General features: G+C 59.5%; 47 protein-coding genes and 1 pseudogene (2 of these 48 running past the window's edge). 9 read left to right on the top strand and 39 right to left on the bottom strand.

Annotated elements, in window-relative coordinates; genetic code table 11:
* From fliS to GKKCFE_RS06070, 32 genes are all read right to left on the bottom strand, one after another.
* A protein-coding gene (fliS, locus tag GKKCFE_RS06225; protein ID WP_047226241.1) for a flagellar export chaperone FliS crosses the window boundary here: on the bottom strand, positions 1-177 show its beginning. Its footprint begins 219 nt before the window's first position; 177 of the gene's 396 nt are visible here — the first part of the coding sequence; the start codon lies at positions 175-177; the stop codon falls past the left edge of the window.
* Positions 178-312: 135 nt separating this feature from the next.
* A complete protein-coding gene (gene fliD, locus GKKCFE_RS06220; protein WP_445577614.1) occupies positions 313-1,749 on the bottom strand; it encodes a flagellar filament capping protein FliD in 1,437 nt (478 codons plus the stop codon).
* A gap of 81 nt (positions 1,750-1,830) precedes the next feature.
* Complete coding sequence (locus GKKCFE_RS06215) at positions 1,831-2,196, bottom strand: flagellar protein FlaG (RefSeq protein WP_047226239.1); 366 nt, start codon at positions 2,194-2,196, stop codon at positions 1,831-1,833.
* 72 nt (positions 2,197-2,268) lie between these two features.
* Complete coding sequence (locus tag GKKCFE_RS06210) at positions 2,269-3,120, bottom strand: flagellin domain-containing protein (protein WP_186654032.1); 852 nt, start codon at positions 3,118-3,120, stop codon at positions 2,269-2,271.
* A gap of 254 nt (positions 3,121-3,374) precedes the next feature.
* Positions 3,375-3,644 carry a hypothetical protein gene (locus GKKCFE_RS06205; protein ID WP_445577613.1) on the bottom strand — a complete coding sequence of 90 codons (270 nt, stop codon included), beginning with the start codon at positions 3,642-3,644 and terminating at the stop codon, positions 3,375-3,377.
* Entirely contained in the window at positions 3,641-4,933 is a 1,293-nt protein-coding gene (locus GKKCFE_RS06200; RefSeq protein ID WP_445577612.1) for a motility associated factor glycosyltransferase family protein, read from the bottom strand. Before GKKCFE_RS06200 ends, GKKCFE_RS06205 begins: the two co-directional genes overlap by 4 nt.
* Before the next feature lie 84 nt (positions 4,934-5,017).
* A complete protein-coding gene (locus tag GKKCFE_RS06195) occupies positions 5,018-5,944 on the bottom strand; it encodes a ketoacyl-ACP synthase III (RefSeq protein ID WP_047226235.1) in 927 nt (308 codons plus the stop codon).
* 196 nt (positions 5,945-6,140) lie between these two features.
* Positions 6,141-7,193: a pseudaminic acid synthase gene (gene pseI / locus GKKCFE_RS06190; protein ID WP_316912776.1), complete on the bottom strand. Its 1,053-nt coding sequence runs from the start codon at positions 7,191-7,193 to the stop codon at positions 6,141-6,143.
* Positions 7,186-8,691 carry a UDP-2,4-diacetamido-2,4,6-trideoxy-beta-L-altropyranose hydrolase gene (gene pseG, locus GKKCFE_RS06185; protein WP_445577611.1) on the bottom strand — a complete coding sequence of 502 codons (1,506 nt, stop codon included), beginning with the start codon at positions 8,689-8,691 and terminating at the stop codon, positions 7,186-7,188. Before pseG ends, pseI begins: the two co-directional genes overlap by 8 nt.
* Positions 8,688-9,389, bottom strand: a complete 702-nt coding sequence (gene pseF, locus GKKCFE_RS06180; protein ID WP_445577610.1) for a pseudaminic acid cytidylyltransferase — start codon at positions 9,387-9,389, stop codon at positions 8,688-8,690. Before pseF ends, pseG begins: the two co-directional genes overlap by 4 nt.
* 4 nt (positions 9,390-9,393) lie before the next feature.
* Complete coding sequence (gene pseC, locus GKKCFE_RS06175; protein WP_445577609.1) at positions 9,394-10,554, bottom strand: UDP-4-amino-4,6-dideoxy-N-acetyl-beta-L-altrosamine transaminase; 1,161 nt, start codon at positions 10,552-10,554, stop codon at positions 9,394-9,396.
* A complete protein-coding gene (gene pseB, locus GKKCFE_RS06170; RefSeq protein ID WP_173407218.1) occupies positions 10,551-11,552 on the bottom strand; it encodes a UDP-N-acetylglucosamine 4,6-dehydratase (inverting) in 1,002 nt (333 codons plus the stop codon). The genes pseC and pseB overlap by 4 nt, the downstream gene beginning before the upstream one ends.
* Before the next feature lie 25 nt (positions 11,553-11,577).
* Entirely contained in the window at positions 11,578-14,511 is a 2,934-nt protein-coding gene (locus GKKCFE_RS06165; protein WP_445577608.1) for a TIGR00180 family glycosyltransferase, read from the bottom strand.
* A 50-nt stretch (positions 14,512-14,561) separates the two neighbouring features.
* Positions 14,562-15,299: a cephalosporin hydroxylase family protein gene (locus GKKCFE_RS06160; protein WP_316912771.1), complete on the bottom strand. Its 738-nt coding sequence runs from the start codon at positions 15,297-15,299 to the stop codon at positions 14,562-14,564.
* Between the two features lie 15 nt (positions 15,300-15,314).
* Complete coding sequence (locus GKKCFE_RS06155; protein WP_445577607.1) at positions 15,315-16,385, bottom strand: class I SAM-dependent methyltransferase; 1,071 nt, start codon at positions 16,383-16,385, stop codon at positions 15,315-15,317.
* Positions 16,375-17,244 (bottom strand): NAD-dependent epimerase/dehydratase family protein, encoded by an 870-nt coding sequence (locus tag GKKCFE_RS06150; protein ID WP_173407221.1) that lies wholly within the window; start codon positions 17,242-17,244, stop codon positions 16,375-16,377. The genes GKKCFE_RS06155 and GKKCFE_RS06150 overlap by 11 nt, the downstream gene beginning before the upstream one ends.
* Positions 17,244-17,804, bottom strand: a complete 561-nt coding sequence (rfbC, locus tag GKKCFE_RS06145) for a dTDP-4-dehydrorhamnose 3,5-epimerase (RefSeq protein WP_316912769.1) — start codon at positions 17,802-17,804, stop codon at positions 17,244-17,246. Before rfbC ends, GKKCFE_RS06150 begins: the two co-directional genes overlap by 1 nt.
* Positions 17,801-18,883, bottom strand: coding sequence for a CDP-glucose 4,6-dehydratase (rfbG, locus tag GKKCFE_RS06140; RefSeq protein WP_445577606.1), 1,083 nt, complete (start codon positions 18,881-18,883; stop codon positions 17,801-17,803). The genes rfbC and rfbG overlap by 4 nt, the downstream gene beginning before the upstream one ends.
* Positions 18,865-19,638: a glucose-1-phosphate cytidylyltransferase gene (rfbF, locus tag GKKCFE_RS06135; RefSeq protein WP_445577605.1), complete on the bottom strand. Its 774-nt coding sequence runs from the start codon at positions 19,636-19,638 to the stop codon at positions 18,865-18,867. The genes rfbG and rfbF overlap by 19 nt, the downstream gene beginning before the upstream one ends.
* A 214-nt stretch (positions 19,639-19,852) precedes the next feature.
* Positions 19,853-21,163 carry an HlyD family type I secretion periplasmic adaptor subunit gene (locus tag GKKCFE_RS06130; RefSeq protein WP_445577604.1) on the bottom strand — a complete coding sequence of 437 codons (1,311 nt, stop codon included), beginning with the start codon at positions 21,161-21,163 and terminating at the stop codon, positions 19,853-19,855.
* Positions 21,163-22,902 carry a type I secretion system permease/ATPase gene (locus GKKCFE_RS06125; RefSeq protein WP_445577603.1) on the bottom strand — a complete coding sequence of 580 codons (1,740 nt, stop codon included), beginning with the start codon at positions 22,900-22,902 and terminating at the stop codon, positions 21,163-21,165. Before GKKCFE_RS06125 ends, GKKCFE_RS06130 begins: the two co-directional genes overlap by 1 nt.
* Before the next feature lie 275 nt (positions 22,903-23,177).
* Complete coding sequence (locus tag GKKCFE_RS06120; protein WP_445577602.1) at positions 23,178-27,416, bottom strand: beta strand repeat-containing protein; 4,239 nt, start codon at positions 27,414-27,416, stop codon at positions 23,178-23,180.
* Complete coding sequence (locus GKKCFE_RS06115) at positions 27,364-27,561, bottom strand: hypothetical protein (RefSeq protein ID WP_445577601.1); 198 nt, start codon at positions 27,559-27,561, stop codon at positions 27,364-27,366. The genes GKKCFE_RS06120 and GKKCFE_RS06115 overlap by 53 nt, the downstream gene beginning before the upstream one ends.
* Before the next feature lie 20 nt (positions 27,562-27,581).
* Complete coding sequence (locus tag GKKCFE_RS06110; RefSeq protein WP_445577600.1) at positions 27,582-31,154, bottom strand: glycosyltransferase; 3,573 nt, start codon at positions 31,152-31,154, stop codon at positions 27,582-27,584.
* Between the two features lie 93 nt (positions 31,155-31,247).
* Positions 31,248-32,813 (bottom strand): flagellar hook-associated protein 3, encoded by a 1,566-nt coding sequence (locus GKKCFE_RS06105; RefSeq protein ID WP_445577599.1) that lies wholly within the window; start codon positions 32,811-32,813, stop codon positions 31,248-31,250.
* Between the two features lie 13 nt (positions 32,814-32,826).
* Complete coding sequence (gene flgK / locus GKKCFE_RS06100) at positions 32,827-34,893, bottom strand: flagellar hook-associated protein FlgK (protein ID WP_445577598.1); 2,067 nt, start codon at positions 34,891-34,893, stop codon at positions 32,827-32,829.
* A gap of 10 nt (positions 34,894-34,903) precedes the next feature.
* Complete coding sequence (flgJ, locus tag GKKCFE_RS06095) at positions 34,904-36,208, bottom strand: flagellar assembly peptidoglycan hydrolase FlgJ (protein WP_445577597.1); 1,305 nt, start codon at positions 36,206-36,208, stop codon at positions 34,904-34,906.
* A gap of 11 nt (positions 36,209-36,219) precedes the next feature.
* A complete protein-coding gene (locus GKKCFE_RS06090) occupies positions 36,220-37,305 on the bottom strand; it encodes a flagellar basal body P-ring protein FlgI (protein WP_160892017.1) in 1,086 nt (361 codons plus the stop codon).
* A 45-nt stretch (positions 37,306-37,350) separates the two neighbouring features.
* The gene (gene flgH, locus GKKCFE_RS06085; RefSeq protein ID WP_047226218.1) at positions 37,351-38,046 is read right to left on the bottom strand and encodes a flagellar basal body L-ring protein FlgH; all 696 of its coding nucleotides are present in this window, start codon (positions 38,044-38,046) and stop codon (positions 37,351-37,353) included.
* Positions 38,047-38,097: 51 nt separating this feature from the next.
* Positions 38,098-38,883: a flagellar basal-body rod protein FlgG gene (gene flgG, locus GKKCFE_RS06080; protein ID WP_047226217.1), complete on the bottom strand. Its 786-nt coding sequence runs from the start codon at positions 38,881-38,883 to the stop codon at positions 38,098-38,100.
* A 49-nt stretch (positions 38,884-38,932) separates the two neighbouring features.
* Entirely contained in the window at positions 38,933-39,670 is a 738-nt protein-coding gene (locus GKKCFE_RS06075) for a flagellar basal body rod protein FlgF (protein WP_047226216.1), read from the bottom strand.
* Between the two features lie 345 nt (positions 39,671-40,015).
* Positions 40,016-41,575 carry a sigma-54-dependent transcriptional regulator gene (locus tag GKKCFE_RS06070; RefSeq protein ID WP_445577596.1) on the bottom strand — a complete coding sequence of 520 codons (1,560 nt, stop codon included), beginning with the start codon at positions 41,573-41,575 and terminating at the stop codon, positions 40,016-40,018.
* A gap of 336 nt (positions 41,576-41,911) precedes the next feature.
* Here GKKCFE_RS06070 and phhA point away from each other — a divergent pair, with 336 nt between their 5' ends.
* The 3 genes from phhA (at position 41,912) to GKKCFE_RS06055 (ending at position 44,346) form a co-directional block, all read left to right on the top strand.
* Positions 41,912-42,697 carry a phenylalanine 4-monooxygenase gene (gene phhA / locus GKKCFE_RS06065; protein ID WP_047226214.1) on the top strand — a complete coding sequence of 262 codons (786 nt, stop codon included), beginning with the start codon at positions 41,912-41,914 and terminating at the stop codon, positions 42,695-42,697.
* 99 nt (positions 42,698-42,796) lie between these two features.
* Entirely contained in the window at positions 42,797-43,153 is a 357-nt protein-coding gene (locus tag GKKCFE_RS06060) for a 4a-hydroxytetrahydrobiopterin dehydratase (protein ID WP_030141118.1), read from the top strand.
* Positions 43,153-44,346, top strand: coding sequence for an amino acid aminotransferase (locus GKKCFE_RS06055; RefSeq protein WP_445577595.1), 1,194 nt, complete (start codon positions 43,153-43,155; stop codon positions 44,344-44,346). The genes GKKCFE_RS06060 and GKKCFE_RS06055 overlap by 1 nt, the downstream gene beginning before the upstream one ends.
* Positions 44,347-44,443: 97 nt before the next feature.
* Here GKKCFE_RS06055 and GKKCFE_RS06050 read toward each other — a convergent pair whose 3' ends face one another.
* Positions 44,444-45,013, bottom strand: a complete 570-nt coding sequence (locus tag GKKCFE_RS06050; protein WP_139050839.1) for an NAD(P)H nitroreductase — start codon at positions 45,011-45,013, stop codon at positions 44,444-44,446.
* A gap of 183 nt (positions 45,014-45,196) precedes the next feature.
* Here GKKCFE_RS06050 and GKKCFE_RS06045 point away from each other — a divergent pair, with 183 nt between their 5' ends.
* The gene (locus tag GKKCFE_RS06045) at positions 45,197-46,651 is read left to right on the top strand and encodes a TrkH family potassium uptake protein (protein ID WP_076385864.1); all 1,455 of its coding nucleotides are present in this window, start codon (positions 45,197-45,199) and stop codon (positions 46,649-46,651) included.
* On the opposite strand, the pseudogene GKKCFE_RS06040 reads toward GKKCFE_RS06045, so the two are convergent.
* Positions 46,608-47,664: pseudogene (locus tag GKKCFE_RS06040) on the bottom strand (AraC family transcriptional regulator). The gene GKKCFE_RS06045 and the pseudogene GKKCFE_RS06040 overlap by 44 nt on opposite strands.
* A gap of 161 nt (positions 47,665-47,825) precedes the next feature.
* On the opposite strand from GKKCFE_RS06040, the gene GKKCFE_RS06035 reads away from it, so the two are divergent.
* Positions 47,826-48,137 (top strand): DUF962 domain-containing protein, encoded by a 312-nt coding sequence (locus GKKCFE_RS06035; protein WP_047226210.1) that lies wholly within the window; start codon positions 47,826-47,828, stop codon positions 48,135-48,137.
* 20 nt (positions 48,138-48,157) lie between these two features.
* Positions 48,158-48,748, top strand: a complete 591-nt coding sequence (locus tag GKKCFE_RS06030) for an HD domain-containing protein (RefSeq protein ID WP_445577594.1) — start codon at positions 48,158-48,160, stop codon at positions 48,746-48,748.
* A 123-nt stretch (positions 48,749-48,871) separates the two neighbouring features.
* Here the strand turns inward: GKKCFE_RS06030 and GKKCFE_RS06025 are convergent, their stop codons facing one another.
* Positions 48,872-49,690: a UDP-2,3-diacylglucosamine diphosphatase gene (locus GKKCFE_RS06025; protein WP_047226208.1), complete on the bottom strand. Its 819-nt coding sequence runs from the start codon at positions 49,688-49,690 to the stop codon at positions 48,872-48,874.
* Positions 49,691-49,824: 134 nt separating this feature from the next.
* Between GKKCFE_RS06025 and GKKCFE_RS06020 the strand changes: the two genes are divergently transcribed.
* Both GKKCFE_RS06020 and GKKCFE_RS06015 read left to right on the top strand, forming a co-directional pair.
* On the top strand, positions 49,825-50,574 hold the full coding sequence (locus GKKCFE_RS06020; RefSeq protein WP_076385868.1) for a helix-turn-helix transcriptional regulator: 750 nt from the start codon (positions 49,825-49,827) through the stop codon (positions 50,572-50,574).
* A gap of 92 nt (positions 50,575-50,666) precedes the next feature.
* The gene (locus GKKCFE_RS06015; protein WP_445577593.1) at positions 50,667-51,560 is read left to right on the top strand and encodes a DMT family transporter; all 894 of its coding nucleotides are present in this window, start codon (positions 50,667-50,669) and stop codon (positions 51,558-51,560) included.
* Here GKKCFE_RS06015 and GKKCFE_RS06010 read toward each other — a convergent pair.
* Positions 51,554-51,841, bottom strand: coding sequence for a SelT/SelW/SelH family protein (locus GKKCFE_RS06010; protein WP_445577592.1), 288 nt, complete (start codon positions 51,839-51,841; stop codon positions 51,554-51,556). The two genes, GKKCFE_RS06015 and GKKCFE_RS06010, sit on opposite strands and share 7 nt — an antisense overlap.
* Positions 51,842-51,912: 71 nt before the next feature.
* Here GKKCFE_RS06010 and GKKCFE_RS06005 point away from each other — a divergent pair, with 71 nt between their 5' ends.
* The gene (locus GKKCFE_RS06005) at positions 51,913-54,114 is read left to right on the top strand and encodes a patatin-like phospholipase family protein (protein WP_188251124.1); all 2,202 of its coding nucleotides are present in this window, start codon (positions 51,913-51,915) and stop codon (positions 54,112-54,114) included.
* 126 nt (positions 54,115-54,240) lie between these two features.
* On the opposite strand, the gene GKKCFE_RS06000 is transcribed toward GKKCFE_RS06005, so the two are convergent.
* From GKKCFE_RS06000 to recQ, 3 genes are all read right to left on the bottom strand, one after another.
* Positions 54,241-56,166, bottom strand: a complete 1,926-nt coding sequence (locus GKKCFE_RS06000; RefSeq protein ID WP_445577591.1) for a FimV/HubP family polar landmark protein — start codon at positions 56,164-56,166, stop codon at positions 54,241-54,243.
* Between the two features lie 93 nt (positions 56,167-56,259).
* Positions 56,260-56,694: a MarR family transcriptional regulator gene (locus tag GKKCFE_RS05995; RefSeq protein ID WP_047226202.1), complete on the bottom strand. Its 435-nt coding sequence runs from the start codon at positions 56,692-56,694 to the stop codon at positions 56,260-56,262.
* Between the two features lie 118 nt (positions 56,695-56,812).
* On the bottom strand, positions 56,813-57,671 hold the final stretch of the coding sequence (gene recQ / locus GKKCFE_RS05990; RefSeq protein ID WP_445577590.1) for a DNA helicase RecQ. Its footprint extends 1,268 nt past the window's final position; the window shows 859 of its 2,127 coding nt (coding positions 1,269-2,127); its start codon lies beyond the right edge, outside the window; it ends in the stop codon at positions 56,813-56,815.

Here is a 57,671-nt window from a genome sequence, read left to right as displayed (position 1 = left end):
ACTGATCAGTACGCCTTTATTGGCGATATCCTTGCGCTCCATCGCACCCTTGGCCTGGGCAATGCGGTCCAAACCGCCCTCCATCAGCATCTGCACCAGACGATGGGGACTTGCTTCGGAGGTTTGCGCCTGGGCGCCAATCTTCTGGTATTGGCGAAGGGCTAACATCGGATTCATGTTCTACCTCATCAAAAAAAACTTCGGTTCGTATAAACAGCGTATCGACGCCGCGTCAAAAAACTTTAGATCGAAAAAGCCGAAAGCCCGGAGCGCTGTCAAAACGCTGCCGGGCTTTTTTGTATCGATCGAAACTCAGCTATTTCTCTGTTGCGCCGTCATCGCTTCGAACATGGACGTAATGTTGCTGGCGGTGGCTTTAAGCCTGCCGACCAGGGTGTCCATGTCGTTGTACTTCTTGGTAAGTACGGCGGTGAGGGTTTCGATACGACGATCCAGGGCCAGCTGGTCTTCGACCAGTTTTGCCTTTACGCGGTCGAGGTTCTTGGAGCGCGTGGTCAGAATGGCCTCCACATCATCAGCCGTACCCTCACCGTTTTTGATACCTTCCGTGTAAGGCTTGATCGCATTTTCCATGCGCTCAAGCAGACCATTTTCACCGACAAACAGTGTCTGGATCTCCCCACCCAACTGCTTTTCGTTCAACGCTGCGCTAAATTTCGTGCTATCGAAATCCAGAGCACCGGTCGACTGATTGGTGGTGATCCCTAACTGAGATAGAACAGTCAGCTTGTCACCGGCGCCGGTTTGCGACAACGGACCACGAATGGCTGCCAAAATCGAGCGTGGTAACGAATCACCGGTCAGTGCGGCCGGGACAGAGTTGCCTTCGGCATCTGTGGTCGGCTTGGTCAGGGATGTCACGGCTTTCGCAATAGCGTTATAGGCATCAACAAACTTCTGGATCGAAGCTTTCAAACCGTCGGCATTGGGGGCAACAGTGACGGTCGTCGGGCCGGTTTTTTCGACGAGCAACGTCATGCTCAGGCCCGAGATGACGTTGTCCAGTTTATTGGTCGGACTGGTCATCGATAGTCCGTCGACAGTGAATACTGCGTCCTTGGCGAGACTGATCGAACCTGAGGAGGTTGCGCTAGGCGTGCCCATCAAAGTAGAGCCGTCCGCCGCCAAGCTGGCGATACCGCTGAGGGAGATATCGTTACCCGCACCGGTTTTGGTCGACCCCACCACCAGACGCGAACCGAAACTGTCAGTCACGATGTTGGCGGTCAATCCACTGGAGGAGTATTTACTATTGATGTCGTCCCGCACCGATTGCAGTGTCGCGTCGGCGGGTATCTCTAGGGCGTAATTAGTCCCGCCCTGACTGATAGTCAGCGTACCGGCCTCCACCGCACTGGAAGTACCACCGGCGAATGCGGCGGTCGCAACCTTTGAAGAGGTCGCCAGCGTATCGACGTCTATCGAGTAGGTACCGCTCACCGCCGAGTTGCCGGCCGTCACCGTCAGCGCGCTGGTATTGGCTGAAGTCGCGGCCACTCCGGTAAATTGAGGCGTGGTGGTACTACCCAAGCCTTTAAGAGCAGACTGGAATGTAGCCAGCAGCGACCTCAGGGTGCCAATCCCGGAAATATTGGCCGTGTTCGTCTTGGTGGCGCGGTCGATCTGACCCTGCTTGGCTGCTTTGTCAGAATCCACCAATGCCTTGACGATAGCACCGGTGTCAAGGCCAGAGCCTAAACCCAAGCCAGGTAGAATTGGACTTGCCATGTGGGACTCCCTTCAGTGTGCCGCCGGCCTTTTGACCTTTCAACGCTCAAAAGAACCGAACAACAAAATTCGTGCCAGCTGTCAGGCTTGTGCGCTGAACAACAGGCTGCTTGCATCATTCAAACTGTTCGCCAGTTTAAGCACTTCTTCATTAGGGATCTGGCGAATCACTTCACCGGAGCCACTGGCAATCACTTTGACGACCACTTTGCCTGAAGGCTCATCGATTGAGAACTCCAGGTTGCGCTTGACCGACTGAACAAAGGTTTCGATTTCCTGAACCGCTCTCTTCAGCTTTTCCTGCTCGGCCTCAGCGTCTTTTGGCTCATCCTTGACCGGTACCACGGTGGCAGCATCGGCTCGAGGCTTCTCCACTGGTTTGTCGGCAAATGTCGTTGCCGGCTTCGCAGCTGGATAAGACAAGTTCAGCTTCACGCTCATATCCATGTCCATCACCTCTTGAACGGAAAAAGCGAGAGAGTACGCAAGCGCACTCCCCCGCTAAAACTCATCCGGCGATTACTGAAGCAGCTTCAGTACAGCGGATGGCAGTTGGTTGGCCTGGGCCAGAACCGAAGTGGAAGCTTGTTGCAGAGTCTGCTGCTTGGTCAGCTGGGCAGTTTCAGCAGCGAAGTCGGTGTCTTGTACACGACCCAGTGCAGCGGCGGCGTTTTCGTTGACGTTCTGCAGGTTGGAGATGGTGCTGGTCAGACGGTTCTGTGCAGCACCGAGGTCAGCACGACTGGCGTTGATGGTTGCCAGAGCAGCGTCGATTGCGACGATTGCTGCTGCGGTGTTGGTTTCAGCAGTGTCACTGTCAACAGCGCTGATCACGATGGTGCCAGAGTCAACACCCAAGGTCGATGCATCGAAGCTGTCGCTCAGAGTCAAGGTGATCTGGTTGGTGGCACCAGTGTTGGAACCGACTTGGAAGGTCATGGTGCCAGCGGAACCGTCAATCAGGTTCTTGCCGTTCAGGTTGGTCGAATCGGCGATACGGGTCAGCTCGTCCGACATCTGGGCAAATTCTTTGTCCAGAGCGACACGGTCAGCAGTGCCGTTGTTGTCGTTTCGAGCCTGTACTGCCAGTTCACGCATACGCTGCAGAATGTTGGTGGATTCCTGCAGAGCGCCTTCAGCGGTCTGAGCGATGGAGATACCATCGTTGGCGTTCTTGATCGCAACGGTTTGACCGCGGATTTGCGAGGTCATACGGGTAGAGATCTGCAGGCCGGCGGCGTCGTCTTTGGCGCTGTTGATTTTCAGGCCGGAAGACAGACGAGTCATCGAAGTGGACAGTGCATCGGAAGCCTTGTTCAGGTTCTTTTGAACGTTCAACGATGTGACGTTAGTGTTTACTGTTAAAGCCATGACGAATTCCTCGTTGGTTGGGTACTGCGGCTTCCGGCCCTGGCAACCGCCGGGTGTGGCCTAGAGAACCTTCGTAATAGTTATCGTCGTAATCGGAACTTGCTTTAGCTGTTTTTTCAAATAATTTGCCATCAGGGTGCCACCCCTCGTAAATCAAGGACTTGGCAGCGCTCAGAAGGTAAAAAAATGACGCCAGGGAAATGCCGGAGCCGCCATTCGTCCAGCCAGCGGCCCTAGCAAAGGGGAGAAAAGACTTAAACCGCCTGACCAGCGGTCAATAGCTCAATCAACTCGAACTCCAGATAGTCCGCCAGCGAAAGCCAGTTCTGAGCCTGCTGATCGTTGAACATCAAGCCAAGCAAACCGCCCCACGATGACTGGACATCGCCAGGCATAAGCTCGACAAAAGGCTGGGCCGCCTCGACCACTGCAACCATCGCCAGCCCCGCCTCGACATCGCGGCCAAGACGGAACAGCCGAGCACACCCGCGCGCGTCTTCGATGACCACCTCAAGGCCGCTCATCGCACAAACTCCGGATGAAAAGCAGTACCCACGATCATCGCTCCATCTCGACTGCTGTTATAAAAGCGCACCTGAGGGTGCTTGGCGACAAATCGCTCCAGCTCACACAAATAGCTACGGAAGTTGAGCTGAGTCTTGACCCGCTGGCCATGGCCATCAAGCACCCAGTGCCTGGATGCGTCCAACTGAGGCCCCAGGTCGCCGTCGCCCCAACCCGCATGGGTCTTGTCATGGGGAAAAGCGAAATCGGCTCCGAACAAAGTGACCTGCGTCGCACCCATCCTGACGGCCAGGTCCACGGCCGGATGAATCACGCTGCCACCTACGTACAGCTCGCCCCGAGGCAGTTGCTGGCGCATTTGATGATAGACAGGGCTGGCGGAATAACCGGCATAACGGCGACCCTGCCAGGCTTCAATCACCGATGGATCCGCCATTGGCAGGTAAACCAGGGCAATGTCGCCGGTGTCTTCGGGCGGAAGGTGGCGCGCCGAAATGCGTTGATCAATGCTGACCACGATATCCGGTCGGATGCCTTGGGTGATCAAGGGCCGATAGGCCGTATCGACACAGATCAACAGCGGCCGCTCGGCTTGGCTATTCAAGCCGCGCAGCCTCTCGAAATGTTGCTCAAGGCTGGGACCGGTGGCAACGACGAACGCCTCACGCCCCTTGAACGCGCCGAACAGCTCGGCAACATCGCGGTCGTCCCGCACGAGATTGAATGTCGATTGCAGCCGCTCGACGATCTCGGGGGCTTGGGGATCGAACTCCCGATTAGTGAAGTCCAGATGAATTTCGCTGATCAGGCGATCACGAATCTTGGCACTGTAATCATCGGCCAGTACCAGCTCGGTGGGGAGCGCGAAGAATGGCAACTGGATTTCCGCCAGATCGCCCGCGTAGAGCAACACCACCCTGGGATCGGCAAGCCATGGCATCTGATCCAGTACCTGCAGTACCAGGGAAAACACCGCGCCGTTGAGAACATGAACATACAACCGCTCGAGCCCTGCCCGCTCCAGCAAGCGGTTTTGCAGGTCGCCCAACCCGGTGCCGTAGACATGCACCATGGTGGCGTCCTGCGGCAGACTGGTCGCTTGCAGTTCAGCTTCGGCGAGACGGTCATGCCGACTGGTCAGTTGGATGCCGTTGATGCTCAGGGTCGAACCCAGGCCCTCCACCAGATCGGCCTGCAACTCACCGGCATTCTCCAGCAGCAACCGCTGGGCCACGGCCGGCCAGCGTTGCTCGATCACCTGGAAATTGCGCTCAAAGAACTCGCTCATGGCGTCTCGCTTTTCCATCAGGCAAAAAAATAGCGTTCAAGGTTACACCTTGGACGCTATTTTTTGTGCTCGGGCATTAACGGCTCAAGGACGATAAATGATCGCCGAACCCCAGGACAGGCCCACGCCAAAACCACTTAACGCCACGCGTTTCCAGTCGGAATCGAGCACGTGCTTTTCCAGCAGCAATGGAATGCTCGACGACACGGTGTTCCCGGTCTCGACCATATCCTTGATGAACTTCTCCGGCTCGCCTTCGAAACGCCGCGCCACCGCATCGACAATCGCCGCACTGCCCTGGTGAATGCAGAACGCATCGATGTCGCTGGCTTGCAGATCGGAATCGGCGAGCAACTCATGCAAATGAGCCGGAACCTTGATCAAGGCGAAATTGAACACTTGGCGACCGTTCATGAAGAACACCCCGTCGCTGACCTTCAGGTGCGGCGCACCGGAACCGTCCGTGCCGAACTTGGCCTTGCCCAGGTGCCACGGTGCATCCTCGCCCATCCAGGTAGCGGTAGCGGCGTCACCAAACAACATCGTGGTGTTGCGATCTTCCGGATCAACGATTTTCGAATACGGGTCCGCCGTTATCAGCAGGCCATTCTTCAGGCCGGCGGCTTCCATGAAGCCCTTGATGGCGTAGATGCCATAGACATAACCCGAGCAGCCCAGGGAGATATCAAACGCTGCGACAGTGGTCGGCAAACCCAGCTTGTCCTGAACGATGGCCGCCGTGTGAGGCAAGCCTTCTTCGTCACCGTTCTGGGTAACGACGATCAGTACATCGACAGATTCGCGCTTCAGTCCGGGATTGTTGGCAAACAGCGCATTGGCCGCTTCTACACACAGGTCCGAGGTTTCCTGTCCATCATCCTTGCGCGGCAAGAAGGCGGAACCGATCTTGCCCAGGATGAACTCTTCATCCTTGTCGAACTTCGCACCTTGTGCGTAATTGTCCACGCCGGCTACAGGAACGTAGCTCGCAATGCCTTTTATGCCAATCATTACGGCTTCCCAATTAAAAACAGCCCAATACCACCGCTCGCAAGGATTCGAGGGGCGCCGACAAACGGGAAGTGTAAAGGGCTATCACTGGGCCTGATAAGGGCCAGGCGCCATCTTCCCGGTCAATACAATACAGTGAAGATGCGCGTTATGACTCACAGGTCACGCGATTTTACTGATTAGCTCGATCACAAAGCTATTCAACCAGTGCCCAGGCCAGGGGTGTACCCCGCGCGATCGCCTGGCGCGCGTGCCGGCCCATCACGGCGTCTGCATGCTTGGGAGCCAGTCCCAGGCCCGGGCGGATGGCCCGCAGGTTCTGCGGCGTAAACGCATCACCAGGGTTCATGTCTTGCGTCACGTACAGCGACCGGCGATAGACCAGCGACTTGCGCTCAGCCTCCGTCACCCCATAGTGCACCTGCCCAAGCGCCTGCCAGGCGCGCTCGGTTTCGATCACCAGCGCCGCGAGTTCCGCCGGTTCCAGCGAGAAACTGGCATCCACTCCGCCGGCGGCGCGATCAAGAGTGAAATGTTTTTCCACCACGGTGGCTCCCAACGCCACGGCGGCGACAGACACCCCGACGCCCATGGAATGGTCCGACAAGCCCACCTCACAGCCGAACAATTCTCGTAAATGAGCAATGGTGCGCACGTTGCTGTTGGCCGGCGTGGCCGGATAGGTGCTGGTGCATTTGAGCAGCACCAGATCCTTGCAGCCGGCCTGGCGGGCAGCACGCACGGTTTCGTCTAGTTCTGCGATGCTGGCCATGCCGGTGGAAATGATCAACGGCTTGCCGGTGGCGGCGACCCGACGGATCAGCGGCAGGTCCGTGTTTTCGAAACTGGCGATCTTGTAGGCCGGCACCTCCAGACTCTCGAGGAAATCCACGGCTGTCTCGTCAAACGGCGTCGAGAACGCCAGCATGCCCAGCGCCTTGGCCCGGGCGAAAATTGGCGCATGCCATTCCCACGGTGTATGAGCCTTTTCGTACAAGTCATAAAGCGAGGTCCCGGCCCACAAGCTGTTGGGGTCCTTGATAAAGAACTCACCTTCGCTCAAATCCAGCGTCATGGTATCGGCGGTGTAGGTTTGAAGCTTCAAGGCGTGGGCACCGGCCCGGGCGGCGGCTTCGACGATCTGCAACGCCACCTCCAGGGACTGGTTATGGTTGCCGCTCATTTCGGCAATGATGAACGGTGGCACCTGCGACCCGATGCTGCGGTGGCCGATCTTGAAACTACTCATGGGGGTGATCCTTCACTACACGCGTAAGCACGCAGGTACTTTGAATAAAACCGGCCTGCCGAAACAGGTTCAGGGATGCTTGATTACCGGGCAGTATTTGCGCGGTGAGAGTCCGCAGTTGAGGCCAATGGGCGCTGGCAAAGGCTTCGCCATGGGCCAGCAGCGCCCTGCCCCACCCCAGCCCCAGGCGACTTTCGAACAGATAAATCGACACCAGCGCCTCGGTGCCTTGCAAGTCATAACGTAACGCGCCCACGGGCCCGTCCGTGGTTTCACCGATCAGCAACAGGCGCTGTGCGTTCACCAGGCTTGCTTGCAGCCATTGGCAATGACCGTCCCAGTCAATGATCGACGTATCCAGCGATACGCGGCGCACGGCCTCGGCGTTACGTCCGTCAAAAAGCAGCCGGGCGTCGGCTTGCGTGGCCGGGCGAATCCGCAGCAAAGCACCGGCCAGCGTCGCTGCGACCCTTTTTGCGCCCAAGCCATCGACCAATTGCCGTGAGCGCTGGGCCAAACTACAGCGCATGCCGTGATTGTCCGCAACGAACCCGATGGCTTGGCGCAACTGCTCGATGCTGACCGTCTCCCGAGGTCCGAGATAAACGTGTGCGCCGAACGTCGCCATCACCTCGCCATTGGCCTGCTGATTGTTCGACACCGCAATGCAAATCGTAGGCAGGCCCATCGCGGCGCGCTCCCAACTGGTACCTCCACCGGCGCCGACGAACAGGTCCGCCTCGAACATGAGCTGATGAAAGTTGCGCACGAAACTGTGCAACCGCCAGCGCGGCCGAGCCGCCACCATCGCCTGCATCTGAGCCCAGGCCGGGTTGTCGGCACCGGCGACAAAGTCGACCTCAAGATCATCAAAATCCGCCAGCGCTTGCATGGCGTGATGGGTTTGCATCGCGGCATCAAACCCGCCGAAGTTGACCAGTACCCGTCTGACCTCGGGTTTTGGTTCAATCGCCCGACCACAAAACTCATCACGTAACAACGCGTACCGCGGCCCGAGCAGTGTCTGACAGTGCTCGGGTAATAGCCCTGCGTACGCGGCCCGGGTGCCGGACAGGTTCTGATTGAGCAGTAGATCGACGCTATAGGTACGTGTTGCCAGGTCGTCCAGGGCCATGATCCGGGGCGCAAAGCGCCGTGCGGCGGTTTGCCAATGATGGTCCAGGCCATAATGGTCGACGATGATCCAGTCGAAACGCTGCTGAGCGCGCAAGGCCTGTTCCAACGCAGTGATATCCGCCTGCCAGGGCAGCAACGACTCGATCGCCTGCAGCGGGTCCTCACCGGGATAAAGATCCGGCAAGGCAAATGTTTCGAAGCCCTCGGTTTCTAGTGCCTGTAATCGATGCCCTGACAGCGAGCGACAGGCAAACGCGACGTGTGCCCCCTGCCCGCGCAGCACGCGAGCCAGCGTCAGGCAGCGAGCAATGTGCCCGCTGCCAATGGTTGGCGAGGCGTCCGCGCGAATCAGCACCCTCATTGCAGTTCCCCGCCTGCTTTCAAGGCGGCGTAGAGGTATTCGGCCCGCTTCCAGTCTTCAGGGGTATCGATGTCCTGCACCAGATGGCGGGGCAGGATCACCGGCAGGCTGTTGGGGGAAAACAGCACGTCACCCCGCAACCAGGCCTCCCGACGCCCCCAATAAAACTGGCCGGCATCCTGGAAAGCTTCCGGCAGGTCCTGAGAGCGAGTGTCGCGAAACTGCGGATAAAGCGGGGTCAGCGCGCCCTGCTCATCCAGGGTCAAGGCCCGTTGTACGGGAAAACCAAAACCGGTCACTGAAAACGCGAACGACTTGTCGGAGTGCTCGCGTAACAACTCAAATCCCTCACGCAGGAACCGCGCCTGCAACAGCGGCGCGGTGGCATAGATACAACAGGCGAAATCGAACGACCGCTCGCGCAACTCGCCCACCGCATGGGCGATCACCGCTGCCGTCCCGGTGAAATCATCAGCCAGCGCGCCCGGACGCATGAACGGTACCCGCGCGCCATGAACCTGCGCCAGCTCGGCGATTTCTTCGTCGTCGGTGCTGACAATCACCTCATCGAACAGCCGCGAGGCCAGGGCCGTGCGAATCGAGTGGACAATAATGGGCACGTCAGCGAACAGCTTCAGGTTCTTGCGAGCGATCCGCTTGCTGCCGCCCCGGGCGGGAATGATCGCGATGGCGTTCACCTCGTTACTCCTCAAGCAATCGGCGCAGTTGCTCGACCACATAGTCCTGCTGTTCATCACTGAGGGAAGGAAACATGGGCAAGCTGATGGCTTCACTGTAATAACGTTCGGCCTGGGGAAAATCACCTGTGGCGAATCCCAGGTCACGGTAATACGGTTGCAAATGAACCGGAATGTAATGCAGATTTACGCCAATCCCGGCCGCTCGCAAGCCCTCGAATACCTGAAGATGGCTGAGGGTGATGCCGTCAAGTTGCAAGCGCACCACATACAAATGCCAGGCCGACTCCGCGTCGGGCTGTAAGCCGGGCAAGGTCAATGGCAAACCGCCCAGCAAACGATGGTATCGCGCTGCCAGCTCACGGCGCCGTGCGATAAACCCATCCAGCTTGTTCAACTGCGAGAGCCCCAGCGCGGCCTGCAGGTCTGTCATGCGGTAATTGAAACCCAACTCGACTTGCTGGTAATACCACGGCCCATGGCTGGGCTCAGTCATTTGGCCGGCCTCGCGGGTCATTCCGTGGCTGCGCAGGCGTTGCAGGCGCTGTGCCAGGTCCGGGCGATTGGTCAGGACCATGCCGCCTTCGGCGCTGGTGATGATTTTCACTGGGTGAAAACTGAACACGGTCATGTCCGCGAACTCGCCACAGCCCACCGGTCGACCCGCATAAGACGCACCCACGGCATGGGAAGCATCCTCGATCACTGTGAAACCGTATCGCTCCGATAGCTGGCCGATTCTGCGCATGTCACAGCTTTGCCCCGAGAACGCCACCGCTACCAACACCTTGGGCAGCGCCCCATCGCGCTCGGCCTCTTCAAGTTTTGTGGTAAGGGCATCGGCATCGAGATTCCAGGTCAGCGGATCGATATCGACAAAATCGACCTGCGCACCGCAATAACGCCCGCAGTTGGCCGAGGCCAAGAAGGTATTGGGGGTGGTCCATAAACGATCACCTGGCCCCAGCCCCGCCGCCACGCAGGCAATGTGCAGCGCAGCGGTCGCATTGCACACCGCCACGGCGTGATCGGCCTGGCAACGAAGGGCCATGGCCTGTTCGAAACGCTCAAGCGCCGGCCCCTGGGTCAGCCAATCGGAGCGCAATACCGCGACCACCGCATCGATGTCAGCTTGATCGAGGCTTTGCCGCCCGTAGGGAATCATGTCGGCAACCGGGCATGAAGGTCGGCAATCTGATCCACCGACAAAAAGTGCGGATTGGTGTCGGAGCGATATTCAAAGTCCTCCGCCACCGGCTTGCCGCACTCCCCCAGATTGTCCAGCGCGAAATCCACATCCACGCTGGTGAAGCGAATCGACGGCTGGATGGTGTAGTGATCGGCAAACTCGATGGTCATGCGCGCGTCATCGAGCGGCACCATTAGCTCATGGAGTTTTTCGCCAGGACGAATTCCAACGTTCTTGTGAGGCAAATGCCCAGCCATGCCCAACGCCAGATCGACGATACGAATCGACGGAATCTTTGGCACGAATACTTCACCGCCGTGCATGCGGGCAAAGCTGTCGAGCACAAACTGCACGCCGTGGTCGAGGGTGATCCAGAAGCGGGTCATGCGTTCATCGGTAATCGGCAGCTGCGTCGCACCCTCGGCAATGAGCTTGCTGAAGAACGGCACCACCGAGCCCCGGGAGCCGGCAACGTTGCCATAGCGCACCACGGCGAACCGGGTCTGCTGTTCACCCGCGATATTGTTGGCCGCCACGAACAGTTTGTCCGACAGCAACTTGGTCGCGCCGTACAGGTTGATTGGACTGGCCGCTTTGTCGGTGGACAGCGCAACAACTTTTTTCACACCGTTATCGATGGCCGCCGCAATGATGTTCTCGGCGCCATTGACGTTGGTGCGAATGCATTCGGTGGGATTGTATTCCGCCGCCGGCACCTGTTTGAGGGCGGCCGCGTGCACCACGTAGTCAATCCCACGCATAGCCTGGCGCAAACGGTCGGCGTCACGCACGTCCCCCAAGAAATAACGCATGCACGGGGCATTGAAGGTTTGTTGCATCTCGTACTGCTTGAGTTCGTCACGAGAAAACACCACCACCCGCTTGGGCTGGTACTGCTCCAGCAACCGGCGGATGAAGTTGCGCCCGAACGAACCGGTGCCGCCTGAGATGAAAATCGATTTGCCGTTGAACATACCTGATTCCTTTTGCCTGGCAGGCTTATGCGAGCAACCGCGACCAATCGACAGCCGTAGCAGTGCCCAGCGCAAAGCCGGTGCCGGTCAAGGCCAAATTGGGGTTACGGGCCGGGTCGTGTTCAAAGCGCGCCTGCCATTTGTCCTGCAGAGCGCCGGCAGCCTGTGGCGCTTGGGCGAATGTGCCGGGGTGCAGCATCTGGGCCTGAGGGGTCCAGACGGTGAGATAACCCGCATCGGCCGCTTTCAGGCACAGATCGACATCGGCTAACGCGTCAGCGAAGTGCTCCTCGTCCAGGCCGTCCACGGCTTCGAACAGCTCCTTGCGGATCATCAGGCAAGCGCCCGACACCGCCGAGTAGCTCTGCTCCACCTGATGGCCGTTGAGGTAGCCCTTGGCGTCCTTGCGTTCGCCTACAAACACCGAGCCCACCTGGCCGTCGGGTTTAAGCACCAGACCGGCCTGGGTGGTGACACCGCGGATGTCCATCTGTTTGCTGCCGACGATCCCCACTTCAGGCCGCTGGGCCTGGTTGAGCAGACTGTCTAGCCAGTTGGCATTGATCACTTGCACCTGGGCCGACAGCAGCACCAGATAGTCACCTTTGGCCTGGCCGCTGGCCCAGTTGTACAACGCCGAAGTACTCAAGCGCCGGTCGCTGCGCAGGATGCTAATCCGGTCGCCCTTGCCTTCCAGGCTATCCAGCCACTGGATCAGGTCTTCGGATTGGCTGTGGTTGTCGGCAATCACGATTTCATGACGATGGTAGCGGGTACGCTGCAGCACGCTGACCAACGCCTGTTGGATGTGTTCGAAGTTGTCGCGGCTCTCAAGGATGATCGACACCAGCGGCCGTTCGGCGTGCTGGTAATCGATCTGGTAGGTCAGCGGCTGGGCCGAAGTGACCTGGGCGCGATAACCCCGGGCAGTCAAGTGACGGGTCAACACCTGACGCTCTTGAGGGTTTTCTTCCTGCGTCGGGGCGTTGCAGATCAACAACGGCTCGGCCAGATGCGCCAGGCCGCTGAGCCCTTCGTCCTCGATCAGGCGCAACAGCAGGTCCAGTTCCAGGGCCTGGGTGTATTGCGCGGTAAAACCACCGACTTGGGTCAGCACTTCACGGCGAATCAGCCAGTGCCGCGCCATCAACGAAGGCACCGATTGCAACAGATCAAGGTTGACCCCCGGACGGAATACGTCGGTGAGGCCGCCATCGGCCTTGCGCTGGATTTCATCCATGGCCACCGCGCGCACGCCCTCGGCACCGATCAGTTCGAGGCTGGCGCGCAGCAGGCCGCTTTGGGTGAACTGGTCACCGGCTTCGGCCAGCAACAGCCAGTCGGCGGTGGATTGCCCGACGATCTGATTGATGCGCTCGACGTAATTGGTGGTGCTGACTTTGACGAAGTGCACGGTGTCACGCGCGGTGGTGGTCGCCGGCAAGTCACCCGTGGTGAACACCACGACGTTGAATGCTTTGCAATGGCCATTGACCAGGCTGTCGAAGGTAGCCTGCAACTTGAACATGTCAGCGTCCAGATCCAGCAACAGGATGCCAAACCGCGGCCCGCCCTGATGTTCGGCCAGGTGGGCGGCGATGGACTTGAGTTGCTGTTCATCAGGGTTACGTGCTTCAAGCCAGCTCAACAAGCGGCCGGAGTGCATGTTCTCCAGTAGCTGACGATCCTGCTGTCCCGGCACCGAGTCCAGACGCTGCGCCCAGGCCTGCAGTTTGAGGCACTCTTCGTGCTCCTCGGTGCCCTTAAGCGACTCCGTCAGGTGCCTGACCACCGAGCGGTTGAACACATTAAGAGCCAAGGCCTCCCACAGACGGGCGCGGATAGTGCGCTCATTATCGTTGGGATGGATGCACATCAACTCCCTCTGGCGCAACAGGATGCCTTCCAGCTCCTGGAGTTGCAGTCGGCCGGCCGGCATCGCATGAATGAGAAATTCGAACTCGGTCAACAAGTCGAACATCCGCTGGTTATAAAACGGCATCTCGACGAACTGCCGCGGACCAAACGAACGAATCGGTTCGCCCCCGACCTCGGTCCAGGCCGAACGAACGATTTGCATCGCGTTGAGCGAACGCCCGTGGAGCAGGCAATCAGCCATGGCTGCAAAACTGTCCAGGGCAATCTGCTTGACCCGTTCCGGCGCCTGTTCACTCAACTGCGTAGGAATGGAGGCCAGAAACTCGGCGAACTGCTCACGCTCAACAACACTTTTTGGATCATTGTAGGTGAGCACAGTTAACACGTTGGTGCTGTGTTCAGAGCCGCCATAGGCGATTTCCCGAACGGCGAACGGAATTGGCAGAATCCGTGCCTTGGCACAACTCAGCAGATAAAAGGTATGCCCAATTTCCTGCCACTCGAAACTGGTACCTGGCGGCAACAGGCTATACCACTGTTGCAGCAGGTCCGTACGGGTTACCGCATAAAATGGCGGCAGGAACTGCCCCATGAAGGGTATGACTCGCTCTTCAGCCAATTCGCTGCCGTAGTCCTCCTGCACCCTGCAATCACGGCGGTAGTAATTCACCTCGGCCGCGCGAGCCAGGTACATCATTCCGTAGCCATGGCACAGGCCATAGTCAGGGTTGGCTTCGAGGAACTCCACCGATTCGGTCAAGGCATCGTGCAGCAGGAAATCGTCATCGGCGGCGAACACCATGTAGGGCGTCGTGACCTGATTGACGCCGTACACCAGCTTGTCTTGCAGCCCCTTGTAGGTGAACTGAGGCAAGTGCCGGTAATCGACCGAGGGAAAGTCCCGGGCAATTTGCTCATCGCGCTCGACCGATGAATCAAGCACCAGCACCGAACATGGATAACCGCTGTAGTAATGCAATGTCCGGCGCAGGAACGCACTGCGGTTGTGGGAGATCACCACCACTGTGAACCGCTCGTTCAGCGGTGCCACGTTGCTTTGAGCATTGTTTCGAACCTGCATATTTCCTGTCCCCACAACCTGCCAGACGCCAATGATTTGATACGGATGAATTAACGAACCCGGCGCAGATAGCCATCCGGTGCGACGGTGATCAGCAGCTTGTTCTGCAACTGCCGGTCAATTTCGAAATCGCCATTTTCCTCGAGGTATTTCCACACCGCGGTTTTCGGGTTGTCGCCCGGGCCCCATGGACGATCCGGGAAAAAGTCCGCCGGCATGTCCTCGACCACGGTGTCCATCACCACGCAATAGCTGCCTACCGAAACCAGCGGCGCGTACAGACGCAGTTCTTCGAGCACATGGTCGTGGGTGTGGTTGGAATCGAGCACCAGGATGACTTTCTTGCCTTTGGCCGCTGCATGGACCTGCTCGGCGATAGCCGCATCGATGCTCGAACCCTCGATCATCGAGATGCGTTTGCTCATCGGGTGGTTTTCGATGGCTTCACGGTTATGGGGGCGGATATCCAGGTCGATGCCCAGCACTTCACCATGGCCTTGCAGTTCCAGCAACGAGGCGTAGTAGATGATCGAACCGCCGTGGGCGATGCCGCACTCGATGATCAGGTCAGGCTTGATCTGCCAGATCAGTTCCTGCATGGCCATCATGTCCTGCGGCAACTGGATGATGGGGCGGCCCATCCAGGAAAAATGGTAGCTGTACTTGTGACGGGCCGATTCGTTGAAAAACTCCTTGGCCAGCGCAACGACTTTCTTGTCTTGGCCTTGAGCTGAAATCTCAGCCTGGCATTGGGCTTCGAAAGTTTTATGAAGAGTATTGTCGGTCATGTTCGAATCTCGCGGTTATTGGAACGAAGCGCTGTCAACGGCGTGATAGACGTATCGCCCACCGGTCATCCGCTTGATCTCTTCGAAGTAATTGGAATTCATCACAAACAGATTGGCGCCTTCGGGCAAGGTGTCCATCGCCTCCTGGGGGGAGGACACTCGCACACCACTCAGAGGCAAGTAGCGCCCCTGCTTGGTTGGATTGATATCCACCACGCGATCCACTGCCACGCCTGCACGTTGCAGCGCTAATGAATAGATCACGCCTTTGGAGGAAGCGCCCCAGATCGCCGAACCTTGCTCAGGCGCGCCCCGGATGATCTGCACGGCACGGTCGAGGCTGGCGGTGAAGTTTTCCGGCAGTATCAGCGACTGTGGTGCCTCGGCGGGTGTGCTGCGTAAAGTGGAAAGATCCGCAACGATGTAAAGGTATTGGCCGCCGAACAAATGCCCCGCCTCGTGCACCGTCCCGAACATTGCGCGCAAATCGGCTAGGCGGAAGTAATTCACGTGCTCGTAGAACACATCGAACCAGGCTCTGTGCTCGACAATCCAGTCGAAACACGGCACTTCGATATAAATCTGTCCGCCCTGGTTGGCAGCGACGATTTCAGCCAGAAAACCAACCGGATTGCTGATGTGCTCCAGCACATGGCGCAACACAATGGCATCAGCCGCCATCCCCAACTCCCGACTGAAGGGAGCCTTGATCACATCAGGGTTGTCACCTTCATAGGAAGGATCGATCCCGGTGATGGCGTAGCCCATGCCTCGCAGCATCTCGAGGAAATAACCTTTGCCGCAGCCAACTTCAATCAGGCTTTTGTCTTTGAAATGTCGCGCCAGGATCGCTTCGACGTCATTCAGGTGCTGTTGAAACTGCACTGAGTGGGCCTGCTCGTTTTGATAGTCGACGTCATAACTGAGTTTGCTCGCGTCGAATGCCTGATTGAAGATCAGACCGCTCTGGCTGTCCTGCACCAGCACGATATCCGCGCTGGCCGACGCCTGAGCCTGTTCGGCAGTGGCAAATGTGCGGTTCTGCAGAATCGGCAGTCCGCTCGCCCGATACAGTTCATGCTGCATGATCTTCTCTCCTGAGCTGCGAAATCCGCTGAGCATCACCCCAAAACGCCATGGGCTCATGCCCCGAGTACCCGTAGTGCCCCAGGTTCAAGGCGATGGCCGACTGGCGCTCACGCACTCGCTGTTCAACCAGAGCCCGCACCGACACCGGATGACCACTGCAACAGTTGATCACCCCATCGACATCGCGCCGCGCAATCAGCGAGGCCAATTGAGAAGCGGCTTGTCCGATTTCCAGGTAATCGCGCAACTGGTCGCCCGCAGACATGTTGAACTGCGCATCACCTTCGTTGATCGCCCGATCGAGACTGGCCAACAGACTGTTAGGGTTCTGTCCCTCGCCGTGCAAATAAAACAGGCGTGCCCACTGCAACGTAAAGGCGCGCTCGCGCTGCAAGGCTTCAAGGAACCGGTGCAAAGTATGTTTCGCCAGGCCATACGGCGTGCAAGGCTGTGCGATCACCGTCTCGCTCAATGGGCCACTTTGCAGCCCGTATTCGAAACAGGTACCGGTGACCAGCACATGGCTGACACCAGCCTCGATCACGCGCTTGAGAAACGCGTAGTCCAAAGGCAAGGTTCGCTCGAAATGGAACAGCGCCTGATAGTTCGGCAGGCCTGGCCAAGCCAGATGCGCGATGGCCTCGACCCCGTCAGTCAGAGCGGCCACGTCCAGGTCCGGTGCGTGGATGTCTGCCGTGCGGAACTCCACATCATCAAACCATGGCATGGCACGCGCGATTTCGACGTTTCGGCCAGAAGCTCGAACCTTGAAGCCTTTAGCGAGTAAAGCACTGACCAGATGCCGACCGACAAAGCCGGTGGCTCCCGTAACCAGTACGGTCGAGGAATGCCCCATTACAGCTCAACTCCACTGAAGTCTTTGTCCAGCAACGGATGACTCGCGTCTTTGGCCGACAGGTTTTTAACCGGCAACGGCCAGGGTATAGACAGTGCAGGGTCAATCACCGAAAGGCCGGCTTCATGATCCGGAGCGTAGTCAGCATCGGTCAGGTACAGCACTTCAGCGTCATCGGTCAGGGCTTGGAAACCATGAGCGAAACCGGCAGGAATCAACAAACTGCGGCCGTCATCGGCTCGCAGCTCCTCGGCATGCCACTGCAGGTAGGTTGGGGATTGCGGCCGCAAGTCGACCACCACGTCCCATACCGCGCCCCGGACGCAAGTAATCAGCTTGGACTCTGCATATCCGGGCTTTTGGTAGTGCAGACCGCGAACGCTACCTTTTTCGACCGTACGTGAATGGTTGATCTGGCGAATAGCGAATGGACGTCCCTGAAGCGTGAGGCGGGACTGACAAAACAATCGGGCAAAACGCCCCCGATCATCGCAGAAGACTTTTTGCCGGATCAGATATAAGCCTTCCAGCGCCAACGCCTGAAGGGTGAAATCAGTCATAACCGACCTCTGTAGAGATTCAATTGATTCAGAGTTATCGCACGCATGTCATCGCCGTTCTGCCACGCCAAATGCCAATCGAGAGTCTGGGCAAGACACTGCTGCAACGACCAACGCGGCTGCCAACCCAGCAACTGTCGGGCACGGCTGCTGTCCAGGCGCAGCAGGCCGGCTTCATGCAAATCACTCGGTTCGATCCGTAGGCCCGGCGCCAGCGGCCAGCGCTCGGCGAGCAACTGGACGACTTCGCCGACGCTGCACATGTCGGCCTCGCCGGGGCCAAAGTTCCAGGCACCGGCAAACTCCGGGCCTTGCTCATAGAGGCGCGCGGCCAATTGCAGGTAACCGGCCAGCGGCTCCAGGGCGTGCTGCCAGGGGCGTACGGCCTGGGGATAACGCAGCGTCACCGGTTCGTCCGCCGACCAGGCCTTGAGCACGTCTGGAATCAGCCGTTCAGGGGCAAAATCACCGCCACCCAGTACGTTTCCAGCCCGGGCCGTGGCCAGGGCCAGGCCGTGTTCGGCGTAACCATCGGCGGAGAAAAACGAGGCGGCATAAGACTGCGCCAGCAACTCGCAGCAGGCCTTACTGCTGCTGTAAGGATCATGGCCACCCAGGGCTTCGTTTTCGCGGTAGGGCCACAGCCATTCCTGATTGGCGTAGACCTTATCGGTAGTGACCAGAACACAGGCACGCACGCCGCCGATCTGGCGGACCGCTTCGAGCAGGTTCAGGGTGCCCATGACGTTACTGGAATAAGTGCCCAGCGGATCGCGATAACCCTCGCGTACCAATGGTTGAGCCGCCAGGTGCAGGACGATCTGCGGCTGCACGTCGGCGAGCACTTCCAGCAACGCGCCGAGGTCGCGCAAATCACCGCGCCGATCATCGATGCCTTCGCCTACCCGTGCCAGCTCGAACAAGCTGGGCTCGGTGGCCGGATCCAGGGAAAAACCGCTGACCCGAGCGCCCAGGCTTTGCAGCCACAGCGCCAGCCAACTGCCCTTGAAACCGGTGTGGCCGGTGACCAGCACCCGCTTGCCGCGCCAGAACTCCGGGCTCAACCCCATTGTTTCCATGGGGCCTCCCCGCTTTGCCACAGGGCCTCAAGATGATTTTTATCGCGCAGGGTGTCCATCGGGTGCCAGAAACCGTCGTGCTGGAACGCCTGCAGTTGCTGTTGCGTTGCCAACGCTGCCAGCGGCTCGGCCTCCCAGGAAGTCTGGTCGTCAGCGATATAGGGCAGGACCTTCGGCGAGAGGACAAAGAAACCGCCGTTGATCCAGCCACCGTCGCCCCGGGGTTTTTCGGTAAAGCCAAGGACCGTATCACCATTGCGCTCCAGCGCACCGTAACGTCCTGGAGGTTGGACCGCCGTCACCGTGGCGAGCTTGCCGTGCGCCAGGTGAAAATCCACCAGCGCACCGATGTTGAGGTCCGAGACGCCGTCGCCATAGGTAAAGCAAAACGCCTCTTCGTTTTCCAGATAACGCGCCGCCCGACGCAACCGCCCGCCGGTCATGGTCTCTTCGCCCGTGTCGATCAGGGTCACGCGCCACGGCTCGCTGTAGTTCTGGTGAACGTCCATGCGGTTGTTGCACATGTCGAACGTGACATCGGAGGTGTGCAGGAAGTAGTTGGCGAAGAAATCCTTGATGGCGTAGCCCTTGTAGCCCAGGCAAATGACGAAGTCGTGGATTCCATGAGCGGAATACTGCTTCATGATGTGCCAAAGAATTGGCTTGCCACCGATTTCGATCATCGGTTTTGGCTTGAGGTGCGACTCCTCGCTGATCCGCGTGCCGAGACCACCTGCCAAGATAACTGCCTTCATCGTCTCCCCTCTTGTCCATCACCGGGCTCGGCCAAGCGTTGTTTCGCTTTGCGGGCGCGGGGATTACACCTTCGATGCCGATCCGGGCGCCGCGGTATGCCGCAAGCGCTCGTTTTATGGCGATATGAGGGGGGCTTGCAGGAAACGCGCCAGCAAATGCTGGTATCTGAAGCTCTAGCGTTTATTACCTCGCCAAGCCATTCAGCATGAAGAACTAGCCCTCCCTGAATGCTCGTTGGGCATGGTCGCTGATTGGTTTGAGCAGGTAAGACATGACGCTTCTGGAGCCGGTCTGAATCATCGACTCAACTGGCATTCCCGGCACGAGGGCTAGTCCTTGCAGTTTTGCCAATTCACTTTGAGGAATCTTGATACCCGCCCGATAAAATCCTACCCCGGTACGTTCGTCCGGAATCAGATCCGCCGATAATCGCACCACAGTTCCGGTCAATTCAGGGGTGGTACTGCGGTTGAACGCACTCAAGCGCAAGGTTGCCGATTGCCCGACCGTTAGCTGGTCGATGTCCTGGGCGCTGATCTTCGCTTCCACCAGCAGTTCATCGTCAACAGGTACGATTTGCATCAGTCCCTCGGCGGGGGAAATGACCCCTCCAATGGTATGCACCGCCAATTGCTGCACCCGGCCAGCGATGGGCGAGGTGATGTCGATGCGTCTGAGCTGGTCGCTGGCAGTGATTTCCCGCTCGATCAATTCGCCCTGGCGAGCCAGCAAATCCCGCAGTTCCTGGGATACTTCGCTGCGAAAAGTCTGGTCTACCTGGAGCCGCTGCAACTCGGTTTCGGCGATCTTGCCCCGGGCCTCGGCGATGGACGCCATCAACTGTCCCCGCTCTCCACGCAAGCGGGCAATACCTCGTGCCAGGGCGTTAACCCGGTCGAGGGTCATCATGCCTTTGTCGAACAGCTTTTTGACGGCTTGGTATTCGCTATCGATCAGTTCGATTTCCTCAAGCTTGGTTTTTTGCTGGATGTCGTGGCCGGCAATGGTTTCGTTGAGTTGCTGGACGCGTTCGCTCAGTTGCTTCTTCTGGCCTTCCCGGGAAGCACGGCGGTCGATGAACAGTTGCTGCTCGCTGGCCATGACTGCCTTGGCCTCTTCCACGCTCATTCGACTCAGCAACTCTTTTGGCACCGTCACTTCGCTGGCATTGTCCCGCTCGGCCTCCAGGCGAGCCAGGCGGGCCCAGGCCTGGTTCAAAGACTTGCTTACGATGGCCTGGCTAGCGGCTGGCAAGGTGGCATCGAGACGCAACAACACGTCCCCTGCCGCGACTGTATCCCCTTCCTTGATCAGCAATTCGGCCACCACTCCCCCGGTAGGATGCTGGATGGTCTTGACACTGCCCTCCACGGCCACCACCCCCGAAGCGATGACTGCACCAGACAGGTTGGTCAATATCGCCCAAGCCAGACTTCCGCCGAGCAGCACCACCAATGACACCACCCCCCAACGCAGATGACGGGATACAGAATCGGTCAGATTGACTTCTTGATCGGCCTGCATCAGTTGGACACTCCCATTTCCACTACATTGTTGGCGGGCCGGGGAACTGGCGCAGGCGGCCTTTTAAGGACGACATCCTTGGGACCGAAAGCTGCCTGCATGCCGTTTTCGAGAATCAGCACATGGTCAATTACCGACAAAATACTGGTGCGATGGGCAATCACCACGACAATTGCGCCACGAGCTTTGACCGCCTGTATTGCCTTGGCCAGCGCCTGCTCGCCCTCGGCATCCAGATTGGAGTTAGGCTCGTCCAGCACCACCAGGAACGGATCACCGAACAAAGCCCTGGCTAGTGCCACCCGTTGTCGCTGACCGGCCGAGAGGTTGACCCCACCTTCTCCCACTTGGGTTTCATAGCCTTGGGGCAATTGCAGAATCAACTCATGAACGCCGGCCAATTGCGCGGCACTGACAATCGCGCTGTCCTGTGCCAAAGGGTCCAGCCGGGCAATGTTCTGGGCAACGGTTCCAGTGAACAGCCCAACGCTTTGCGGCAAATAACCGATCAATCTGCCTCGAGCCTGCTCAGTCAGCAGATCCAGTGGCGCACCATCGAGCCGGACATGCCCTCGCGCGGGCGTCCAGGCATTGACCAGCACGCGCGCCAGGGAAGACTTGCCCGATGCACTCGGTCCCACCACGCCGACGGCGGTACCCGCGGAAACCATGAAGGTTATGTTTTGCAAGGTCAGACGTTGTGCGCCGGGCGGAGCGGCAAAGATACCCTCCACCTGCAAACTGCTATGAGCAGCGGGCAGTTCGGTCTTGCTCTGGGCATCCGGAAACAACGCGAACACTTCCAGCAACTTATTCCAGGCGATACGGGCACTCAGCAAACTGCGCCATGCGGCGATGACCTGCTCGGCCGGAGCAAGCGTTCGCGCCACAATGATCGAGGCTGCGATCATCGTACCTGCGCTCAAATCACCTTTGATCACCAACCAGGCACCCAGGGCCAGTGCAGCTGACTGAACGACATGGCGTAGAGTTTTGGAAATCCCGCCGTAAAAACCGCCGATGTCGATGGAACGTCGTTGCAGAGTGGTAAAGGAGCTGTGGGTCTGTTGCCAAATAGCCGAGGTGTTGGCCAGCATGCCCATCGCTATCAGGGCTTCGGCGTTCTGGTGCGCTTGCTGTCCCAAATGATTGCGCTTGTTCAACGCATCGGCCGACGCTTGCATCAATTTGCGGGTCTGCCGGTCAGTGAGTACAGTCAGCGCGATGAGGATAATCATCAGGCCGGTGGTCAACAGTCCAAACAGCGGATGAATATAAAAGCAGACCGCTAGATAAACCGGCATCCACGGCAAATCAAAAAACGCCACCAGGCCCGGCCCACCAATAAAACTGCGAATCTGGTCCAGCTCCTGGGCTGGTTTCAAGGCGTCCCCGGTAATGGGTGTTTTCAGCGACGCACCGGCAATCACACTGAAGACCTTCGAAGACAACGCCAGATCCAGTGAGGAAGCAATTCGCACCATGACTCGAGAGCGAATGATATCCAGCAGGCCCGACAGCGCATAAACCCCCAGCGCCAGCAGGCCCAAGGCGACCAGAGTCGGGACGCTCTGACTGGGAATGACCCGGTCATACACTTCCAGCATGAATACCGGGCCAATCAGCGCCAGGATATTGATCACCCCGGAAAACAGCGCGGCACCTATCAGGCCCCGGCGCAGTGCCGTTTTCAATGGAGACGCGACAACAGGCGCACTGACAGCGTTGTGGGTTTTCAACTGTTATCCGTCCCTTGGTGTTCGTGAAATCCATGTCGCCAGTCGTTACTGACTTGATGAAAGAAGTCGTATGAAAACTTGACGCTCTTCGAGCGCTTTGCGCTGGATCTGCAAGTTCCGCACCAGACAGTCTGTTTACGGCAGGCCCCGCACCCGCAAGATTGCGCCCATGCTGGAAGCACATGAAAAAACGCCTCCGGATCAATAAGACCCAGAGGCGTTTCTGTAGCCCTGCCCTATATCGAGTTCCGCGGGCAAGGGGTCACGCGCAGGTATTAGGCAGGGATCGTAAAGACATCTCCATTGGACGTATGGAACTGCTCGATCGTGTTAAAGCCTGCATACCAGTCTTGCAGCTTCACGCCCATGTCCGAAAGAGGTTGGCCTGAATGGTAGCTGGAGGTATTGAAGATATAGGCATCATTGCCACTTCGCACGGTCGTTATGGTGTCCATCGACTCCATTCCGTTCAGCAACACCCGGTCAAACCCTCCCGTACCATCATCCTTGATCGTGACCTGGCCGTAGGTATCGATGACGTAGGTATCATCATCCTGGCCTCCATTGACGAACCCCTGTCCGCCTTCGGCGACAGTCAAAGTGTCATCGCCTGAGCCGCCCAATAAACGGAAACCATCCCCTTTGCCCAACAAAATATCGTTGCCATCCCCACCGTCAGCAGTGCCACTGAACACCGCGATGCCGTCGTTGCCAGCCTCGCCATAAGCCACTGTTCCGGTGTCCAAGTTGGCCGTGGTGATCGCATCATTGCCGAGGCCGCCATAGAGCTGGTCGGCCTGGGCTGCGTTGGTAGAGCTACCGGGAAGCATCGGGCCTGTAGCCGTGTACAAGCCGCCATAGATGTAATCGGCACCATCGCCCCCGTAGATGGTGTCATTGCCCAACCCACCCTCCAGCCAGTTAGCCAGGCTGTCTCCTGTCATCGAGTCGTTGAACTGGCTGCCCATGATCCGCTCGATGTTAGTCAGCACATCCCCCTGGGCGTCGCCTCCCTGATTAATGCCCGTCTGAAGGTTGATCTCCACAGCGGCAGCACTGTTGATATACCAAGCCTGGTCCACCCCCCCACGCCCATCGATGATATCGGCGCCCGCACCACCGATAAAAATGTCGGCTTTAGCCGAGCCCAACAGAGTGTCATCGAAGCCGGAACCTTGATATATCTCGATCGCGGTAAACGTATCACCCGCAGCATCGCCGGCGTTCACATTGGTCGTCAGGTCGATGGTCACCGCGCTGGAGGACTGTTCATAGCTGGCCAGATCCGTTCCCAACGCGCCATCCACACCCATCGCTTGAGAGCCGCCGACGAAGGTGTCGTTAAAACTCGACCCGCGCAGCGTTTCAATTTCTTGATAGGTATCACCGGCCGCAATACCGGAATGGACGCCTGTCGTCATATTGAGGGTAACCGCTACCCGGCTGTCACCATAGCTGGCTACATCAACGCCTGCACCGCCGATAAGTTGATCCGCGCCCGCTGCGCCGAACAGTATGTCGTTGCCACCGCCGCCGATGATGATGTTATCGCCGGTGTTGCCGTAGCCTGTGAATGCAACCGTGCCTGTATGAGTCATCTTCTCAATGAACGGGTCCATAGTGAAGATAGCCTGGTTGGTAAACACTTCGTCGAAGCCGCCATCGGCCAACTCGACCGTCTTGTTCCCGCTGGTGTTGACAATGTATACGTCGTCACCGAGCCCGCCCTCCAGAGTTACAGCACCCCAGGCACTGGTGAACGTGTCATTGAACGCGGTGCCTATGACCTTTTCGATGCCTTCCAACGTGTCACCCTGAGCATCACCACCAACACCAGGCAGGCCCTTGTAGACGCGAATATCAACATTGATCGCCTCAGCCGACGTCGAGTAATCCACCGTGTCGACGCCAGCGCCGCCGTCAAAACCGATCGTCCGACCGTCCGCCACGAAGGTATCGTTCAAATTCGAACCACGGATCACTTCGATGTCGGTAAAGGTATCGCCGGTAGCGATGCCGGAGTGGACACCCGTTTTGAGGTTGATGTTCACCGCCACCTTGCTGTCGGTATAACCAGCCACGTCCAGACCGTCACCACCAAAGAACTGGTCGGCGCCATCACCGCCGAACAGCACGTCGTTGCCTGCACCGCCGATGATGATGTTGTCGGTGGCGTTGCCGTAAGCAGTGAACGCCGCTGTGCCGGTATAGGTCAGTTTCTCGATAAACGGGTTCAGGGTGAAGGTAGCCTGATTAGTGCGCACTTCGTCATAGCCGCCATCAGCCAACTCGATTGTCTTGTTGCCGCTGGTATTGACGGTATAGAGATCGTCCCCTGCCCCGCCTTCCATCGTCACGGCTCCCCAGGCACTGGTGAACGTGTCATTGAACGCGGTGCCTATGACCTTTTCGATGCCTTCCAACGTGTCACCCTGAGCATCACCACCAACACCAGGCAGGCCCTTGTAGACGCGAATATCAACATTGATCGCCTCAGCCGACGTCGAGTAATCCACCGTGTCGACGCCAGCGCCGCCGTCAAAACCGATCGTCCGACCGTCCGCCACGAAGGTATCGTTCAAATTCGAACCACGGATCACTTCGATGTCGGTAAAGGTATCGCCGGTAGCGATGCCGGAGTGGACACCCGTTTTGAGGTTGATGTTCACCGCCACCTTGCTGTCGGTATAACCAGCCACGTCCAGACCGTCACCACCAAAGAACTGGTCAGCGCCATCACCGCCGAACAGCACGTCGTTACCCGCACCACCAACAATGATGTTGTCACTGGCACTGCCGTATCCGGTAAAAGAGCCTGTACCCGTGTACACCATTTTCTCAACGAACATGTCCATGGTGGTCGTTGCAGCGCTGGTGCGCAGTTCGTCGAAGCCACCCTTGTCCTGTTCGATGATCTTCACACCGGTGGAGGCAACGTTGTAGATATCGTTGCCGGCACCACCTTCAAAGGTCACGTTACCGATCGCGCTGGTGAACGTGTCGTCAAAAGCTGTACCGACGACTTTTTCCACTGCCGATAACGTGTCGCCTTCTGCGTCGCCACCGATGCCAGCCCTGCCGACACCGTTGCGGATGTCGACGTCAATGGCAGCAGAGGAACCAGAATAGTCCATGGTGTCTACACCTGCGCCGCCATCAAAACCGATTGCCCGGTCATCGGCCACCACCGTATCAGCGGCGCCTGTTCCACGAATGACTTCGATATCGGTGAAGGTATCGCCGGTAGCGATGCCGGAGTGGACACCCGTTTTGAGGTTGATGTTCACCGCCACCCTGCTGTCGGTATAACCAGCCACGTCCAGACCGTCACCACCAAAGAACTGGTCGGCGCCATCACCGCCGAACAGCACATCGTTACCCGCACCACCAACAATGATGTTGTCACTGGCACTGCCGTATCCGGTAAAAGAGCCTGTACCCGTGTACACCATTTTCTCGACGAACATGTCCATGGTGGTCGTTGCAGCGCTGGTGCGCAGTTCGTCGAAGCCACCATTGTCCTGTTCGATGATCTTCACACCGGTGGAGGCAACGTTGTAGATATCGTTGCCGGCACCACCTTCAAAGGTCACGTTACCGATCGCGCTGGTGAACGTGTCGTCAAAAGCTGTACCGACGACTTTTTCCACTGCCGATAACGTGTCGCCTTCTGCGTCGCCACCGATGCCAGCCCTGCCGACACCGTTGCGGATGTCGACGTCAATGGCAGCAGAGGAACCAGAATAGTCCATGGTGTCTACACCTGCGCCACCATCAAAACCGATTGCCCGGTCATCCGCCACCACCGTATCAGCGGCGCCTGTTCCACGAATGACTTCGATGTCGGTGAAGGTATCGCCGGTAGCGATGCCGGAGTGGACACCCGTTTTGAGGTTGATGTTCACCGCCACCTTGCTGTCGGTATAACCAGCCACGTCCAGACCGTCACCACCAAAGAACTGGTCGGCGCCATCACCGCCGAACAGCACGTCGTTACCCGCACCACCAACAATGATGTTGTCACTGGCACTGCCGTATCCGGTAAAAGAGCCTGTACCCGTGTACACCATTTTCTCAACGAACATGTCCATGGTGGTCGTTGCAGCGCTGGTGCGCAGTTCGTCGAAGCCACCATTGTCCTGTTCGATGATCTTCACACCGGTGGAGGCAACGTTGTAGATATCGTTGCCGGCACCACCTTCAAAGGTCACGTTACCGATCGCGCTGGTGAACGTGTCGTCAAAAGCTGTACCGACGACTTTTTCCACTGCCGATAACGTGTCGCCTTCTGCATCACCACCGACACCAGCCCGGCCGACACCGTTGCGAATATCAATGTCGATGGCAGCCGCCGACGCGGAATAATCCACCGTATCGACCCCCGTCCCCCCATCCAGTCTGTCCGCCCCAGCGCTACCCAGGAGTACATCATTGGAGGCCAATCCATAGACCTCGTCATCATCACTGCTCCCGGCCAGTGTATCCGCGCCACTCGTTCCATTTATCACTGCCATTTGCTTCTTCCTTGCTCTGTTGAGAAACCGAATATTTTTCAAGCAGCGATGGATACAACTGCTTGTGACCAAAAGAAATCATCAGCCTGTATCGGCTTGTAGGCATGGAGGTTGAGGCGGAAAAAAAGGCGACTAAAGTCGCCATTGTTCCAAGTCCTGTCAGGGCTAGTCCGGCAACCAGCCCCACAACCAATGCTGCAAGTTGTCGCCACTGAGCATGAAATCACGAAGCACCGCTTCGCGCAGTTCATCGCCCATGCGGTAGCTGGCGTCAGGGTCGGCCAGGTGCATGCGAATGGCCCCAATCCATTCCTCGGTGCTGTTGCTGCGTACCTTGGTACACGGCAGGAAGCCGTCGTAGGCCTTGGTGTCGGTGCAGATCACCGGATAGCCGCAGGCGCCGTATTCCAGCAAGCGCAAGTTGCTCTTGCAGTCGTTGAAGATGTGGAACTCCAGCGGCGCCAGCGCGAGGTCGAGGTTCAGGCTGGCCAGTTTGAACGGATAGCTCTGGAAACTGATACTGGGATGAAACTCATGGATATATGGCCGCAGCGCATCGGGACACATGCCGAAGAATACCCAATCAACATCACTGGCCAGTTCTCTCACCACGTCCGCGATAATTTCCAGATCACCGGTATGGCTGGTCCCCCCACCCCAACCGACTCGCGGTTTGCGAGAGATACCTCGACGGCTGGTCAGTGTCGCCCAAGGATTGGGCGGCAACATGTTCGGCACGATTCGAATATCGCTGTGTGTGCTCGACAAGGCATCCGCCAGCGCCTGGGTCGTGACGACCAAGCGGTCGCACAAAGCAATTCCCTCACGCAACAGCTGTTCGGTGTTGACCGGTTTATTGCGAGCGTGGGTGTTTTTCTTCGGAGCACTCACGACATAGTCGTCCAACTCGAAAACCCGCAAGGCACCAGAGTATTTCTTCATCCGCAGGATATCGTCGGTCGAGCCTTCGCTATAGCGGCACTGCAAAATTATGGTGTCTGGGGACAGGCGCTCGATATCCACCATTGAGGGCGACTCATAAGCCACACGGGCAATCACTCGCCCGGCGGATTCGAGTTCGGACAATGGAGCAGTGACACGGTAGCTTCCAACAGCGGTGGTGTTGACCGGCAAGCCGAGCACCAGTGGCAAGGTGCGGCTGCAGAAAGGGTTCCAGTTGCTACGCAGCGAGGGCTCCAGGCTAAAGCTCGACGCTCCCAGACTCAAAGAGGGGTTGTAAGCCGGATCCCGGGCAACCTGTGGCAACCACTTGCGATAAAAAACCTCTGTCTCACGCTCCAATACTGGAGAGGCTTCTGGCTGAAGCGAGCGTACAGTTTTCCCCGTATGCATGACACTGGCGTAAGGCGTCCAAACCACCAGATACCCCTCTTTGCCCGCACGCAGACATAAGTCGACGTCGCTAAGGCCGCGGGTAAAAGTTGTCTCATCGAAGTATCCGAGGTCATCGAATACCTGCTTGCGGACCATCAGACAATCGCGGCTCACCGAACTCCAGTTCTGGGTAACGTGCAAGCGCTGCATATAACCGCGGGTATCAGCCGGCTCGCCATAAAACGGCGATCCCACCGGTCCCGCCAATCCCAGAATCTGCCCGCCCCCGACAATTGCGCCCTGCGGGCTGAGTATTCTCGCCCCCACAACGGCAACTTCCGGCCGCCGGGCGTGGTTGAGCAACTCATCCAGCCAGTCACTTTCACAAATGACCGTTTGCGGACTGAGAAACAACAAGTATTCACCCCGGGACTGACTCACGGCAAAGTTATGCACCGCCGCATCGCTGTCATCACCGGCGTAACGCAAGACTCTCAACATGCTCGCGCCCAACTGCGCCATGTTCGCCAACCAGTCGAGCATGGCGGGCTCTTGTGTACCACTATCGACAATCAAGATTTCGTACTGCGAATAGGCAGTAAGCTCGATCAGACTTTCAGTGCAACGCTGTAAGGCATGCAGCGAGTCGCCAGTGCGCACAATGATCGATACCAACGGACGCACATCCTGCCGGTAGTCGATGCGATTGATCAGTGGCAACCCATCCTGGCGAATTTCATGGGGCATGCCAATGCGGTCAAGATGCGCCCCCACCATTGCAGCATTACCCTCGATAACCTCGGGCCACGATAGCCATTGGGCGAAGGTCAGCGTCGATTCAACCTGAATCTCGGCGATGTGCCCGATGGCCTGAGGTCCGGTCTCCTCCACAAAGCGCCAGAGCAAATCGTGGGGCGCCAGCTCACCACGAGCGGGGTCAAAACCGCCCAGGGTCATAAAACGCTCACGCTCGAAGGCAAGGGTCCGGCCAACGTAGGGATAGGCACGCATCAGATCAACGTTGAAATCGGGTTTGAACACCGGCTCCACGGACTCCCCGCCCACCAGTGCGCCCTCGTCACTGTAAGCGCAGAGAATGCCGGGCGAACCCGCCACTCGCTCGGCCAGGATCAACAGCGCTGAATCGCGCAAGGTGTCGCCAGCTCGCAACAGATAGAACCAGTGCGCGCCTTCCAACTGAGGAACGATGGCATTGAGCTGAACCGCCCAGTTCGGCTGGTACGGCAACTGCATCACACGTTCATCAGCCTCGCAATGGGCATCGGATAACACCAAAACCGCTTGAGCCGGGTACAACTGGTCAGCAATGCTGCGCAGCGTTGTGTCCAGCGCCGCACTGCTGCCGACACTGTCGATGACCACGGGAACGATTTTTGGCCTCACCGGCCAGCTGTCGATGCGCTGGGGCATGACCCGTTGTTCAGCATCGCTGAACCGACGGATCGCCAGCCACTCGCGGTAAAACTCAGCGTAACTCTCGCTCTGCGCCCCCACCCGGCCATTGACCACCGTGCTGCGATTGCCCAGCACACGTGTTATGCACAGCTCCCGCCATGCATGGGGCTGGTCAGTAATGTCGATCAAGTCAATATAACGCACCCATCCCGAGGCCGGTGCCGACTCACCGTTGCGCACCGCCAACATCTGCGCCAGCCAGTCCCACTCTACCTTGGCGGCCTTGAGCATCTCGGGGGTCTTACTCAAACGCTCGGGGTACAGGCGCTCGATACTCAACACGGTACCGAGCGCTACCAGATTGCCGCGACGCATCAGGCAGACGAACAGGGCGAAGTCGAGCATGGCCACAAACCCCACGCCCTCTTGCACCAGGGTTGGCAACAATGCCTGTACATCAGCCCGGCGCATCAGAGCCGAACTGAAATTACCGACGAAATTGGTCGGCGTTTTCTCGAAAATGGCGAGCATGTCGTCGCCTTTGAGCAGAGCATCATTCGGCGCAAAACGGCAATTGTCGACTCGCGGAGGGAGAATAAAATTACCCGCATCACACAACAACCGAAGAGCAAATACCACGCTGGCATCGGCGTGATCGATCAGCACCTGAGCTTGCTTGGCAATGCTCGGCGCAAACAGCCGATCATCGTCGCACAGCACTTTGATGAACTCGCCCCTGGCCTCTTCGACACAACGCAACAGGTTGCCCTGAAGCCCCAGTCGCTGCGGATTTCGCAGATAGCGGATCGGATGGGACGGCTCAGTGAAGGAATCGACTATCCGGCGAATTTCATCGCCAGACGAATCGTCGCAGACAACGATTTCGATCTGCTCGTAAGTCTGGGCCAGGGCACTGAGCAGTGCCTGATCGAAGAACCGGGGGTTGTACGCAGGAATGACAATACTGACGAGGGGCAATGGTTTCACGGCGAAAACTCTCGAGCGGCGGGCCCCGACCTTTTCAGGCCGGAGCCCCGGAACCGCTTAAAAAAGACGGTTGGCGGCTCGGTCGATACCGGCTCAGATCTTGTTGAACAGGCCCAGTTGGGCGATCTTGCTGAAAGCCAGTTGCGAAGCCTGCAACATGGTCTGCTGCAAGGTCAGGCGAGTCATCACTTCGGCGGCATCGGAATCACGAATCGACGATTGGGTCTGGTTATTGGCCAACAACAGGCTCTGGTTCGTGTCGCTTTGGGCTTCCAGAGCCTGACCACGCCCACCTACCGAACTCAAGGCGCTGGACAACTGATCGGTGCCGCTGGCCAGGTTGCCGATACCAGAAGCCAGCGAAGCCTGCAGCTTCTGCAGCGCAATCGGATCGTTGTTGGTCGGCGTGTTCAACGCGGTTTTCAGCTGGTTCACGGTGTCCAGAATGTTCTGGGTCTCGTGGGTATTGACCGCGATGCTGAACTGATCGTCCGCACCGGGCGTACCGTTCAGGGTGAAGCTCACGCCCGAGGCAGTGGCCACGTTGCCGGCCAGGGTGCCGCTGGACACCGGCTGGCTGTTGGCGGTCAACGGCGCGGCGTACAGGTCGAAATCGGTGGCGCTGGTGAACTTCAATACGGCCGAACCGGTAGGGAAACTGGCGTGATACGCCACCGGGTCGGTGATCTCGCTGCCCGTGACCTGGACGGCGGTCGGATTGCCCGGGCTGCGGGTCGCGGCAAAGGTGTCCGGCTTGGCGGCCAGGGTGAAGGTATGGCCCGGCAACACGGTATTGGCATCATCACCGGTTTGCAGATTGATGTTCAGGGTCAATTCCAGACCACGGAACTGCACCGCCTGACCGCTTTTGCTGGTGGGATCAAAAGCGCCGCCCTGGCTGGCTTCGGCGGTGACGTCGTTGCCGCCGGAGTCGGTGATTCTCAACTGCGTGCCGCTGGTGAACTCAACGGTATACGGTTCGCCGCTGCGGAATTTGCTGTTGTAGCTGACACTGGACGACACCTGACCGTTGGACAGCACGACACGACCATCGTCCACCGCCGGCGCGGTCATGGTGACCTGGCTGCGGCTGGTGTTGACGGCCAGCTGGAACGCTTCCCAGCCGGTGCTGTTGGTGGCCATCGACATGGTGTCGCCGACCGGCAGGTCGAGGGTCACCTGGTCACCGTTGTAGCTGTAGCTGCCATCGGTGTTGCGGGTGAACGGGATGGTATCGCCCTTGGAACCGGCGAAAATGTATTTGCCGTTTTCGTCCTTGCTGTTCATCAGGCTGAGCAACTGCTCTTCGATCTGCGCCAGCTCCGAGGCGTTGGCCTGGCGGTCGGCGTCGGTGTAGCCAGCGTTGCCGGCACCGACGGCCAATTCCTTGGCGCGCTGCAGCACGTTGCCAATGCTGGTCATCACCGCTTCAGTGGTGCCCAGGGTTGCCTTGATGGTGTTGGCGTTGGTTTCATACTGGGCCAGCATCGAGGCCTGTGTGCCCAACTGCAACAAACGCGAAGCCCCTACCGGGTCATCGGCGGCGGTATTGATGCGCACCAGGCTGCTGGCCTCTTCGCTGGTCTTGACCACATTGGCGAAGTTTTTCTGATAGTTCGCAGCCGTGGATTCGTAAAACTGGGCGGTAGAAATTCGCATGGGCTACGACTCCTTAAAGACTGTTGATCAATGTGCTGAAGATTTCCTGCGCAGCCTTGATGATCTGCGAAGACGCGGTGTAGTACTGCTGATACTTGACCAGGTTGCCGGTTTCTTCGTCCAGGTCCACGCCCGACAGCGAATCGCGAGCGCCCTTGGCGTTATCCAGGATCGCGCCGGTGGCGGCGCTGTCGAGCTTGCCCTGGGCGGCCTTGGAACCTACGCCCTCCACCAGCTTGCCGTAGGCATCGTTCAACGAAATGCCCTTGCTGGCGGAACCGGTGTCCACGGTCTTGGCAGTCTGCAAACCGGCCAGGACAGTGCCGTTACGGTTATCCAGGCTGCCGGCCTGGCTGACGCTCACATCGATCGCGGCACCGTTGGACGGTGCGCCAGCAATCGACATGTCGAAGGTGACGGTACGCTGCACCGGCGGTGCCGAGGAATCCATGATCGGGTTGCCGCTGGCATCCTGGAGTGGAACGCTCAGGCTCAAGGTATTGCTCTGGCCGGGCTTGATCGTGCCATTGCTGATCTCGAAGCCCGTGGCATCGAGCAACTGGTAAGCCTGGCTGGTGCCGTCGGCGGACGTCGCGCCGAAGACCACCTTGACTGGCATCGAGGTCTTGATGCCGTTCTGGATGATGGTGGTGGTGGCTTCGTCGTAGATGTCCAACTGCGACGTCATGGTCGGCTGGCCGCTGGCCGGAATGGTCAGCGTACCGCTGCCGCCCGGCACGATGGCTGCGCCCAGCGGCGCGGCAATCGCCAGCCGCTTGGAGTCGGTCATCTCGGTCTTGATACTGCTCGCCGCGTTGCGGGTCGGGGTGATCTTGAACGAATCGCCAGCGGCAGCGGTGCCGTTGGCGAAGGTCATCGAGAAACCGTCGATCACCGGCGGCGGCGTCGTCGCGGTATTGAACGAACCCATCGAAGTGCCGTCGGGCAGGCGCTGGACCGTGTAGTCGGTAGCGCTGGTGAACTTCACCTTATAATCATTGGTGGTCAGCGCGCCGGTGTCTTCGATGGCCACGTTGAAGTTGCCGGAACCGGCGCTATTGTTCAACGCGGCAACACTGCGCTGACTCATCTGCGCGGCACTGTTGATGTTGGTGAACAGGTTGGAACCGAAGGCGCCGTTCTTGTCGATGCCCGCAGCCTGGATCGCGTTCATCTGGTCGGCGACCACCAGGGCCACGCGGCCCAGTTCATTCATGGCCGGGTCAAGCACAGTGCTGCGATAGCGCATCAGGCCGCCGATCTCGCCACCGGTAAGTACCTGGGTGAGGTCCATGACACTGGAACCGCTATTGAGCTGGATCCCCAGACGGCCCGGATCGTTTTTGTCCGGTACGGTTTCCAGGGTGTTGACGGTATTGCCCATCACCAGCGGCTGGCCGGAACCCAAGTAGATGTCCAGGCTGCTGCCGTTCTCCACGATCTGAGTGCCGGTGAAGGCCGAGAGCTGGAGAATGGTCTGGTTGCGGGCGTCGAGCAGGTCGTTGGGGGCGCCGCCGGAGTTGGAGACTTCGGCGATTTTCTTGTTCAACTGAGCGACGGTGGTGGCCAGTTTGTTGACCTGATCGACCATGCTCGACAGGTTGCCGTTGATGTTCTGATTCTGCTCCGTCAATTGGCTGGCGACCGAATTGAAACGGTTGCTCAAGGCTTGCGCATCGCTAAGCAGCAACTGACGGGACGCATCATCGCCCGGCTTGGCGTTGACGTTCTGCACCGACGCGAAGAACTTGGTCAGCGCGCCATTGAGGCCCGTACCACTGTCCGACAGCAAGGCATCGAGCGGGGTAATCTGCCCTTGATAAGCGGCCGCATCGCTGTTGAGCGACGTCGTGGTCTTCAACTGCGCTTCAAGGTAGGCGTTATAGACCCGGCGCACATCGGCCAGGGTGGTGCCGGAGCCGATGAACACGTTGCCGTATTGATTGGACGCCTTGGTGGTCTGCACGGTCTGCTGACGCGAATAACCGGCGGTATCAACGTTGGCAATGTTGTTACCCGTGGTCACCAATGAGGTCTGACTTGCGGACAGACCCGACATCCCGATGTTGAGCAAACTCATGGTTCAGACCTTATAAAGTCGTGGTGGCGCCAGCCGAAGCGTAGTTTTGGTAACTGGTCATCTGCCGGGCTATATTCGAAATCTTGCTGGCGTAGTTAGGGTCGGTGGCGTAACCGGCCTTCTGCAACTCACGCACAAACTGTTCCGGGTTATCGGCCGACTTCAGCACATCTTGATAGCGACTGTTGCTTTGCAGCAGATTGACCAGGTCATGGAAGCTGTCGCGATACGAGGCGTAGGAACGGAACTGGGCCGTCTCCTTGACCATCTCGCCATTGCGGAATTCGCTGGTGATCGCCCGCGCCGAATCGCCCGTCCAGTTCTTGCTGGCCTTGATACCGAACAGGTTGTGGCTGCTGCTGCCATCAGGCTGACGCATGACCGACTTGCCCCAGCCGGTTTCCAGGGCCGCCTGGGCCACCAGGTAACGAGGGTCCACGCCGATACGGTCCGCGGCTTCCTTGGCCATTGGCAGCATGGCATCGACGAACTCGTCAGCATCGCGGAAGGCCTTGCGGGCTGGAGCCAGGGGTGGCTGCGCCACGGCACGCCCGTACACCTGCATGGACCCGCTCGGCTCTGACGCCTTGAGCGCGGCCAGCCAGTCGCCATTGGCCAGTTCGCCGGTGGCAGGCTTGACGGCGGTGATGGCACGATCCGGCAAAATATTCTGCGCCTTGACGTCAGGCGCTGCGGCAGCCGAAGGCACCAGCCCGGCAAGCAGCCGATCGGCCAGTTTTGGCGGCAAGGCCAGGCGGCGCTGGTTGAGCAATTCCATGTCGTTGCGGTGAACGCCCTCGCCCGCCCCTTGCGGCGCACTCACGGCCCGCGAAGCCCACAGCGGACGCTGGCCGTTGGAGCGCGACAATGGCCCGTCGGATAATGTTCCGGCGGCAATGGGCGTCGGCACCGAGGCCTTGACGGCCTCGTCCAACGCTTGCTCCTGCTTGCCGGCCGACAGCGTTGCCGCCTCGCCTGACACCAGGGGTTTGTTCTTGGACATCTGGCGCAACAGCACGTCGGCCAGGCCGATACCACCGCCCTCGCGAGACATGGAAACGGCCAACTGCTGATCGTACATTTCCTGGTACTGCTTGGCTTCAGCGGTATTGAGCGGATTGTCCTTGCCCATCGACTCGGTGGCCGCACGCATGGACTTGAGCATTTCACCGATGAACAGCGACTCGAATTCCTGCGCCACTTTGCGCAGGTTGCCGTCACTGTTCTTGTCGCCGACCTTGAGCTGGTTCAGGCGATTGAGGTCCGAGTAGGAACCCGAATCCCCGCTGATCAAAGCGCCCTTACGCATATCCATGGCTCGTTCCTTTAAATCACGATCAGATCGGCTTGCAACGCGCCGGCCTGCTTCAAGGCTTCGAGAATCGCCATCAAGTCGCCCGGCGCCGCGCCGACCTGGTTCACCGCACGGACAATTTCATCCAGGGTGGTGCCCGGGCCGAACTTGAACATCGGCTTGGCTTCCTGCTCGGCATTGACCCGCGAACGGGGCACCACGGCGGTCTGGCCATTGGACAAGGGTCCAGGCTGGCTGACGATCGGGTCTTCGGTAATGGTCACGGTCAGGCTGCCGTGGGTCACCGCGGCGGGTGAAACCTTGACGTTCTGGCCGATCACAATGGTGCCGGTGCGCGAGTTGATGATGACTTTCGCAACCGCCTGGCCTGGATCGACTTCGAGGTTTTCCAGGATCGACAAATAGTCGACCCGCTGACTCGGATCCAGAGGCGCGGTGACGCGCACCGAACCGCCGTCGATGGCCTGGGCCACGCCAGGGCCAAGCATGTCGTTGATCTTGTCAACGATGCGCTTGGCGGTAGTGAAGTCGTAACGGTTGAGGTTCAGGGTCAGGCTGTTGCCCTGGTTGAAACCACTCGGCACCGCACGTTCCACCGACGCACCGCCAGGAATGCGGCCAGCCGACGGAACGTTGACGGTGATCTTGGAACCGTCACGCCCTTCGGCGTCAAAACCGCCCACCACCAGGTTGCCCTGGGCGACGGCGTAGACGTTGCCGTCGATGCCCTTGAGCGGCGTCAGCAACAGGGTGCCGCCGCGCAGGCTCTTGGAGTTACCGATGGACGAAACAGTGATATCCACCTGCTGTCCGGGTTTGGCGAACGCCGGCAGGTCGGCACTGACCGACACCGCCGCCACGTTTTTCAACTGCACGTTGCCCGAACCCGCCGGCACCTTGATACCGAACTGCGACAACATGTTGTTGAAGGTTTGCAGGGTGAACGGGGTCTGGGTGGTCTGGTCGCCCGTGCCATTGAGACCCACGACCAGGCCATAGCCGATCAACTGGTTGGAGCGCACGCCGGAAATGCTGGCGATGTCCTTCAGACGCTCGGCTTGAGCGGTGAAGGCCGCCGACATCAGCAGTGCCCCCATCAACAGCTGCTTGAGATTCAACCGCTTAAGATTCAACTGGGCCACCTAGAAAGGGAACTTCGGGCTGAGGAAGAAACGGTCGAACCAGCCTGGCTGACTCGCATCGGCAAAAGCACCGGTGCCCGAGTAGGTAATACGTGCATCGGCTACACGGGTCGACGAGACGGTGTTGTCGGTAGCGATATCATCGGCGCGAACCATGCCGGCGATGCGCACCAGCTCGTCACCGGTGTTGAGGGTCAGCCACTTCTCGCCCCGCACAACGATGATGCCATTGGGCAACACATCGGCGACGGTCACGGTGATCGAGCCGGTCAGGCTGTTGCTCTGTCCGGACTTGCTGTCGCCCTTGGTGGCCCGGTCGGAGCCATAACCGGCGTTGAGGCTCAGGTCCCCGCCACCGATGGGATTGTTGGTGGTCAGGCTGGAGCCGAACAACGACGTCAGGCCAACGCTGGTCTCGCTGGTCTTGTCGATCTGCGAGTTGGCGTTCTTGCTGGCCTGGGTCCGTTCGTTCAGGGTGATGGTGATGATGTCCCCAACCCGGAAAGCCTTACGGTCGCTATACAGGTTCTGCTCGAAGCCAGCCTGGTAGATCGAACCGTTGTTGGCAGCGGCCGGCAACGGCGTGCGCGGCAACACCGGAGCGTAGTACGGGTCATTGGCCTTGGGCGTTGGCGCGACACAGCCCGCGAGCGCAGTAACTCCACTCAGTGCCAGAACAGATACGAAGCGATTCATGACCCTACCTCTTGGTGTTGCAGGCGGCCTCAAGCCGCCCTATAGACGTGATTACAGATTCTGCGTAACGAACGAGAGCATCTGGTCGGCGGTGGAGATCACCTTGGAGTTCATCTCGTAGGCGCGCTGGGTGGTGATCATGTTGACCATCTCCTCCACGGTGCTCACGTTGGACGTTTCCAGGGTGTTCTGCAGCGTGGTACCGAAGCCGTTCAGGCCTGGCGTGCCGACTTGTGGCGCGCCGCTGGCCGCGGTTTCCAGGAACAGGTTGTTACCCACCGCTTGCAGGCCGGCCGGGTTGATGAAGTCGGCAGTCTGCAGGTTGCCGATCACCTGCGAAGCAGGGTTGCCCGCCACAGTGATGGACACGGTGCCGTCGCGGCCCACGGTGAACGTTTGGGCGTCGTTCGGGATGATGATCGCCGGTTCCAGGGCGAAACCGCTGGCGTTGACGATCTGGCCATTGGAATCGAGGTGGAACGTACCGTCACGGGTGTAGGACGTGGTGCCATCGGGCTGCAGGATCTGGAAGAAACCGCGACCGTCGATGGCCATGTCCAGCGGCTGCTCGGTGGTTTGCAGGCTACCGGCGGTGAAGTTTTTCTGGGTGCCGACGATGCGCACACCGGTCCCCACTTGCAGGCCCGACGGCAATTCGCTGTCTTGGGTCGATTGGGCGCCTGGCTGGCGTTTGACCTGGTACAGCAGGTCCTGGAACTCGGCGCGATCACGCTTGAAACCCGTGGTCGACACGTTCGCCAGGTTGTTGGAAATAGTAGAAAGGTTGGTGTCCTGGGCGGACAGACCTGTTTTGGCAACCCAAAGAGCCGGAAGCATTCGATTCTCCTCGTACGCCTGTTTTTCGGCGCGACGCTGTAATTAATGATTAGATCTGCAAGACCCGAGCCATGGCTTCGTCGCCTTCTTTGGCGGTGTTCATCATCTTGACGTGAAGCTCGAACTGCTTGGCCAGGGCCAGCACCGAAGTCATCTCGTCCACGGCATTGACGTTGCTCGCTTCCTGGAAACCCGACACCAGTTGCACGTTGGCATCAATGACAGCCGGCTGGCCGTCCTTGGTGCGGATGGTGCCGTCCAGGCCCTTGGTCATGTTGCGAAGATCCGGGTTGACCAGCTTGATGCGGTCGACTTCAGCCATCACGCGCGGGCCTTCACCCATGGCGCGGATACTGATGGTGCCGTCCTGGCCGATTTCGATTTTCTGCTCTGGCGGCACGGCGATCGGACCACCGTTGCCCATCACCGGCATACCGTTGCCGGCCCGCAGCACGCCCAGGGCGTCAACGTTGAGGCTGCCGGTGCGCACGTAGCTTTCACCGCCTTCAGGGTTCTGCACAGCCATCCAGCCCGGCCCGCTGACTGCCACGTCGAGGTCGCGGCCGGTTTCCACCAGCGCGCCAGGGGTGAAGTCGGTGGCTGGACGCTCGGACATGGCAAATGCCCGCGCCGGAAAGCTGTCGCCAAACACCGGCATCGAACGAGCCTGCTCCAGGTCTTTCTGAAAACCGTTGGTGGAGATGTTCGCCAGGTTGTTGGCATGGGCCCGCTGCGCCAGTGCGTTCTGGCTGGCGCCGGTCATTGCCACATAAAGGTACTTGTCCACTGTCGTTCCTCTGCATGCCGGACGTTTGCCGTCCACTGCTGTACTGCTGAGCACTAAGCAATTTGCAGACCAACTTTTTTCTGGCGCCGTCGAGCCGCACAAACAAAGGGCTTCAGGGTTATTGAAGGGATTGGGGTAAATGTATCGAAGACGAAAAACCGGCGGTGTCATGCCGTTTGGTGGCAACGCTTGACCTTCTGGCAACGGCTACTGCCGTCATCGCGAGCAGGCTCGCTCCCACCATGGATCTTGGGTGCTCGCAGGATTTTTGAACACTCGATACCCCTGTGGGAGCGAGCCTGCTCGCAATAGAAGTCCCCACCAAACACAACAGGTAAGCAACTATTATGAGCCGGCCTTACCCACATCATACTCACGCAACTTATTGGCAATGGTCGTATGGGAAACCCCCAGCCGCTTGCCCAGTTGCCGGCTGCTGGGGTGTTCGGAATACAGCCGCTCAAGCACGGCTTTCTCGAATCGCCCGACGATGTCGTCCAGCCCACCCTCCAGGGAAAAGTCCCCCAGAGGCTGACGCACGCCGTAGTCCGGCAGACGGATATGCTCGGCTTTCACCGTTGCGCCATCACACAGGGAGACAGCCTGGAACAGCACGTTTTCCAGCTGCCGAACGTTGCCTGGCCAATGGTAGTGGCTGAGACGGTCCATCGCCGCCGGGGCCAGTTTCGGTAGCGCACAACCAATCTGCCGACTGGCCTGGTCAAGAAAATGCTCCACCAGCGGCATCAAGCCGTCGAGGCATTCGCGCAGAGGCGGGATGTGCAGCGAAAGGACGTTCAAACGGTGGTACAGATCCTGACGAAATTCCCCTCGGGCGCAGAGCTCAGACAAATCCACCTGGGTCGCACAGATCACCCTGACATCCAGGTACACCTCTTCATCGCTGCCTACACGACGGAAGCAACCGTCCTGCAAAAAGCGCAGCAATTTCACTTGCAGGCGCGGGCTCATTTCCCCTACCCCGTCGAGGAACAACGTGCCTCCGGCGGTCAGTTCGAGCAAACCGAGCTTGCCTTCGGCCCGGGCCCCCTCGAAAGCACCGGGACCGTAGCCGAACAGTTCGGTCTCGGCCATGGATTCGGGCAACCCCGCACAGTTGAGTGCCATCAACGGTGACTGCCCGCGCGGACTCGCCAGGTGACAGGCGCGAGCTAGCAACTCTTTGCCAGTGCCGGTTTCGCCTTCTATCAACAGCGGCGCATCCAGTGGCGCCATGCGCCGGGCTTCCCGGACGACCGCCGCCATCACCTTCGAACTCTGGAAAATGCTGTCGAAGCCGCGCAGTTCCTGCTTGCGCACGTTATAAATGCGCTCGCCAACCCGGTCCGCCCGATGCAGCGTCAGCACCGCACCGGCCATGGCCTCGCTGTCGTCGTGCTCCGATTGCAGTGGCGCGATGTCCGCCAGAAACACATCGCCCCTGACCTTGACCCGCAAACCGTTGATGCGTGACTGATTGGCGCGCACCAGCTCCGGCAGGTCAAAATCCTCGGCGTACCGGGACAGTGGAATCCCCGGCACTTCGTCCACTCGCACCCCGAGCAACTGCGCCGCAGCCCGGTTGGCGGCGACGATGGAACCCCCCATGTCGATGGACAGCACCGGAAACTCCAGGGCGCCGAGCAGCGCGTTGAGCTCCATGTGCCGACGTTCACTGGGCATCAACCCCACCCGCTTGACGCCGAAGACCCCGGCAATGCCTTCGAACTTCGGGCGAAGCGCCTGAAACTGGATGTTGATCAGATTCGGGCAGTGCAGATAAATCGCATTGCCGTGCTCACCGCCCACTTCCCCGCGGGCGACGTTGATGCCGTACTCCACCAGCAGGTTGAGGATGTCCCGCAGGATGCCGATGCGGTTCTGGCAATGGACTTTGATGCGCATGAAAAGGCCCGATATCGATGTGTATGCAAGCATGGGAGAGCGGGCTGCTTCGCAGCCCAGCGGGAGCAAGCTCCCTCGCCACAAGTTTTTTCTGCGTGGCAGCGCAAATAAACGTCAAGATTATGTGACAGTTGTAGGCCATTTCCCAGTCGAAAAACCCGACAATAGCGAAGAACAGCCAGACCTGTAACGAAAACTTTACGAAACCACACCTTTATCGCGATACCCGCTCTTGTCTGCCTGCTGCACACATCCCTGCTTCGGGTTATCTCTAATGCATCGCTGGACATAACAACAAACAAGCCGTCCCCCGAGGAAAATCAGCAGGAGAGCAGCATGAAGCAGACGCAATACGTGGCCCGCGAGCCCGATGCGCAAGGTTTTATTCACTACACCGCCGAAGAACACGCGGTGTGGAACACGCTGATCACCCGCCAGCTCAAAGTCATCGAAGGCCGTGCGTGCCAGGAGTACCTGGACGGTATCGACAAGCTCGGCCTGCCCCACGACCGTATTCCGCAATTGGGTGAAATCAACAAGGTGTTGGGCGAAACCACCGGTTGGCAAGTGGCGCGAGTACCAGCACTGATCCCCTTCCAGACCTTTTTTGAATTGCTCGCCAGCAAGCAGTTTCCCGTCGCGACGTTTATTCGTACCCGCGAAGAACTGGATTACCTGCAAGAGCCGGACATTTTCCACGAGATATTTGGCCACTGCCCGCTGCTGACCAACCCCTGGTTTGCAGAATTTACCCACACCTACGGCAAACTCGGCTTACAGGCTTCCAAGGAAGAACGCGTCTACCTGGCGCGCTTGTACTGGATGACCATTGAGTTCGGCCTGGTGCAAACCCCGCAAGGCCGACGCATCTACGGTGGCGGCATCCTGTCTTCGCCCAAGGAAACCGTTTACTGCTTGTCAGACGAGCCGGAGCATCAAGCCTTCGATCCGCTGGAAGCCATGCGCACGCCGTATCGCATCGACATCCTGCAGCCGGTGTATTTCGTGCTCCCCGAGCTCAAGCGCCTGTTCGACCTGGCCCACGAAGACATCATGGGCATGGTCAAGCGCGGTCGCGAACTGGGCCTGCACGCTCCGAAATTTCCGCCAAAAGCTGCGTGAACCGCGTCTTTTAATCTCAATTGAGTCTGTTGCACAACGCGGCTTTGCTTTAGCGTGAGTGCATCGACGTTTTTCAAATATTCGATCCGGGAACACACCATGAACACTCTGAACCAAGCCCATTGCGAAGCCTGCCGCGCCGACGCGCCACAAGTCAGCGACGAAGAACTGCCGGTACTGATCAAGCAGATCCCGGACTGGAACATCGAAGTGCGCGACGGCGTGATGCAGCTGGAAAAAGTCTTCCTGTTCAAGAATTTCAAGCACGCCCTGGCCTTCACCAACGCCGTCGGGGAAATCTCCGAGGCCGAAGGTCATCACCCGGGTCTGCTCACCGAATGGGGCAAAGTCACCGTGACCTGGTGGAGCCACTCCATCAAGGGCTTGCACCGCAACGACTTCATCATGGCCGCCCGCACCGATGAAGTGGCCAAGACCGCCGAGGGCCGCAAGTAATGCATTTCGATGCCATCGGCCGGGTGCCCGGCGATCCGATCCTCGGCCTGATGGAGGCTTACGCGGCGGACAGCAATCCGGGCAAGTTCGACCTGGGCGTGGGCGTCTATAAAGACGCCCAAGGCCTGACGCCGATTCTTGCGGCAGTCAAACAGGCCGAGCAGCGCCTGGTGGACCGCCAGAGCACCAAGACCTACATCGGCGGTCATGGCGACGCCGCGTTCGACCAGTTGATCAATGAACTGGTGCTGGGCGCCGACTCGACGCTGATCAAGGACAAACGCGCCGGTGCGACCCAGACGCCGGGCGGCACCGGCGCCCTGCGCCTGAGTGCCGACTTCATTGCCCAGTGCCTGCCGGGCCGCGGCGTTTGGTTGAGCAACCCGACCTGGCCGATTCACGAAACCATCTTCGCCGCCGCCGGGGTCAAAGCCAGCCATTACCCCTATGTAGGCACCGACAACCGCCTGGATTTCGAAGCGATGCTGGCGACCCTGAGCCAGGCACCCAAGGGCGATGTGGTGTTGCTGCATGCCTGCTGCCATAACCCCACCGGCTTCGACTTGACCCAGGAACAATGGCGCCAGGTGCTGGAAGTGATGCGCAGCCGCAACCTGCTGCCGTTGATCGACTTCGCTTATCAAGGTTTCGGCGATGGGCTGGAGCAGGACGCCTGGGCCGTCCGGCTGTTTGCCCAGGCACTGCCTGAAGTTCTGATCACCAGTTCCTGTTCGAAGAACTTCGGCCTGTACCGCGACCGCACCGGTGCGCTGATCGTCTGCGCCGGCGATGCCGACAAACTGGTGGATATCCGCAGCCAACTGGCGAACATCGCTCGCAACCTGTGGTCGACGCCGCCGGATCATGGCGCGGCGGTAGTGGCGACGATCCTGGGCAACCCGGACCTCAAAAGCCTGTGGGCCGACGAAGTGCAGACCATGCGCCTGCGCATTGCGCAGTTGCGCAGCGGCCTGCTGGAAGCGCTCGAACCCCACGGGTTGCGTGAGCGCTTCGCCCATATCGGCGTGCAACGGGGAATGTTTTCCTACACCGGCCTGACGCCGGAACAGGTCAGGCTCCTGCGCGAACGCCACAGCGTGTACATGGTCGGCACAGGCCGGGCCAACGTGGCAGGCATCGACGCCACGCGCCTGGATTTGCTGGCTGAGGCTATTGCTGACGTGTGCAAGTAACCAGCCTTTGAATAGCTGAACACATCCCCTTGTGGCGAGGGGGATTTATCCCCTCACCACAGATAAGACCTTTTCACCACAGTAGCTGCGCCAGACGCTAGACCTGCGGGCCCGTCCACTCCCGGACAAACTGACCGACGTCTTCCTTCGGCGCCGTGCGTGCTTCTTTCTGCGGTGTGCCCAAGTAGAGAAAACCGATCACCTCTTCCCCGTCCTCAAGACCAAGCCCCTTGGCCACATGAGGTGAATACGCCAGCTCACCCGTACGCCAGACTCCGCCCACCCCTTGGGCATACGCCGCCAACAGGATTGCGTGGGCCGCACAGCCGGCCGCCAGCATTTGTTCGGATTTGGGAATCTTGAAATGGTCCTGCAACCGTGCAATCACCACCACGACCAGCGGCGCGCGCAGCGGGCCGTTGAGCGCCTTCTCCACGACGGCCTCGGCTACCAGCGGATCATTGAACCGCGCTGCTTCGGCCAGGAGCTCGCCCATGCGATGACGCGCCTGCCCTTCGACCGTCAGAAAACGCCATGGCCGCAACTGGCCATGATCCGGAGCCCGCATCGCCGCGGCGAACATGACCTCGCGCTGTTCGGCGGTAGGCGCCGGGTCCACCAGGCGCGGGACGGAAACACGGTTGAGCAAAGCGTCGAGAGCCTGCATCGGCCACCTCCTGAAAAAATGTCCAGCTATTCTAGTGGCTTGTACGGCGAGTTCGTTAGCTCAAATTCCGCAACCAGAAGTCCATTACGCAGGCCACTGGCCTCACGCGCCACCGGGTGCCGGTTTACATGCCGCTTGTCGCGGGTAGAATGACGCCCTTCCCTTTCAGCCCGAGCGGACTTCATGGCGTTGCCGACCCTACGGATCATTGGTTTCATCATCGGCATCTTCCTGATCACCCTGGCGATCTTCATGGTTGTGCCCATGGCCACCTTGCTGATCTTCGAGCGCACCAACGACCTGCCATCGTTCCTCTGGTCGAGCATGATCACTTTTGTCGCCGGCCTGGCCCTGATCCTTCCCGGACGCCCGGAACACGTGCATCTGCGGCCCAGGGACATGTACCTGCTGACCGTCAGCAGTTGGCTGGTGGTGTGTATCTTTGCCGCGTTGCCCTTCCTGCTGACCCAGCACATCAGCTACACCGACTCGTTCTTCGAAAGCATGTCCGGGATCACCGCCACCGGCGCCACGGTCCTGAGCGGCCTGGATAACATGTCCCCCGGCATCCTGATGTGGCGGTCGTTGTTGCACTGGCTCGGCGGGATCGGCTTCATTGCGATGGCGGTGGCGATCCTGCCGCTGTTGCGCATCGGTGGCATGAGGCTGTTCCAGACCGAATCCTCCGACCGCTCGGAGAAAGTCATGCCCCGCTCCCACATGGTGGCGCGGCTGATCGTGGCGTCCTATGTAGGCATCACCATTCTCGGCACCCTCGCACTGTGGTGGGCGGGGATGAACCTGTTCGATGCCATCAACCATGCGATGTCGGCGATCTCCACCGGCGGGTTCTCGACGTCGGACAAATCCCTGGCCAAATGGACCGAACCGGCGGTGCATTGGGTCACTATCGTCATCATGATTCTCGGCAGCCTGCCGTTTGCCTTGTACGTCTCGACACTGCGGGGCAATCGCCGGGCGCTGATCAAGGACCAACAGGTCCAAGGCCTGCTGGCGGTGCTGCTGGTGACCTGGGTGGTACTGGGCACCTGGTATTGGGCGACAACCGACCTGCACTGGCTGGAGGCCCTGCGGCATGTGGCGTTGAACGTGACGTCGATCGTCACCACCACAGGCTTCGCGCTGGGAGACTACAGCCTGTGGGGCAATTTCTCGCTGATGTTGTTCTTCTACCTGGGTTTCGTCGGCGGCTGTTCCGGTTCGACGGCCGGCGGGATCAAGATCTTCCGCTTCCAGGTTGCCTACATCCTGCTCAGGGCCAACCTCAAGCAATTGATCCACCCGCGCGCGGTGATCAAGCAGAAATACAACGGCCACCGCCTCGACGAAGAAATCGTACGCTCGATTCTCACCTTCTCATTCTTCTTCGCCATCACCATCTGCGTGATCGCCCTGCTGCTCTCGCTATTGGGCGTGGAATGGATGACCGCCCTGACCGGCGCGGCCAGCACCGTGTCCGGCGTCGGCCCGGGACTGGGAGAGACCATCGGCCCGGCCGGCAACTTTGCGCCGCTGCCGGATGCGGCCAAGTGGATTCTGTCGGCTGGCATGCTGCTGGGCCGACTGGAGATCATCACCGTGTTCGTGCTGTGTATCCCGGCGTTCTGGCGTCACTGACCGGGCTGGCCGTTTGACCGCGCCCGGTATTCGCCGGGCGTTGTGTCGAACCAGCGTCGAAAGGCCCGGAAAAAATTGCTCGGGTCGGCGAAGCCCAGCAGATAGGCGATTTCCAGCAGGGTCAGGGCCGGCTGCGCCAGATACTGTTCGGCCAGTTCGCGGCGGGTGTCATCGAGCAGGCTCTGGAAAGTGGTGCCCTCTTCCTGCAAGCGTCGCTGCAAGGTGCGCTGGGACAGGTGCAGCGTCTGCGCCACCACGTCACGCTTAGGCTCGCCCCGTGGCAGCAGCCGGCACAACACTTGCCGGGTCTGGTGGGTCACGCGGCTTTCGGAAAAACGCGCCAGGTATTCACCGGCAAACCGGTCGTGGAGCTGCGCCATGGCCTCGTTGGCGGTGGGTAACGGTGCTTCCATGTCACTACGTTCGAAGATCAACGCGTCGTAAGGTGCGCCGAACATCAGTGGCGCGGGAAACGCCTGTTGATAAGGCGCCAGATCAACCGGTTCGGCGCCCTGGAACAGCACCTTCATCGGGTGCAGGGTGCGTCCGGTCAACCAGTTGCACATGGCCAGCGCACAAGCCAGGGAAGCCTCGGCACTCTGGCGGGTGGGCGGGAGATGGTCGCCATGCACTGTCAGAACCAACCCGTAGCCCCCCTCCATCTGACGAAAGCTCAGGTCGGCGCTTTCAGCGATGATCCGCTGATAACGCACGAGCCGCTGGAAACCTTCGACCAGCGTGCGGCTGGACATCAAGGCATACCCGACCACGTGAAACGACGCCGGGCGCACCACTTTACCCATGTTCAAGGCGATGGCCGGGTTGCCCGACAACTCCACGGCGCGTTGCCAGAGTCGGGTCATCGAATCCTGGGGGAAACGTGCATCTGGATCTTCCAGCGCGTCATAGTCCAGCCCCAGCTGTTTGAACAGCATCCGACAATCCAGGCCGTCCATTTCCAGTGCCTTGACAATCCCCATCGCCCAGCTTGAAGAAGTCGTTCGTTCGCTCATGACGTTTTACTTGCATGACGAGCCGCAGGGTACGGCTGGATTTGCGAAGGATACTAAAGTGGCGCCCATTGTCACTGGTCGTTGCAAGTGATCGCTCTAGACTTCAATCAAACCGTTGGTCGCCCAGAACCAACAGAACAATAACCACAGAGCCCGCAGTCGTGGAAAACACCAGACGCTTCAATACGTTCGCTGAGTTCTATCCCTATTACCTCAGCGAACACAGCAACAGCACCTGCCGGCGCTTGCACTTTATCGGCACCTCTCTGGTCATCCTGATTGTTGCCCTGGCTCTGATCGTCGGCAACGGCTGGTGGCTGATCGTCTTGCCCATTGCCGGCTACGGCTTTGCCTGGGTCGGGCATTTCTTCTTTGAAAAGAACCGTCCCGCCACGTTCCAGCACCCGTTCTACAGCCTGCTCGGCGATTTCGTCATGTACCGCGACATGCTGCGGGGCAAAGTTGCGTTCTAGCCACTCTCAAAGGACTGCCCATGAACACCCACGCGCGCTTTACCCACATGAAGGACGGTACTGAGGAAGACTGGGCAATCATCGCTGCCGACTTCAGCGCCTATGCCCGGCAATTACCGGGTCGAATCCTGACCCATTTGAAGTTGCTGGACGGCGATTTCGGCGGTTTTCCGGTGGATCGCCTGACCCATTCCCTGCAAACCGCCACCCGCGCCTATCGTGACGGACGGGACGATGAATATGTGATCTGCGCCTTGCTTCACGACATCGGCGACACCTTGGGCAGCTACAACCACCCGGACATTGCCGCCGCCATCCTCAAGCCGTTCGTCAGCGCCGAAAACCTGTGGATGGTGGAGAAACACGGGATATTCCAGGGCTATTACTTCTTCCATCACCTGGGCATGGACCGGCACCTGCGCGAGCAATTCAAAGCGCATCCCCAATACCAGGCGACCATTGATTTCTGCGCCCGATACGACGCCGCGGCGTTCGATGCCGAGTACGACACCCTGCCGTTGAGTTTCTTCGAGCCGATGCTGGAAAGGCTGTTTGCCGCACCGAAGCAGTCGATCTACAAGGCGGCGATGGCTGAACAGGCTCAAGCCTGACTGATTGCTGGGATCGCTATGCGGTCCATCGCGGGCAAGCCTTGCTCCCACAGGTGGTGCTTGCTCTCGCAGGCTGTGAATACCTGTGGGAGCAAGGCTTGCCCGCGATGGCGTCAGATCGGCTCACGCCGGTTCGGTGACTTTCAACTCAGCCCGGATCAACGCCTCCCGCGCCTGGGCATCGGCCAACCGATACAACTCGATCGACCCGTCCCAATGCTCGATCAGCGCCGTGCACGACTCGACCCAATCGCCACAATTGAGATACTCCACCTCGCCCACCCTGCGCATCTCGGCATGGTGGATGTGTCCGCACACCACACCGTGCAGTTCACGCTTCACACATTCATGGGCGATGGCTTCTTCGAAGTCGCTGATGAAGCTGACCGCCGTCTTGACCTTGTGCTTGAGGTACGCCGACAACGACCAGTAACCGTAGCCATAACGGGCCCGCCAATGGTTGAGCCAGCGGTTCAGGGTCAGGGTGAACTCGTAGGCCGAATCGCCAAGGAACGCCAGCCAACGGTGGTACCGGGTGATGACATCGAACTGATCGCCATGGATCACCAGCAAATGCCGGCCGTCCGCGGTGACGTGCACCGCTTCGTCCACCAATTGGATATTGCCCAGGATCAGCTTCGAATATCGCCGCAGAAATTCGTCATGGTTACCGGTGACGTAGATCACCTCGGTGCCGCGCTTGCTCATGGTCAGCAAGCGGCGAATGACGTTGGTGTGAGCCTGTGGCCAGTACATGCCGCCGCGCAGCTTCCAGCCGTCGATGATGTCACCCACCAGGTAGATCTTGTCGGTATGGTAGCCCTTGAGAAACTGCGACAAATGCTCGGCCTGGCAGTCCCGGGTGCCCAGGTGCACATCGGAAATCCATAAGGTGCGAACACGCTGTTTGCGGCTGGGTCTGGCGAGCTCGGCGCTGGTCATGGGCAACCCTCTGATCGTTTTAGCCACTGTGCCTTCCTGCGGTTAATACCCCATGACAAACACAAGTCCGTTACATGACAGCGCGAAGCAGCGTGGCCTCGGTGTATGCTGACGGCCTGCCCCGGGAGACCGCGATGAGACCGACCCTGACGCTACGCCATTACAGCCACGACCTGATTGTCCACAGCCACGACCACGCCCAACTGGTGTTCGGGTTGTCCGGGCTGTTGGATTTCGAGGTCGAAGGTTGTGGCAGCCAGGTCGTGCAGCAGAGTTTCGTGGTGATACCCGCCGGTGCCCATCACGCCTGCGGCAGCCCCCGTGGCAGCCGTTGCCTGGTGCTGGATGTGCCGAGCGATGATTGGATCGGGCAAGCCTTGGGTGATCACGCCGACGCCAGCCGCCGATTGCTCGACAATGCCGCGCGCAGGCCCCTGGATGCGGGGCAAAGCCAGTTGGTCAGCTGGCTGGCGGGCAGCCCGGTGGACGACCCGGTGATCGCCCAACAAGGGGCCGTGCTGCTCCTGGCCAGCCTCAATGGCACTGGCCAGGACATCGTCGGCGGCCGGCGCCTGCCCTATGCGGCGCTCAACGCCCACATTGACCAGTACGCCGCCTATCCGCTGCAAGTGGCGGACCTGGCCCAGGTCGCCGGGCTCTCCAGTGCCCGCTTGCATGCACGCTTCGTCGCCGAATGCGGGCAAACCCCGATGGACTACATCCGCAGTCGCCGTCTACACAAGGCGGTGGACCTGCTGCGTGATTCGCAACTGCCCATCGGTGAAATCGCCCACCGGGTCGGTTATAGCTCGCAAAGCGCCTTTGCCGCCGCAGTGCTGCGCGAATTCGGCGCCTCACCGGGCAAGCTGCGGCGCCAGCGCTAGCTTCGCGCTAAAAAACGCGAGGATCGCGACAGACATGAACGGCCGGTAGCGGGTTCAATACCCAGACGCTCAACCGTTGGACAAGGATCGCAATGACTCCCCGTACCGCCCTCGGCGCCCTGCACATTGGCGCACTCATGTTTGGCCTGACCGGTGTATTCGGCAAGCTCGCCGCCGCCTCGCCAGCGGTCATTGTGTTCGGCCGCGCCGTATTCGCCGTGCTGGCCCTGGCGTTTTTTGCCCGCTTCGCCAGCAGCGCCCGCTGGCACAAGCTCCACGCACAGGACCTTCGACGCCTGCTGCTGGGCGGCCTATTGCTCGCCGGGCACTGGGTGAGCTTCTTCATATCGGTCAAAGTCGCCGGTGTGGCAATCGCCACGTTGGGCTTTACCAGCTTCCCGGCCTTCACGGTGCTGCTCGAAGGGTTGATTTTCCGCGAGCGGATCCGTGCCAATGAAATCCTGTTGGTGGCAATGGTAAGCATCGGCCTGGTGCTGGTCACACCGCACTTCGACCTGGCCAGCGGCGCCACCACCGGCCTGCTGTGGGCCGTGCTTTCGGGGTTGCTGTTCTCGCTGCTTTCGCTGGTCAACCGCGCCGGTTCCACACGGGTGCCGCCGGTACAGGCCGCTTTGTGCCAGAACCTGGTGGTCGGCTTTTGCCTGTTGCCAATGGCAGCGCCGCAGCTGCTTGACGTGCGCCCTGTCGACTGGCTGTGGATCGCCCTGCTGGGGGTGTTCTGCACCGGCCTGGCCCATAGCCTGTTCGTCGCCAGCCTGGCGGTGATCAAGGCCCGCACGGCGGCGGTGGTGTTTGCCATGGAACCGGTCTACGGCATCACCATCGCCTGGTTGCTATTCGATGAAAACCCGACGTTGCGCATGCTGCTGGGTGGCGCGCTGATCATCGTCGCGATCGTGATGTCGAGCCAACTCAGTGGCGGCACAAAGAAACCGGGTGTAGGCGCCCAAGCCGCGTCTCACTGAACCCGGTCGTTGTGGCCCAGGTCCCGCTCCGGGTCGATCCGGTCGCGGACCCGCTGCTTGAGAACCTTGGCCTCGGGAAAACCACCATCGGCCTTGCGTTCCCAGATCTGCGTGCCGTCGCAACTGATATGAAACACCCCACCGGTGCCCGGCACCAACGACACCTTGCCCAAGTCGTCGCTAAACGTGCTGAGCAGTTCCTGAGCCAACCAGGCGGCGCGCAGCAGCCACTGACATTGCGTGCAATAGATGATGACGACTTCCGGTTTGTGCTCGGTCATTGCGGGTGAACTCCTGGGGGCAAAGGCATCGCTATAATACCTGCCTTTGATTGCCCGCCCCGAGATTGACGATGCGCCGCCTGCTGCCTTGCCTGCTTCTGCTACTGCTGCCCCTGCTCGTTCATGCCAACGAGCCCGCCGTCGAGGCGCCGCGTCCGAAAATTGGCCTGGTACTGTCCGGCGGCGCTGCCCGGGGCCTGGCCCACATCGGGGTGCTCAAGGCCCTGGAAGAACAAGGCATCCAGATCGACGCCATCGCGGGCACCAGCATGGGCGCAGTGATCGGTGGACTGTATGCCTCAGGTTACAAAATCGACGAGTTGGAAAAACTCGCCCTGGGCATCGACTGGCAACAGGCCCTGTCCGACGCTCCGCCGCGCAAGGACGTGCCGTTCCGGCGCAAGCAGGACGATCGGGACTTTCTGGTGAAACAGAAACTCAGCTTTCGTGATGACGGCAGCCTCGGCCTGCCCTTGGGCGTTATCCAGGGGCAGAACCTGGCCCTGCTGCTCGAAAGCCTGCTGGCCCACGCCAGCGACACCCGGGACTTCGACAAACTGCCAATCCCTTTCCGCGCCGTGGCGACCGACATCGCCAGTGGCGAGAAAGTGGTGTTTCGCAAGGGCCACCTGCCCAAGGTCATCCGCGCCAGCATGTCGATCCCGGCGGTGTTCGCGCCGGTGGAACTGGACGGCCGGTTGCTGGTGGATGGCGGCATGACCGACAACATCCCGCTGGATGTGGCCCGGGAAATGGGCGTGGACAGGGCCATCGTGGTGGACATCGGCACCCCGCTGAGCACCCGCAAGCAATTGGTCACCGTGATCGACGTCCTGAACCAGTCGACCACCCTGATGACCCGGCGCAACTCAGAAGAACAATTGGCAACGCTCAGAGAAGACGATGTGCTGATCCAGCCGGCGCTGGCGAGCTTCGGCGCCACAGACTTCGGCCGCGCCCAGGAAATGATCGACGCCGGTTACCGTGCCACCCAAATACTCGAGGCCCGCCTGGCGCACCTGCGCCCCACGGAGCCGGCCGACCCCGAGCTCATGGCGGCGCGTACCCCAAGCGAGCGCACGCCGGTCATCACCGCCATTCGTGTGGAGAATGACTCCAAAGTCGGTGACGACGTGATTCGCTATTACGTTCGCCAGCAAGTCGGCGAGCCGCTGGACCTGGGTCGTTTGCAGACCGATATGGGCACGTTGTACGGGCTGGATTACTTCGAGCAGGTGCAGTACCGCGTAGTGCACAAGGCCCCGGACCATACGCTGGTCATCAGTGCCCGGGGCAAACGCACCGGCACCGATTACCTGCGGCTGGGGTTGAGCCTGTCGGACGACATGCGCGGCGACAGCGCTTTCAACCTTGGCGCCAGCTATCGGGTCAATGGCATCAATCGCCTCGGCGCCGAGTGGCTGACCCGGGCACAGATTGGCGACAAGCAGGAGCTGTACAGCGAGTTCTACCAGCCGCTGGATGTCGGCTCGCGCTACTTCATCGCACCTTACGGACAATTCGAATCCCGCAACGTCGAGTCCATCCTGGACAACGACCCGGTGGCCCAGTACCGCGTCGAACGTTATGGCTTTGGCCTGAACCTGGGCCGGCAGATTGGCAACAGCGGCGAAATCCGTTTCGGTGTCGGCCAAGCCTGGGGCGAGGCAGATGTACGCATTGGCGATCACGACCAGCCCAGCGAAAGTTTCAATGAAGGCTTCTACGACCTGAAGTATTCATTCGACTCCTTCGACAATGTGTACTTCCCCCATGAAGGCGAAGACATCGGCCTGACCTGGCGCCAGTATGAGCCGGGATTGGGTTCCGACCAGCGTTACCGCCAATGGGAACTCAATCTGGACAAGGCGCTGAGCCACGGCCCGGACACCTTCATCCTCGGCGGGCGTTACGGGCGTACCCTGGACACCGCTGAAGTGGTGACCTCAAGCTTTGTCCTCGGTGGTGCGCGGCAACTGTCGGGCTTTCGCGAAGACGGCATCTCCGGGCAGAACATGAGCCTGATGCGCGCTGTGTATTACCGAAGGCTCACACCGCGAGCCTACCTGCCGCTGGATTTCCCGCTGTACATCGGCGGCTCCCTGGAACGCGGCCGGGCGTGGAACAACGACAATGAGTTCGACAGCGGCTACATCAATGCCGCCAGTATTTTCCTGGGGTTTGATACGCCGTTGGGGCCACTGAATTTCAGCTATGGGTTTAACGATGATGATGAGCGGGCGGTGTATCTGAATCTGGGGCAGACGTTTTGATGGCCCTGTATCCGCAGCAGCCCCCACATTGGTTTCGTGTCGTTCGCGGGCTTGGCGTTCACCGCAAACCCCCTGTGGGAGCGAGCCTGCTCGCGAAGGGGCCTGCAGGCTCACTAATAAAGGACTTCAGCGAATCCCCGCCAGGAGCACGCGCGCGGTCTGCCTGAGAGGTTCGTTGCCCTCTTCGAGCAACTCTTCCAGCAGTTCGACGGCGGTTTTCAGATCGCCATCGTCAATGCAGTTCTGCGCCTGCTCCAGCTTGTCGGAGTGTTCCGGTACCTGAGGCTCTTGGCGGACAGGTTCGAGGGCCATCGGCTCCAGTTCCAGCGACTGTTCTTCATCAGCAAACCCGTCGAGAAATGCATCGTCCAGCGATTCGGTTTCCGACGGCGCGCTCCACTGCAGGTCGGGCTCGTCGAAACTCGAAAGCGACAAGTCCCCAAAGCCTTCGGGCGCAACAGGTGTTTTTTCAGTGGTGCTGTGCTGCGGCTCGGCAAGGTCCCAACTGGTTTCCATGGACAGCGCATCCAGATCGAGTTCGAACTCGTCACTGGACGCAGGAGCAACGTCAGTCAGCGGCGGCTGAGGTTCTGTCACCATGGGCGCGGCCACCGCGGCGACCTTCGGATAACGCCCGCGGATTTCTTCGAGTGTGCTGACGTCAATGCCCTGCGCCAACAAATGATGTTCCTGGGCCTGGAAACCGATGGTATCGCCCTGCTTGCCCAGCACTTCCAGCAACTTGAGGCCCAGGTCGGTGCGCGCGGGCTCTGTCAGCAGCGCGGCGCGCAGTAATCCCGCCGCTTCGGTGAAACGACCGTAGGTCAGGTAAATCCCGACCCCTTCCAGCACGTCCCCCAAAGGTGCATCACCGTTGCTGAACGACGTGGCGGCCTCAGGCTGTTCCGTGTCGGCGGTCGAAGCGTAGGTTTGGGTGTCGTCTTCAAGCATCGGTTCAGGACGCTCGGGCAGGGGCTCCATTTCCGCCTGTTCTTGCTGCCGTCGACGAAGAAACAGCAATAACCCGAGCAACCCCAACAGCCCCACCAGCGCCGTTATCCACAACCAGTTAATGCCCTCCTCTGGTTCCGGGACCGGTTCTGTGACGGGTTGTGCTTGATCTGGCGGCGCGGGGGTTGCGGCAGGCACAGACTCCGGCTGCGCAGATTCAGCAGGGGCTGGCGCGACCTCGGCCAGTTGTGTCTGCAACTCGCTGATCTGCTTGCGCTGACTCGCGATTTCTTCGTCCTGGGATTGGAGCAGCGCCTGCAGTTGCTCGATGGTTTTTTGTTGCTGCTCGTTTTGCAGCACGCTGGCGGCCAGTTGCTCGTCGGACACGGCGGAGGCCGGGACGGCAGCCGTTTCTGCCGCTGATGGCAGCACCGCAGAATCTGGCAGCAATAAACGCTGGCCCACGGAAAGCCGGTCACTGCCGGGGTTCAGGGCCTGGATGCCCTGCATCAGCTCATTGACCGAAGCATTGCTGCCGGCGTCATGCAGTCGTTTGGCGATGGACCAGGGGTTGTCTCCCTGCACGACGGTATAGCGCTTGCCTTGAGTAGCCGCAGGCGGCTTGATCGCAGGCGTTGCCTGGGCCGCGGCGGAAGGCTCGTCCCGCGCCGGTACGATACCCGGCGTGCCCGGTGGGTCGATCAGCACGGTGTATTCGCGCAGCAGACGCCCGTTGGGTTGATTGAGCTGCACCAGGAAATTGAGGAAGGGTTCCTCCACCGGTTTGCTGGAGGTCACCCGAATGTAGCCGCGCTCGCCGCGCAGCACTGGCGTGAAGCGCAAGCTATTGAGATAGAACACCCGCTCCACGCCGGCACGGCTGAAATCGTCCGCGCTCGCCAGGCTGGCCGACAAATCGCTTTCACTTACCCCGGTCACATCGACCAGGGCGATATCGGCACGCAACGGCTGATTCAGGGCGGAATGGAGGGTGATCTCCCCAAGCCCCAGCGCCGATGCCAAAGCCGAATACCCCATGGCTGCCACGACTACCAACACGTTGAGCCAACTGCGCAACGTGAACTGCAAACTTACAAGCATGGGCATCCCTTTTGATTACCAGACTGAGCGCCTAAGTACTGGTTATAGTTCGCGAACCGCCGAATCTCAAAAGTCTGATGCCTGGGATATGCCTCAGGATTTTTCCAGATTGGCCAGAATCGTGCCATGGACCCGCATGCACACGCGCATGTCGGCTTCATCGACCCCCTCGAACAACTCGCGGCGCAGTTGCGTGGCAATGGTTTCGATCTGTTCGATCAGCGGCAGCGCCGGTGCACAAAGCACGATTTTCTTGGCACGACGATCCTCGGCCACGGCCTGACGCTGCACCAGGCCCTGAGCTTCCAGGCTGTCGAGCAACCGGGCCAGGGTCGGGCCTTCGACAGCGACACTCTGGGCCAGTTCGCGCTGGGTCGGCGCCTGTTCGAAACGGGCCAGGTGCAACAGCACCAGCCAGCGGGCCTGAGACAGACCCAACCCGGCCAGGCGACGATCCAGCTCGGCGCGCCAGCCTCGAGACATCTGTGCCAACTGCATGCCAAAACGGTGTTGATCGGTTAACGGCATAAAAAAACTCATCAGATCTGAAATAGAGAAAAACTAATTATTAGTCAGCTAAGCATGAGCTTCGGATTCAGGCAAGGTTTACCCTGTAGTGAATCGTTAAAGGAAGGTAACTCACTGATCAGACTTCAAATTCCGACTGCAACGCAGCCCTGACACAATACAGGACACCTTCCGGAACCCGACCGACAAACAGTGCTGCAACTTCCGACACCGCTGGCAACTCGCCTTCGCCGTCCAGAAACGCATCCTGCACCTCGCCCATCAATTCCTCGGGTAAATCCAACGCCTGCTCCAAAGACAACTGCTGCTTGCCGATGGCCTCGGCCAGCATCGTATAAACGTTCTTTTCCGAGCATTGCAGTTGTCCGGCAATCTGCAACGGGGTCATGCCGGCGCGGGCCAGGGTGATCAATTCGTGACGAACATCGGCCACCGCTTTCGGCGCCTCGACCTCGCCGCCCAGCACTTGGAGGAAGGCTTCGCCGTAACGCTCCAGCTTGCGCGCGCCCACGCCACTGACCCGGGCCATTTCCGCCAGGGAGGTGGGTTGGCTGCGGAGCATTTCCAGCAGCGTCGAGTCGGGGAAGATGACATACGGCGGCACGCCATGCTCTTCGGCCAGCTTGCGACGCAAGGCGCGCAAGGCTTCCCACTGGTCGCGCTCTTCGCCGCGCACCAGTTGGCTGGCCTGGCTCTTGCTGTTCTTGATCGCCGTTGCCGGCTTGAGATCACGGCGCAGTTCGAGGGAGACCTCGCCTTTGAGCAAGGGACGGCAGCTCGCACTCAGGCGCAGACCGCCGTAGCCTTCCAGGTCGATATCGGCCAACCCGCGGGCCACGAGCTGGCGGAACAATGAACGCCACTCACTTTCCGTGCGTGCCTTGCCCACACCGAACACCGAAAGATACTGGTGGCCAAAGCTGCGCACCTTTTCGTTGTCCTTGCCCAGCAGCACGTCCACCAGATGCCCCACGCCA

This window comes from Pseudomonas sp. E141, from assembly GCF_052659885.1.
This window is presented reverse-complemented; position numbering and strand designations above follow the sequence as displayed.

Coding starts and splice junctions, on each gene's coding strand:
- fliD (WP_445577614.1), bottom strand. CDS start 1,749: ATGGCAAGTCCAATTCTACCTGGCTTGGGTTTAGGCTCTGGCCTTGAC.
- GKKCFE_RS06215 (WP_047226239.1), bottom strand. CDS start 2,196: ATGGATATGAGCGTGAAGCTGAACTTGTCTTATCCAGCTGCGAAGCCG.
- GKKCFE_RS06210 (WP_186654032.1), bottom strand. CDS start 3,120: ATGGCTTTAACAGTAAACACTAACGTCACATCGTTGAACGTTCAAAAG.
- GKKCFE_RS06205 (WP_445577613.1), bottom strand. CDS start 3,644: ATGAGCGGCCTTGAGGTGGTCATCGAAGACGCGCGCGGGTGTGCTCGG.
- GKKCFE_RS06200 (WP_445577612.1), bottom strand. CDS start 4,933: ATGAGCGAGTTCTTTGAGCGCAATTTCCAGGTGATCGAGCAACGCTGG.
- GKKCFE_RS06195 (WP_047226235.1), bottom strand. CDS start 5,944: ATGATTGGCATAAAAGGCATTGCGAGCTACGTTCCTGTAGCCGGCGTG.
- pseI (WP_316912776.1), bottom strand. CDS start 7,193: ATGAGTAGTTTCAAGATCGGCCACCGCAGCATCGGGTCGCAGGTGCCA.
- pseG (WP_445577611.1), bottom strand. CDS start 8,691: ATGAGGGTGCTGATTCGCGCGGACGCCTCGCCAACCATTGGCAGCGGG.
- pseC (WP_445577609.1), bottom strand. CDS start 10,554: ATGATTCCCTACGGGCGGCAAAGCCTCGATCAAGCTGACATCGATGCG.
- pseB (WP_173407218.1), bottom strand. CDS start 11,552: ATGTTCAACGGCAAATCGATTTTCATCTCAGGCGGCACCGGTTCGTTC.
- GKKCFE_RS06165 (WP_445577608.1), bottom strand. CDS start 14,511: ATGCAGGTTCGAAACAATGCTCAAAGCAACGTGGCACCGCTGAACGAG.
- GKKCFE_RS06160 (WP_316912771.1), bottom strand. CDS start 15,299: ATGACCGACAATACTCTTCATAAAACTTTCGAAGCCCAATGCCAGGCT.
- GKKCFE_RS06155 (WP_445577607.1), bottom strand. CDS start 16,385: ATGCAGCATGAACTGTATCGGGCGAGCGGACTGCCGATTCTGCAGAAC.
- GKKCFE_RS06150 (WP_173407221.1), bottom strand. CDS start 17,244: ATGGGGCATTCCTCGACCGTACTGGTTACGGGAGCCACCGGCTTTGTC.
- rfbC (WP_316912769.1), bottom strand. CDS start 17,804: ATGACTGATTTCACCCTTCAGGCGTTGGCGCTGGAAGGCTTATATCTG.
- rfbG (WP_445577606.1), bottom strand. CDS start 18,883: ATGGAAACAATGGGGTTGAGCCCGGAGTTCTGGCGCGGCAAGCGGGTG.
- rfbF (WP_445577605.1), bottom strand. CDS start 19,638: ATGAAGGCAGTTATCTTGGCAGGTGGTCTCGGCACGCGGATCAGCGAG.
- GKKCFE_RS06130 (WP_445577604.1), bottom strand. CDS start 21,163: ATGCAGGCCGATCAAGAAGTCAATCTGACCGATTCTGTATCCCGTCAT.
- GKKCFE_RS06120 (WP_445577602.1), bottom strand. CDS start 27,416: ATGGCAGTGATAAATGGAACGAGTGGCGCGGATACACTGGCCGGGAGC.
- GKKCFE_RS06115 (WP_445577601.1), bottom strand. CDS start 27,561: ATGGCGACTTTAGTCGCCTTTTTTTCCGCCTCAACCTCCATGCCTACA.
- GKKCFE_RS06105 (WP_445577599.1), bottom strand. CDS start 32,813: ATGCGAATTTCTACCGCCCAGTTTTACGAATCCACGGCTGCGAACTAT.
- flgK (WP_445577598.1), bottom strand. CDS start 34,893: ATGAGTTTGCTCAACATCGGGATGTCGGGTCTGTCCGCAAGTCAGACC.
- flgJ (WP_445577597.1), bottom strand. CDS start 36,208: ATGGATATGCGTAAGGGCGCTTTGATCAGCGGGGATTCGGGTTCCTAC.
- GKKCFE_RS06090 (WP_160892017.1), bottom strand. CDS start 37,305: ATGGGGGCACTGCTGATGTCGGCGGCCTTCACCGCTCAAGCCGAGCGT.
- flgH (WP_047226218.1), bottom strand. CDS start 38,046: ATGAATCGCTTCGTATCTGTTCTGGCACTGAGTGGAGTTACTGCGCTC.
- flgG (WP_047226217.1), bottom strand. CDS start 38,883: ATGCTTCCGGCTCTTTGGGTTGCCAAAACAGGTCTGTCCGCCCAGGAC.
- GKKCFE_RS06070 (WP_445577596.1), bottom strand. CDS start 41,575: ATGCGCATCAAAGTCCATTGCCAGAACCGCATCGGCATCCTGCGGGAC.
- phhA (WP_047226214.1), top strand. CDS start 41,912: ATGAAGCAGACGCAATACGTGGCCCGCGAGCCCGATGCGCAAGGTTTT.
- GKKCFE_RS06060 (WP_030141118.1), top strand. CDS start 42,797: ATGAACACTCTGAACCAAGCCCATTGCGAAGCCTGCCGCGCCGACGCG.
- GKKCFE_RS06055 (WP_445577595.1), top strand. CDS start 43,153: ATGCATTTCGATGCCATCGGCCGGGTGCCCGGCGATCCGATCCTCGGC.
- GKKCFE_RS06050 (WP_139050839.1), bottom strand. CDS start 45,013: ATGCAGGCTCTCGACGCTTTGCTCAACCGTGTTTCCGTCCCGCGCCTG.
- GKKCFE_RS06045 (WP_076385864.1), top strand. CDS start 45,197: ATGGCGTTGCCGACCCTACGGATCATTGGTTTCATCATCGGCATCTTC.
- GKKCFE_RS06030 (WP_445577594.1), top strand. CDS start 48,158: ATGAACACCCACGCGCGCTTTACCCACATGAAGGACGGTACTGAGGAA.
- GKKCFE_RS06025 (WP_047226208.1), bottom strand. CDS start 49,690: ATGACCAGCGCCGAGCTCGCCAGACCCAGCCGCAAACAGCGTGTTCGC.
- GKKCFE_RS06020 (WP_076385868.1), top strand. CDS start 49,825: ATGAGACCGACCCTGACGCTACGCCATTACAGCCACGACCTGATTGTC.
- GKKCFE_RS06015 (WP_445577593.1), top strand. CDS start 50,667: ATGACTCCCCGTACCGCCCTCGGCGCCCTGCACATTGGCGCACTCATG.
- GKKCFE_RS06010 (WP_445577592.1), bottom strand. CDS start 51,841: ATGACCGAGCACAAACCGGAAGTCGTCATCATCTATTGCACGCAATGT.
- GKKCFE_RS06005 (WP_188251124.1), top strand. CDS start 51,913: ATGCGCCGCCTGCTGCCTTGCCTGCTTCTGCTACTGCTGCCCCTGCTC.
- GKKCFE_RS06000 (WP_445577591.1), bottom strand. CDS start 56,166: ATGCTTGTAAGTTTGCAGTTCACGTTGCGCAGTTGGCTCAACGTGTTG.
- GKKCFE_RS05995 (WP_047226202.1), bottom strand. CDS start 56,694: ATGCCGTTAACCGATCAACACCGTTTTGGCATGCAGTTGGCACAGATG.